The organism is Wolbachia endosymbiont (group B) of Germaria angustata (genome assembly GCF_964026725.1).
Lineage (GTDB): Bacteria > Pseudomonadota > Alphaproteobacteria > Rickettsiales > Anaplasmataceae > Wolbachia > Wolbachia pipientis_C.
The window spans coordinates 1,152,149-1,209,819 of sequence record NZ_OZ034691.1 but is presented as its reverse complement, the minus strand read 5'-3'; the positions used below and the strand labels follow the sequence as shown (position 1 = coordinate 1,209,819).

Annotated in this window: 39 protein-coding genes and 6 pseudogenes (2 of these 45 running past the window's edge); 30 read left to right on the top strand and 15 right to left on the bottom strand. The window is 33.9% G+C overall.

Annotation, left to right across the window (positions count from 1 at the left end):
- The 3 genes from AAGD63_RS05850 to AAGD63_RS05840 all read right to left on the bottom strand — a co-directional run.
- Positions 1-146, bottom strand: the beginning of a protein-coding gene (locus AAGD63_RS05850) for a ParB/RepB/Spo0J family partition protein (RefSeq protein ID WP_006014524.1). The gene continues 721 nt to the left of window position 1, outside the view; only the first 146 of its 867 coding nucleotides appear in the window; it begins with the start codon at positions 144-146; the stop codon falls past the left edge of the window.
- Complete coding sequence (locus tag AAGD63_RS05845; protein WP_341813336.1) at positions 143-985, bottom strand: ParA family protein; 843 nt, start codon at positions 983-985, stop codon at positions 143-145. The genes AAGD63_RS05850 and AAGD63_RS05845 overlap by 4 nt, the downstream gene beginning before the upstream one ends.
- A gap of 85 nt (positions 986-1,070) precedes the next feature.
- Entirely contained in the window at positions 1,071-3,551 is a 2,481-nt protein-coding gene (locus AAGD63_RS05840; RefSeq protein WP_341813335.1) for a response regulator, read from the bottom strand.
- Between the two features lie 156 nt (positions 3,552-3,707).
- Between AAGD63_RS05840 and hemF the strand changes: the two genes are divergently transcribed.
- The 21 genes and pseudogenes from hemF (at position 3,708) to AAGD63_RS05735 (ending at position 18,955) form a co-directional block, all read left to right on the top strand.
- Complete coding sequence (gene hemF, locus AAGD63_RS05835; protein WP_006014503.1) at positions 3,708-4,532, top strand: oxygen-dependent coproporphyrinogen oxidase; 825 nt, start codon at positions 3,708-3,710, stop codon at positions 4,530-4,532.
- Between the two features lie 82 nt (positions 4,533-4,614).
- On the top strand, positions 4,615-5,280 hold the full coding sequence (locus tag AAGD63_RS05830; protein ID WP_341813334.1) for a hypothetical protein: 666 nt from the start codon (positions 4,615-4,617) through the stop codon (positions 5,278-5,280).
- A 262-nt stretch (positions 5,281-5,542) separates the two neighbouring features.
- Positions 5,543-6,889 carry an IS110 family transposase gene (locus tag AAGD63_RS05825; protein WP_341813038.1) on the top strand — a complete coding sequence of 449 codons (1,347 nt, stop codon included), beginning with the start codon at positions 5,543-5,545 and terminating at the stop codon, positions 6,887-6,889.
- A complete protein-coding gene (locus tag AAGD63_RS05820) occupies positions 6,873-7,178 on the top strand; it encodes a hypothetical protein (protein ID WP_341813333.1) in 306 nt (101 codons plus the stop codon). Before AAGD63_RS05825 ends, AAGD63_RS05820 begins: the two co-directional genes overlap by 17 nt.
- 1 nt (position 7,179) lies before the next feature.
- Positions 7,180-7,680, top strand: a complete 501-nt coding sequence (locus tag AAGD63_RS05815; RefSeq protein WP_341813332.1) for a phage tail protein — start codon at positions 7,180-7,182, stop codon at positions 7,678-7,680.
- Complete coding sequence (locus tag AAGD63_RS05810; RefSeq protein WP_341813331.1) at positions 7,677-8,153, top strand: hypothetical protein; 477 nt, start codon at positions 7,677-7,679, stop codon at positions 8,151-8,153. The genes AAGD63_RS05815 and AAGD63_RS05810 overlap by 4 nt, the downstream gene beginning before the upstream one ends.
- Positions 8,140-8,604: pseudogene (locus tag AAGD63_RS05805) on the top strand (phage baseplate assembly protein V). Before AAGD63_RS05810 ends, AAGD63_RS05805 begins: the two are co-directional and overlap by 14 nt.
- Complete coding sequence (locus AAGD63_RS05800) at positions 8,601-8,858, top strand: PAAR domain-containing protein (RefSeq protein WP_208571775.1); 258 nt, start codon at positions 8,601-8,603, stop codon at positions 8,856-8,858. The pseudogene AAGD63_RS05805 and the gene AAGD63_RS05800 overlap by 4 nt, the downstream one beginning before the upstream one ends.
- A gap of 2 nt (positions 8,859-8,860) precedes the next feature.
- The gene (locus tag AAGD63_RS05795) at positions 8,861-9,196 is read left to right on the top strand and encodes a GPW/gp25 family protein (RefSeq protein WP_341813330.1); all 336 of its coding nucleotides are present in this window, start codon (positions 8,861-8,863) and stop codon (positions 9,194-9,196) included.
- Positions 9,197-9,198: 2 nt separating this feature from the next.
- Positions 9,199-9,975: pseudogene (locus AAGD63_RS05790) on the top strand (baseplate J/gp47 family protein).
- The gene (locus tag AAGD63_RS05785; RefSeq protein ID WP_341813329.1) at positions 9,975-11,141 is read left to right on the top strand and encodes a phage tail protein; all 1,167 of its coding nucleotides are present in this window, start codon (positions 9,975-9,977) and stop codon (positions 11,139-11,141) included. Before AAGD63_RS05790 ends, AAGD63_RS05785 begins: the two are co-directional and overlap by 1 nt.
- Before the next feature lie 168 nt (positions 11,142-11,309).
- Positions 11,310-11,453: pseudogene (locus AAGD63_RS05780) on the top strand (ankyrin repeat domain-containing protein); the annotation flags it as partial.
- A 348-nt stretch (positions 11,454-11,801) separates the two neighbouring features.
- Positions 11,802-11,951, top strand: a complete 150-nt coding sequence (locus AAGD63_RS05775; protein ID WP_265024380.1) for a hypothetical protein — start codon at positions 11,802-11,804, stop codon at positions 11,949-11,951.
- A gap of 43 nt (positions 11,952-11,994) precedes the next feature.
- A complete protein-coding gene (gene ltrA, locus AAGD63_RS05770) occupies positions 11,995-13,242 on the top strand; it encodes a group II intron reverse transcriptase/maturase (RefSeq protein WP_341813289.1) in 1,248 nt (415 codons plus the stop codon).
- Between the two features lie 49 nt (positions 13,243-13,291).
- The gene (locus tag AAGD63_RS05765) at positions 13,292-13,873 is read left to right on the top strand and encodes an ankyrin repeat domain-containing protein (protein ID WP_341813328.1); all 582 of its coding nucleotides are present in this window, start codon (positions 13,292-13,294) and stop codon (positions 13,871-13,873) included.
- A 38-nt stretch (positions 13,874-13,911) separates the two neighbouring features.
- Positions 13,912-14,385 carry an ankyrin repeat domain-containing protein gene (locus AAGD63_RS05760; protein ID WP_341813327.1) on the top strand — a complete coding sequence of 158 codons (474 nt, stop codon included), beginning with the start codon at positions 13,912-13,914 and terminating at the stop codon, positions 14,383-14,385.
- Positions 14,386-14,398: 13 nt separating this feature from the next.
- Positions 14,399-14,836, top strand: coding sequence for a DUF2924 domain-containing protein (locus AAGD63_RS05755; RefSeq protein ID WP_341813326.1), 438 nt, complete (start codon positions 14,399-14,401; stop codon positions 14,834-14,836).
- Positions 14,837-14,846: 10 nt separating this feature from the next.
- Complete coding sequence (locus AAGD63_RS05750; RefSeq protein WP_341813806.1) at positions 14,847-16,331, top strand: recombinase family protein; 1,485 nt, start codon at positions 14,847-14,849, stop codon at positions 16,329-16,331.
- Positions 16,332-16,398: 67 nt separating this feature from the next.
- On the top strand, positions 16,399-16,986 hold the full coding sequence (locus tag AAGD63_RS05745; protein ID WP_341813325.1) for a hypothetical protein: 588 nt from the start codon (positions 16,399-16,401) through the stop codon (positions 16,984-16,986).
- Positions 16,983-17,642 (top strand): hypothetical protein, encoded by a 660-nt coding sequence (locus AAGD63_RS05740; RefSeq protein ID WP_341813324.1) that lies wholly within the window; start codon positions 16,983-16,985, stop codon positions 17,640-17,642. Before AAGD63_RS05745 ends, AAGD63_RS05740 begins: the two co-directional genes overlap by 4 nt.
- A 104-nt stretch (positions 17,643-17,746) precedes the next feature.
- Positions 17,747-18,955, top strand: a pseudogene (locus AAGD63_RS05735) (IS256 family transposase).
- 47 nt (positions 18,956-19,002) lie between these two features.
- Here the strand turns inward: AAGD63_RS05735 and AAGD63_RS05730 are convergent.
- Genes AAGD63_RS05730 through AAGD63_RS05720 form a run of 3 tightly spaced genes read right to left on the bottom strand, consistent with a single transcriptional unit; the run spans position 19,003 to position 26,114 of the window.
- Complete coding sequence (locus AAGD63_RS05730) at positions 19,003-20,244, bottom strand: hypothetical protein (protein WP_341813323.1); 1,242 nt, start codon at positions 20,242-20,244, stop codon at positions 19,003-19,005.
- Positions 20,245-20,248: 4 nt separating this feature from the next.
- The gene (locus AAGD63_RS05725) at positions 20,249-23,848 is read right to left on the bottom strand and encodes a collagen-like protein (protein WP_341813322.1); all 3,600 of its coding nucleotides are present in this window, start codon (positions 23,846-23,848) and stop codon (positions 20,249-20,251) included.
- A 43-nt stretch (positions 23,849-23,891) separates the two neighbouring features.
- Positions 23,892-26,114: a hypothetical protein gene (locus tag AAGD63_RS05720; protein ID WP_341813321.1), complete on the bottom strand. Its 2,223-nt coding sequence runs from the start codon at positions 26,112-26,114 to the stop codon at positions 23,892-23,894.
- A gap of 754 nt (positions 26,115-26,868) precedes the next feature.
- Here AAGD63_RS05720 and AAGD63_RS05715 point away from each other — a divergent pair.
- From AAGD63_RS05715 to AAGD63_RS05700, 4 genes and pseudogenes are all read left to right on the top strand, one after another.
- Positions 26,869-28,125, top strand: a complete 1,257-nt coding sequence (locus AAGD63_RS05715; RefSeq protein ID WP_264376371.1) for a hypothetical protein — start codon at positions 26,869-26,871, stop codon at positions 28,123-28,125.
- Between the two features lie 188 nt (positions 28,126-28,313).
- Positions 28,314-29,864 carry an OTU domain-containing protein gene (locus AAGD63_RS05710; RefSeq protein ID WP_341813320.1) on the top strand — a complete coding sequence of 517 codons (1,551 nt, stop codon included), beginning with the start codon at positions 28,314-28,316 and terminating at the stop codon, positions 29,862-29,864.
- A 58-nt stretch (positions 29,865-29,922) separates the two neighbouring features.
- The gene (locus AAGD63_RS05705; RefSeq protein ID WP_264337368.1) at positions 29,923-30,990 is read left to right on the top strand and encodes an IS110 family transposase; all 1,068 of its coding nucleotides are present in this window, start codon (positions 29,923-29,925) and stop codon (positions 30,988-30,990) included.
- A 662-nt stretch (positions 30,991-31,652) separates the two neighbouring features.
- Positions 31,653-31,987, top strand: a pseudogene (locus AAGD63_RS05700) (IS5 family transposase); the annotation flags it as partial.
- Here the strand turns inward: AAGD63_RS05700 and AAGD63_RS05695 are convergent.
- Positions 31,977-32,354: a TraR/DksA family transcriptional regulator gene (locus AAGD63_RS05695; RefSeq protein ID WP_007302671.1), complete on the bottom strand. Its 378-nt coding sequence runs from the start codon at positions 32,352-32,354 to the stop codon at positions 31,977-31,979. The pseudogene AAGD63_RS05700 and the gene AAGD63_RS05695 overlap by 11 nt on opposite strands.
- A gap of 108 nt (positions 32,355-32,462) precedes the next feature.
- Between AAGD63_RS05695 and AAGD63_RS05690 the strand changes: the two genes are divergently transcribed.
- Positions 32,463-33,110, top strand: a complete 648-nt coding sequence (locus tag AAGD63_RS05690) for a heme exporter protein CcmB (protein WP_211908024.1) — start codon at positions 32,463-32,465, stop codon at positions 33,108-33,110.
- Positions 33,111-33,278: 168 nt separating this feature from the next.
- Here AAGD63_RS05690 and AAGD63_RS05685 read toward each other — a convergent pair whose 3' ends face one another.
- Positions 33,279-33,989, bottom strand: coding sequence for a class II aldolase/adducin family protein (locus tag AAGD63_RS05685; RefSeq protein ID WP_341813319.1), 711 nt, complete (start codon positions 33,987-33,989; stop codon positions 33,279-33,281).
- A gap of 225 nt (positions 33,990-34,214) precedes the next feature.
- Between AAGD63_RS05685 and AAGD63_RS05680 the strand changes: the two are divergent.
- The 3 genes and pseudogenes from AAGD63_RS05680 to AAGD63_RS05670 all read left to right on the top strand — a co-directional run.
- Positions 34,215-34,436 (top strand): annotated as a pseudogene (locus AAGD63_RS05680) (hypothetical protein); the annotation flags it as partial.
- Positions 34,437-34,523: 87 nt separating this feature from the next.
- A complete protein-coding gene (gene tnpA / locus AAGD63_RS05675; protein ID WP_006279552.1) occupies positions 34,524-34,961 on the top strand; it encodes an IS200/IS605 family transposase in 438 nt (145 codons plus the stop codon).
- A gap of 400 nt (positions 34,962-35,361) precedes the next feature.
- Positions 35,362-36,246 carry an Rpn family recombination-promoting nuclease/putative transposase gene (locus AAGD63_RS05670; protein WP_250120258.1) on the top strand — a complete coding sequence of 295 codons (885 nt, stop codon included), beginning with the start codon at positions 35,362-35,364 and terminating at the stop codon, positions 36,244-36,246.
- Between the two features lie 4 nt (positions 36,247-36,250).
- Here the strand turns inward: AAGD63_RS05670 and AAGD63_RS05665 are convergent, their stop codons facing one another.
- The 4 genes from AAGD63_RS05665 to AAGD63_RS05650 all read right to left on the bottom strand — a co-directional run bounded on the left by AAGD63_RS05665 (position 36,251) and on the right by AAGD63_RS05650 (position 51,361).
- Positions 36,251-45,721 (bottom strand): ankyrin repeat domain-containing protein, encoded by a 9,471-nt coding sequence (locus tag AAGD63_RS05665; RefSeq protein ID WP_341813318.1) that lies wholly within the window; start codon positions 45,719-45,721, stop codon positions 36,251-36,253.
- A complete protein-coding gene (locus AAGD63_RS05660; RefSeq protein ID WP_341813317.1) occupies positions 45,706-48,324 on the bottom strand; it encodes a Ulp1 family isopeptidase in 2,619 nt (872 codons plus the stop codon). The genes AAGD63_RS05665 and AAGD63_RS05660 overlap by 16 nt, the downstream gene beginning before the upstream one ends.
- A 44-nt stretch (positions 48,325-48,368) precedes the next feature.
- Positions 48,369-50,012 carry a hypothetical protein gene (locus tag AAGD63_RS05655; protein WP_341813298.1) on the bottom strand — a complete coding sequence of 548 codons (1,644 nt, stop codon included), beginning with the start codon at positions 50,010-50,012 and terminating at the stop codon, positions 48,369-48,371.
- 113 nt (positions 50,013-50,125) lie between these two features.
- Positions 50,126-51,361, bottom strand: coding sequence for a hypothetical protein (locus AAGD63_RS05650; protein WP_341813299.1), 1,236 nt, complete (start codon positions 51,359-51,361; stop codon positions 50,126-50,128).
- A 912-nt stretch (positions 51,362-52,273) separates the two neighbouring features.
- Here AAGD63_RS05650 and AAGD63_RS05645 point away from each other — a divergent pair.
- On the top strand, positions 52,274-55,192 hold the full coding sequence (locus tag AAGD63_RS05645) for an ankyrin repeat domain-containing protein (protein ID WP_341813316.1): 2,919 nt from the start codon (positions 52,274-52,276) through the stop codon (positions 55,190-55,192).
- Positions 55,193-55,660: 468 nt separating this feature from the next.
- Here AAGD63_RS05645 and AAGD63_RS05640 read toward each other — a convergent pair whose 3' ends face one another.
- The 3 genes in view from AAGD63_RS05640 to AAGD63_RS05630 are tightly spaced (at most 4 nt apart) and all read right to left on the bottom strand, a layout consistent with a single transcriptional unit that may run on beyond the window.
- Positions 55,661-57,148, bottom strand: a complete 1,488-nt coding sequence (locus AAGD63_RS05640; protein ID WP_341813315.1) for a recombinase family protein — start codon at positions 57,146-57,148, stop codon at positions 55,661-55,663.
- Positions 57,142-57,576, bottom strand: a complete 435-nt coding sequence (locus tag AAGD63_RS05635; RefSeq protein WP_341813314.1) for a DUF2924 domain-containing protein — start codon at positions 57,574-57,576, stop codon at positions 57,142-57,144. The genes AAGD63_RS05640 and AAGD63_RS05635 overlap by 7 nt, the downstream gene beginning before the upstream one ends.
- A 4-nt stretch (positions 57,577-57,580) precedes the next feature.
- Positions 57,581-57,671: the end of an ankyrin repeat domain-containing protein gene (locus AAGD63_RS05630; protein ID WP_341813313.1), read on the bottom strand. The gene runs 371 nt beyond the window's last position; the window shows 91 of its 462 coding nt (coding positions 372-462); its start codon lies beyond the right edge, outside the window — the gene reads right to left on this strand; the stop codon is at positions 57,581-57,583.

Below are 57,671 nucleotides of genomic sequence, written 5' to 3'. Positions count from 1 at the left end.
TCTTTTAATGACTCCTCATCAAAATATTTTCTCGGCTGAAATTTGCTCGGGTGTAGTAATGAAATAGGTAACCGATCTTCTTTATTACCATAATTATCGCCTATGAGGCCAGCAAGACCTCTACCTAAGCGCCTATTGTCCTTCATGCTGCACCCTCACTTATCAGCTTTTTCTCTTTACAGATGCTCATGTGTTTCTTTAAAATTTCTTTTGCCAAACTTATATATGCTTGTGCACCAGGACACTTAAGATCATATACAATAGCAGGTTTTCCATGAGAAGGCGCTTCTGATAACCGTACATTACGTGGAATAATGGTCTCATACAAGGGGATAATAGTTTTATATACTTTATCATTTAAATATTGGCAAATATCATTTTTAATCTGCTCACTAAGTTTGTTGCGTCTGTCATACATTGTGAGCAATATTCCTTCTATTAACAGGAAAGGGTTTAGGTTATTTCTTTTTATCAGCTCTACAGTCTTAACTAAATGGCTCAATCCTTCCAGAGCGAAAAATTCACACTGAAGAGGAACAATAATCGAGTCAGCAGCGGTCAGAGCATTGATAGTAAGCAGACCAAGTGATGGAGGACAATCGATAATTATGTACTCATAATTATTACGTACTTTCTCTAGCGTATCTTTTAGTACGAATTTTCCCTGCTCAAGTTGTGATAGCTCAATTTCTGCAGCTGATAAGTCAACCACTGATGAAATCAGCGATAGATTTGGAATTTTCTTTATATTGAAAATTGCCGATTCCACCAATTCACTTTCGCTGCTCAGCAGTATTTTATATATATTTTTTTCTTCCCTGCTACGATAAGAAATCCCAAGTCCTGTACTAGCATTTCCTTGAGGGTCAAGATCTACCAGTAAAGTACTTTTTCCCACAGCAGCAAAGGCTGTTGATAAATTTATACTAGTTGTAGTTTTACCAACTCCACCCTTTTGATTTACTATTGCAATGATCTTGCTCACGCCTTTTATCTTATGTATAAAATAACTCTATTGTATATATGCAAGAAATTTTTGCATTAGAAAAATTTTTTGTTGCCAATCATGCTCAAAGTAAACTGCCTTTTTTTGTCTTGTGTAACACACTTTGAACCTTATTTCCTAACTCATTCAGAGTAAATGGTTTGGGTAAAAAATGGAAGTCTTCTATATTGATTTCATCGCTCTTTAAAAAAGCATCCTCTGCATACCCAGAAATAAAAATAACTTTGATGTTTGGCCTATGTATCAATGTTTCTTTAACTATTTCTGGACCACTCACCTCTGGCATGATTACATCAGTGATTATTAGATCTATGTGTTGATTTTTTTTTCTAATGATCTCTAGTGCCTCGCTGCCTATACTCGCTTCTATTACATTAAATCCTTTTCTTGTAAGAGCCTTAGCAGTAAATTCCCTTACTGAATCTTCATCTTCAATTAATAAAATTATACCATTACCTTTAATCTCTACCGGTTTCTCTATTTCTTTACTATCTTCCTCTTTATCATTTTCATCCGATATGTAAACTATGGGCAAAAATATGCTAAATTTAGTTCCATGATTCACTTTGCTAGCAACATAGATGTATCCTTCGGTTTGTTTAATAATGCCATATACAGTAGAGAGGCCAAGACCTGTACCAGAAGTAATATCTTTGGTAGAAAAAAATGGATCAAATGCCTTTTCAATTATATCACTCGTCATTCCACATCCAGTATCAATCACTTCAATCACAACATAATTCCCATGTTCAATCGTTTCCTTATCTGGAGAAAACATATCCTGAGGTGTAGAATTTAATGAATCAACCTTTTGATTAAAGGTTCGTATAGTTAACTCTCCCCCCTTTTCCATAGCAGCACCAGCATTAACTGCTAAGTTAAGCATAACTTGCTCTAATTGTCCTTGGTCAGCCCTAACAGCGCCCAAATCGCTACCATAATAAATATTAAATTTTATATTTTCACCTATTAATCTTTTGATCATTTCATAAAGATTAGCTATCGTACCATTTACATTAATAATCTTTGGCTGCAAAGTCTGTCTTCTTGAAAAAGCAAGCAGTTGTCTTACTAAATTTGACCCACGTTTTGCATTTTGCTGTATCTGTATTATATCTCCAAAAGATGGATCGCTAGCTGAGTGCTGGAGTAAAAGCAAATCACAAAATCCTATTATTCCGGTTAATATATTATTGAAATCATGTGCAATACCACCTGCTAATTGCCCTATAGCTTGCACCTTTTGATAATGCTCAAGTTTTATCTCTAGTTTTTTACGTTCAGTATTATCAATAAAATAACAAAGTATGAACATCACTTTATTATGAAGAAACTTATTAAAATATATTTTCATGTTATTACCGCCATTGAGCTGCACGTCAAAGGACGCATTATTTATCCTATTACTTGAAAAATATTCACGCACTTTCATATGATAACCATCTGATATCAATGCAAAGATAGAACCATTATTTGACCCCGCAAGTTTTACTAATGCTATATTTTTCTTTATAAAGTTGCCATTTATGTCGCATTGTGCAATAGCAATTGACGAATTTGTAAAACAAGGGTGTAGTTGATAATCAACAATATTTGATTCAGTTGGTGTTATAAAGCCGTGTATATAGCTATGATTGTATTTATCACAAAATATAGCAGTACTCATATAAGCCTTAAATGGAGCACCGCTTATAGTAAAAAACATAATTTCATTTCTGGTTATTGTATCGTCATACTTAGATTGAGATATAAAATCATTGATTGAGCTACCTTTTTCCAATTTTTTTAGTTCAAACATGTCTAAAAATCTTTTATTTACAGATAAGATACCTCCTTTTGTATTTGCAACGTAAGTTGCTATATTGTGTTTCTCTATCAACTCTTCATATACCTGCTCTTTGTTTACCTGTGTTGCCTTCAGTACAAAATACCCATTCGGTCTTGCTATTGGGGCTAATGATAAATTTAAAGTCTTATTACTATTTATAGCAATTTGTGGATTATCCGGTATTGGTTCAGAGAGCAAAAGAAAGTTAGATATTCTACTCTTCTTGCTTAAGGAAATGCATACTTTTACAGAAGTGTTATTTCTTAACGCATGATAGAGTGATTTTCTGTCTTTTTCTGACACATCTCCTGCTTCAAGAATTTTATCTAGCGTAACATCATCGTTTATGTGATCTTTAAACCTTTCGTAGAACCTCGCATCAGCATAAATAATACCCTCATCTTTATGTAAAATGAGACAAAACTCTGTATTATGATTCAGCGCATTTGCAAATATTGTATTTTGAAACTCTATGATATTAAGTAGATACTTGTAACGTTTTATATTATATACCACAAAGAGAGTCATTAGAATGCTAATTAATAAATTAATCTCTATATTAACATGCTGACTATATACATTAGAAAAATAGAGTACTGATATTGCTATTGGAGGTAAGAACATAATGACTGCCATCACAATAATTGACATCCCATAATTTCTTAGTATGAAGTCAACTCTGTTCTCTTTTTTGTTATCTATGTATCTTTTACTCATTATTGCTTGGCATCCTTGCACATATAAAAATATTCTACTATATTGATTTAATTATTATAGATTTATTAACATCCTTGATGGGTAGTTACTATCCCAATCTAATTAAGTCCTGTAAATATAGAGTACAATAATATTAATAAGCCAATAGAAGGCATTATGGAAAAACAAAAGACACAAGCATTTGAATGGTTCTGCACACTGAGAAACAAGATCACCGAATCTTTCTTATCAATTGAGGTACAGTCATTCACAGAACCAAAAATCGAAAAAAGAAAGTGGAACCGACCAGGTGGAGGAAGTGGTGAATCTACAATTATCTTTGGTAATATTTTTGAAAAAGTTGGAGTAAACGTTTCAAGAGTATACGGAAAGCTCGAAGACTCAGCCATTAATGAAATTCCTGGTGCAAGTGAAAGCAATGGAGAGTTTTGGGCAAGCGGTATATCTTTAGTGTCTCACATGCAATCTCCCCTTATCCCTGCAGCACATATGAACACAAGGCTGATATATACCTCAAAACAATGGTTTGGTGGAGGAATGGACTTTACTCCAATTTATAAAGATGAGGGAGATTGCAAGTATATTCACGAATCAATTAAAGCAACTTGCGATGAGTTCAACATCGAATATTATCCGAAATTTAAAAAGCAATGTGATGATTACTTTTTTTTACAACATAGAAAAGAGCCACGTGGTATTGGTGGAATTTTTTATGACAATCTAACTTCTGGCAACTGGAAAAATGATTTTGAGTTCACAAAAGCAGTAGGTGAAGCCTTTTTAGAAATTTATTTACACATCATACACAAACATATGCAAAAATCTTGGACAAAAGAACAACGAGAAGAACAATTGATAAAACGTGGCAGATATGTGGAGTTCAATCTTCTTTATGATCGTGGTACAAGGTTTGGTTTAATGACTAATGGTAACCCCGATGCAATTATGATGTCGATGCCGCCTCTTGTTAAGTGGGTGTGAAAAGCGGTTATTAATATAAAATAAATCGTTATAGTTTAAAATTGTACCACAATGGTGAGCTTTTGTATAGAGGGGTACAATCATGGGTATAGTAGATAGTTTTTTAATTAAATCCGCTAGAAATAGCAATATAAGAGGCTTGAGGCTAGCTTTAAGTCTTCATAATATAGTAAACAGCTTTGAAAAACTCTTTTCTAGAATTAATCCTTTTAGGAACAAGGGGTCATTTGACTTGAATAATGATCAAACTTTAAATCGAGCTTTAGAGTATGCAGTAACAAATCTTGATCATAATGTAATGACGTTACTTATTAGTGCTGGAGCAAATATTAGTGAAATAAATAATAGTATAGGAAATGTAATCCTTCAATACAAAAGAGCATCAGAAGCTATGCAGTACGGAGATAAGGACAGTCTCAAAGATCGTAAAGAAAAATGTTGTTTAGTGCTTGGTGAGCTAATAAAAAAAGAAAGAAAAGAAATATTGGAGATTTTGAAACAAACGGAAAGTTGTGACAAGCTTAAAGAGGAAGTAGAGCTAAAATTTAAGGCCAACTCACCTAAAAAACCTCCTAGAATTTTTGAGCATGATGATATTTTACTTTTAAAAGAGCCCATCTATGATGAGGTATATGACGCTAAGGTTAGTAACTCATTAGAAGAGTTGAGCGTATCGGAAGAATCCATTTATGCTGAAGTATATGATTTGCATAAAAGATCTACTGAAAATTTATCACTGAAAGCCTGAACAGACGAAATCTATAAAACCAAAAAGAAACTCTTTCTCTTTACTTTATGTTTTTTGGATATAGTTTTACGAAGAAGCGCTTCTGCAGCTATAACCGAAACAATCAATGGTGCTATAAATGCCCGTTTGAAAGCATGGTTTTGGGGGAAACGGTAAAGCCATTGATGGAGTTCTTTCTGGACTACCTCGTTTAGAAGATTGTATAACCTAACCGTCCCAAGCTGAAGTGCTTCTTATCATAATAGTATAGGAGGAATTTTATATGGCAGAAGCAAAAAGTAAATTAAAAATAATAAACCCTGACGCATCAGGGATTGATATTGGCTCGACTGTACATTATGTATGTGCACCTGAAGGAAGAGATGAACAACGTATCCAAAAATTTGGGTGCTTTACAGTAGATCTACACAACTTAGCAAAGTGGTTAAAAAAGTGTCAGGTTAGAACTGTGGCCATGGAGTCAACTGGAGTATATTGGATTCCCTTATTTCAAATATTAGAATCATATAAATTTGAGGTAAAACTAGTAAATGCGCGACATGTCAAAAATGTGCCTGGTAGAAAGTCTGATGTTCAGGATTGTCAATGGCTGCAACAATTGCACAGCTATGGACTGCTTCAAGGATCATTTAGACCGGATAATCAAATGTGTGTATTGCGTAGTTACGTTAGACAACGTGCTAATCTAATTGAAAATGCAGCTAAACATACTCAACGTATGCAAAAAGCGCTAATTCAAATGAATATTCAATTGCATAAGGTTATTAGTGATATCAACGGTTTAACAGGCATGAAAATTATTAAAGCAATAATTGAAGGAGAGAAAGACCCCCAAAAACTAGCTGAATTTAGAAATTCAAACATGAAGAATGACAAGCCTACTATAGCAAAAGCATTAACAGGAGACTATAGAGAAGAACACTTGTTTGCACTAAAACAAGAATATGCAGCATATACTTTTTTTCAAGAGCAAATAACGGAATGTGATAAAAGTATAGAGAGTTACTATAAAACATTTGAGGCAAAGTCAAATGAGAACAGGATGTTGAATAAAATACGAAAGTGGAAGCAGAAGAATGGTCCAGATTTTGCTGCGGATGAGGATTTAAATCGAATAACCGGGATAGATTTTACTAAAGTCCCGGGATTTGATGTATTAAGTGTACAAACTATCATTTCGGAAACAGGTATAAATCATAATAAATGGCCAACAGAAAAACATTTTTCTTCCTGGCTTGGATTAAGCCCTGCTAATAAAATTACAGGAGGAAAAATTGTTGGAACAGGAACTCGTAAAGTTATTAACCGCGCTGCGAATGCATTTCGAATGGCTGCCCATTGTGTGTTGAGAAGCAAAAGTGCAATAGGTGCATATAGTAGAAGGCTGAAAAAAAGGCTAGGAGCACCAAAAGCAATAACTGCGACAGCAAGGAAATTAGCATGTATCTTTTATCAAATGTTGAAATATGGACAAGAATATGTAGAGAAAGGAATGAACTATTATGAAACACTTTACAAAGAGAGAGTAGTCAAAAATTTGCTTAAAAAAGCAAAGGAATTTGGTTATATACTAATGAAAGAGGAGCCGATAGATGAAAAAGGTTCTTAGGAGTTTGTTAGAAGACTGTCTTATCCATTTAGGGGAGTTAGCTTTATATAAATCAAAGGATAAGTCATATATGGTACAGGTATTAAAGCAACAGCCAGATAAATTATACGAGATTGGTGAAGGACAATTTGTAGGAGAGATGCTTTTTCTTGAGGTAAGCATTTTTGATGTACTGAGGCCAATGGTAGGAGATATCTTTGTTATAGGTGGTTGCAGATACAAAATAAACACGCCACCACTTAGAGATAAATCTGGAATGGTCTGGCGAATCGAAGCGTCTGGGGTGTGAAATGTCTATTCATATAGAAGTTGAGGTAATAGAAAATGTAAATGCTAAAAGAAGAAAAATAGAATTAGCAATAGTGAGAGCGTTAAACAGAACAGCACTATGGCTAAAATTGAAGATAGCAAAAGAAATTAGTGAGGAAAAGAAGATAAAATTAAGTTTGATAAGAAAGAGATTAAGAATTTTTAAGGTGAAAACTAGCAGATTAGAAGTGTTAATTAGAGCAAATCTCTATGACATTAGAGCATCGACAATTGGCAAAATACAAAAAACAAGAAGAGGATCGAAAGTAGGAAAGCATGAGTTTATAGGAGGATTTGCAGCAGTGATGCCAAAAGGAAATAGCGGTATGTTTAAACGTGAAGGAAGGGCAGCATTGCCGATAAAGGAAGTTAAATTGGCATTGGAACCAGAAGCATCAAAAGTAATAAGAGATCTTGTCAATTATGAAGTTGAGAAAGTCTTTACAAAGTTTTTTGAACGTGAATTGAGCTATAGAGTATGAGTTGGAAGAATTTGCATAACGCAATCTGCACTACACTAAAGAGAGAAATATCCATTATACAAACCTGTGAAATTTATCCATCAATAAGAAAAGAATTATTAGCGCCAGCGGTGTTTGTAGAACTTAGCAGTCTTGAAAAAGGAGATGATCCTGGAACAGAAGAATTAGCGCTGAAAGCAAGATTTGAAGCACGAATAGTAATTGATAGCACGGTAGAGAATGCCTCAATAATTGTGAGATCATTAGCCACAGAAGTTGCGAGAGTAGTAAATAAAAATACTTGGAACGTGAAAAATGTTTCACCGGGAGAATTTATATCAGGAGGAGGAGATGACTTTAGACCAGAGCTCGATGCATATTTAGTGTGGATGGTTGAATGGGTGCATACAATACACGTAGGGCGATCTATTTGGAAAGAAGGAAAATTTATGCCACATAAAATAGAAATCGGTGAAATAAATGTTAGAAAATAATTTTGCAATTTCGGAACTACAGAGGAAACTGGCCAATATTGTTCGTATAGGAGTTGTAAAAGAAATAGATTATGAAAAAGCTAAGGTAAGAGTGAAAATAGGAGATATTGTGACAGATTATCTGCCATGGATAACAAGCAAAGCAGGAAAAGATAGAGATTGGTGTCCGCCAGATATCGATGAACAAGTTGTGGTATTTTCTCCTCTTGGTGAACTATCATTAGGAGTAGTATTACCAGGAATATATTAGGAAAAGTACCCTACATCAGAGAATAAAAAAGAAATAAATAGTATAAAGTTTCAAGATGGGACGAAGTTTACATATGATAAGGAAAAACATCATTTAGGAATTGAAGTAGTGGATAAAATAACACTTAAGGCTGGAGGATCGAGTATAGAAATGACGAAAAGTGGAATAAAACTGAAAGCAGAAAGGATCGACTTAAATTGAACAAAGGAATAGTGAGGTTAGGAGACTACTGTGGAGAAGCTATACCACATTTCTGCATTAGCGGAAGTAATAATGTTTTTGTAAACGGTAAGTCAATATGTAGACAAGGAGACAGTTTTAGTGAAGGAAAAGTAATGATTCAAGGATCAAAAACAGTGTTTGCAAATGGTTATGGTGTAGGAAGAGTAGGAGATATAGTTTCATGTGGGTTTAAAGTAATAAAAGGCAGTGAAAGCGTCTTTTTTGCAAAATAGAAATGAAGGGTATGGATGCTAAAACAGGAAAAGCGTTAGAAGAAATAGACCATCTTAAACAATCAATTATTGATATATTAACCACTCCAGTAAACAGTAGAATAATGAGGAGAAGTTATGGTTCAAGGCTATTTGAATTAGTAGATAAGCCAGTTAATCGTGATTTAACACTAGAAATTTATGCAGCAACAGCAGAAGCACTGGGGAAATTTGAGAGGAGATTTAAGTTAGAAAAAGTAAAAATGACAGAGGTAAAAGAAGGAAAAGTAACGCTTGACCTAGAAGGATTATACGTACCAAGTGGGAAAAACATTTGCTTTGATGGAATGGTTATATAAGTATGCAGTTGCCAAATATTGTAGAAAAGCTAAGTTTCGAGGAAATATTTTCGAGAATGAAGGAAGAGTTAGTGCGTAGAGATGAAAGTTTTACAGCACTAGTAGAAAGTGACCCAGCGATGAAGGTATTAGAAGTAGCAGCATGGAGGGAATTGTTACTAAGATAAAGAATAAATGAAGCAGTAAAGAGCAATTTACTAAAATTTGCAACGGGAGAAGATCTTGATAATTTAGCTGAGTTTTATGGAGTAGAAAGACAAAAAGAGGAAAATGATGAACGGTTTAGAAAAAGAATCAAAGCAAAAATAAAGGGGTGGTCAACAGGAGGAAATTATCGTTATCATGCACTGTCAGCAGATAGTAGAGTAAAAGATGCGTTAGTTGAGTCACCAGTACCTGGAAGCGTGCAGATCTCAATTTTATCCACAGAGTTATCCACGGTGTCAGAAGAACTACTTGAAATTGTAAAAAAGCAGGTTACTAGAGATGATATAAGGGTTTTAACAGATACAATAACAGTAATTGATTGCAATATTACGGAAATAGATATTCACAGCAGAATGAGCATAAGTCCTGTAATATCGAAGGAGGAAATCAAGAAGCAGTTTATTCAGAAGTTTGAATTAGCAAAAAGATTAGGGTGGAGTGTGACAAGATCTTGGATAATAGCAAATTTATTTGTAGATGGTGTAGAAAATGTGGAATTAATCGAGCCAAAAGAGGATGTTGTGGTTCTAGGTAATGAATGTGCAAATTTGCGAAATTTAAAGGTTGAGTAATGCTATTACCCCCAAATGCAACAAAACAAGAGCAAGCACTGGTTGATGCAATAGATTATAAGGTAGATCCAAGCTGTATCAGAGGATTTAAATTTAGATTAGAAGAAGAAATACTACCATGGTTGATTGAGGAATACGGGCTAGAAGAAATTCTACGTTGGATAAAGGATAAAAGAAAAGCTGTAATAGAAGGAGTAAAATTTCAAAGACTACGTGGAACACCTGCATCACTTAAAATAGCACTAAAATGGGCGAATATAGAAGACATTACGATTATCGAGGAGCCACCTGGTAAGCACTTCTTTGAGCTGCAGATAGGGATAAGGGATGTTCCAAATAACTTTTTTGTAGATGCAGTAGTAGAGCTGGCAAAACTATCACTGCCTGTAAGATCCAGATTGATGAGGATTTTTAACGATTATTATAATGCGCAGAGATTTATATTGGATGAGAGTTTATTTGGAGATCTTCTTTCTGACTATTCAGGGGTAAAAATAGAAAAAGATGGACCAGTGTTATCATTTGGTCGGAAGAACGCATTTGAGCTAAAAGTCTTAAATCCAAGTTTTAAGTTTAGCACTTTTCGTGTTTATTATGAGCAAGCATTTAGTAATGACATATATCGGTTAGATGTAGCAGTGCTTGGGGAAACAGAGCCTCACACAAAGGATTACAAAGGCATTTATGAAAGAAGTCATCAGTGGTATAACTTAAAAGCACTATATCCACTACCACAAAGCTTATTACCAGAAATAAAGTTTGCAAAAGCGCAAGTTATATTATCGGACAGTTGGGATTTAGGAGACATAAATACGTGCTTTCCCGTTAGTAGCGTAGAAGAAAGAGGAAATAAATTTGTATTGGGAAGCGATAAACTTTCAGGGCAATATTGGAATTTAAAACACAAGCCAATTTTAGTTTTAGAAAGATTTAGCGTTACTCACAACTATAAAGTAGAAAATTATACAGATCAGAAGGTCAGAAAATATGTTTTAGCAGAGCACAATATTCATTTTGAAAGTGAATTAGATTCAGAGCAAAAAGACTCAATGCACGAATTAGAAAAGCACATTTTAGTATTTTACCCAGGAGTACTGAAATGGCACGAACATCGACGTTTGCACAGAAGTTGGAAAGATAGTCAAATAATATCTATAATAAGTTAAGTACTTATATTTAGATCCTCATATATTATATTAATAATAGGTTAAAATATATGAAATAAAAAGAAAAGGACTTGCTTTCTCATGTTAAAAAGGACATAACTTGAATAGCAGCAGGTAAACATAAGAAATTTATCTGACGCTAGAAAAGCTAATTTTGTGAGGTATGAAATGAGTTTTAGCAAGAGTAAGTTTTTTAAAGAAGTATCAAGTAACGATATTAATAAAAGAAATGAAGAAGGAGAGACGATCTTGCACCAAGCAGTGGAAATCTCTGATTACAAAACAGTGAGATTATTAATAAAAAAAGGAGCGAATGGTGTGCCGTAGAGATACAAAGAATGTTCAAGTAAGAGCAAACTAAGTGCAAAAGCTGCACAGTAGATGAGGGTAGGTCCCTCGGAGCCGGTTTACAAGAGCAGGCTTCAAACAACCATAAGCTGCTTTGGTAAGGTAGTGAGCGTTATGGAAAAGGCATAATTATATGTCATGTAAGGAATAGAGAGATGAACGAAAGTGAACCACTGATGAAGTGTCGAAACCTTTTAAATGACGTCAAAACCAGGGGGTCGTTTGTAACCTGGGATAAATCTATCGGGAGCTTGTTTACTGGATAGATGGCGTCCGGCATAAAGGTGGCATGAATCCATTTCAGGCTATTGTGTGGAACTACGGGAACCTGTCGTTTCGATGATAAGGGAGAAATCCAAGGAGCTAAACTCTAAGGATGAGAGTACCGATGCGAAAAACAGGGGCGGATCAGCTCGTAGTAGTGAAGAAGTTTCTGTAATGGAAATCGAGAGAAGGGGCTGAGTTATTTAGTTTTAATGATTTATCAACCGAAAGGGAGGAGTTAATGAGTAAAACAAAGTCTTTTGATATATCAAAGCAACTTATTTGGAGAGCTTATAAACAAGTATCGAAAAATAAAGGTGCTGCTGGTGTGGATGAGGTTTCGATAACAAAGGTTGAAGAAAATCTAAAAGATAATCTGTACAAACTATGGAATAGGATGTCATCCGGAAGTTATTTTCCAGAGCCGGTAAAAGCTGTTGCGATACCAAAAGATACAGGAGGGCAAAGAATTTTATGTGTTCCTTCAGTATTCGACAGGATAGGGCAAACGGCTGCTGCTATGTATCTAGAGCCGCTGGTAGAACCAAAATTTCATGAGGATTCATATGGTTATAGACCAAATAAGTCTGCACTGGATGCGGTAGATACAGCTCGTAAAAGATGCTGGAGGTACGATTGGACGATAGATCTTGATATATCTGGATTTTTCGACAATTTGGACCACGGCTTGGCATTGCAAGCTATCAAAAAGCACACAGACTGCAAATGGGTCATACTGTATGTTGAGAGGTGGATGAAAGCCCCCATTCAGCAAGCAGATGGCAGTAAGGTAGTTAGGGATAAAGGAGTTCCGCAAGGAGGTTCAATTAGCCCAATCATCTCTAATATATTCATGCATCATGTGTTTGATATATGGATGAAAAAGAACTACCCGACGGTACCATTTGAGAGGTATGTGGATGATGCGATAGTACACTGCAGAACAGAGAAACAGGCAGAGTTTGTGAAAGTAATGATCGAAGAAAGATTGGCTGAGTATAAGTTGAAATTACATCCTGAAAAGACACAGATAGTGTACTGTAAGGATGACAATAGGAGTGGTGGATTTCCTAAACAAAGTTTTGATTTTCTGGGTTACACATTCAGACCCAGGTTAGCAAGAAATAAAATAGGGAAATATTTTGTCTCATTTCTCCCAGCAATTAGCAACAAGGCCAAGAAAAAGATTACTACAACCATAAGGTCATGGAAAATGCTACGAAATACGCATATAACATTAGAGGAGATGTCAGGAAAAGTAAATCCAATAGTCAGAGGCTGGTATCAGTACTATGGCAAATTTTACAGAACTGAAGTATACAAATCTCTAAAGAATATAGAGCGGCATCTAGAAAAGTGGGTGAAAAGGAAATATAAGAGACTCAGGAGTCACGGAAGACTAGCAAGACAATTTCTAGGAAAGGTGAGAAAGAGGTCTCCGGATATTTTCTATCACTGGACACTAGGGTTAGGCCAAAAGGCTGAATAATGGAAGCTGTATAAATCAAGAGGTTTACGTACAGTTTTGCGAGAGACTGGTGGGGAAGTTCCACTGGTCTACTCTCCTTAATGCAAGAGATAAAAATGGTTATACACCACTACACTGTGCAGTATTCGCAAAAAGTTTAGAAAATGTAAAAGTGCTGCTAAGGGAAGGAGCTGAAGTAAATGCCACTCAATATGTTACTGGATGTACGCCACTGCACTCTGCGTGCAAAATAGGAGGAGCAGGAGTTGAAATAATAAAAGAGCTAGTAAAAGCAGGGGCTGAGGTTAATCAACTGAATAAATATGGTGCAACACCAATGTATTACATCTGGGAAAGTGAAAAGTATCGTCTATGTGATAGCAAAGAGAGTGAAAAGGCGAGCAAATTTCTGAGAGAAAAAGGTGGAGTAACAAAAAGTAGAGAACTGACATGCTATGGAATAGAGAGGCTAGTGGGAGAAATAGCAGACATGTTGAATGGGAGCTACATGCCGGAGCTAAAAATAATAGAGATAGGAGAAATAAGGAAGAGAGACAAATCGCTAATAAAGGAAGAATGTAAAAATTTAGCAAGCAAGATAATGAGCCAAGTGAACGAAATGATAGATGAGGTAGCGAAAAGGAAGCTTTAAAAGAGGGATTTAAATTTAAAGAAAAGGTGAGGTGGATTATGTTAAAGCTTGGCAAATTTAATAAGTCAGCAAAAGAATTATTAGAGAACTCATATAAAAATATTTATGCAAGAGACGAGAATGGAAGAACAGCTCTGCATTATGCAATAAACGCAAAAACAGTGAGGGTATTAGTTGAAAAAGGAGTGAATGTAAATGCAGCAGATGTAGGAGGTTATACAGCACTACACTTAGCGGTAACGGAGAAACGTCTAGAAATCGTGAGAGAATTGATAAAATCAGGAGCAGAAGTAAATGCTGAGGAATATGGAAATAAATGCATACCTCTACACCTTGCGTGCATGGTAGGTGAAAAAGAAATAGTGGAGGAGCTAGTGAAAGCTGGAGGAGAAATAGAGCAAGCGGATAAATTTGGAATGACAGCAATAGATTATGCGAAAAATAGCAAAGAAATAGCCGAGGTATTAAAGAAAGAAACAGACAGAATTGAAAAGTTATTTGAGAAATTGTGAGAGGCTAAAAGATATGGAAAAAAGTGTAGAAATAGAAAAGAAGGTAATGAATTTAGAGAGAAAACCTTTGGATGAGCTGAAAAAAATATGGAAGAAGGTATATGGAGAGGAAGCGCCTAGATACTCAAAGAAATATCTGATACCAAGATTAGCTTATAGAATGCAGGAAAAAGTATATGGAGAAATGTCAAGAAAAGGAGCAAAAAGACTAGAGTATCTGGCAGATCGGCTAGAGAAGGGAAAAAGAATAAGTAGCGATAAATTACCAGTAGAAGGGACAGAATTAATACTAGAGAGAGGGGAAGAGACGCATGCGGTAATGGTAACAGATAAGGGTTTAATCTACAGAGAAGAATTTTATACGTCATTATCAGCAGTAGCCGGAAAAATAATGGGAATGAGTTATAACGGACCTTTATTATTTGGGATGCGTGATAAAAATGAAAGTTGAAGAGAATAAAATGCTAAAAGAGGTAAGGTGTGCGATATATACAAGAAAATCAAATGAAGATGGTCTAGAACAAAAGTTTAACAGTTTAGATACGCAGCGAGTAGCATGTGAGAAATATATAAAGAGCAAAGAAGGCTGGGTAGCATTGGCCAAAAGGTACGATGATGGAGGGTATTCAGGAAAGAACTTAGAAAGACCAGCGATAAAGGAATTATTTGAAGATGTTAAAGGAGGAGAGATAGATTGTGTAGTGGTATATACGCTCGATAGGCTCTCAAGAGAAACAAAAGACAGCATAGAAGTAACATCATTTTTTAGAAGGCACCGAGTAAATTTTGTAGCAGTAACGCAGATATTTGATAATAATACGCCAATGGGAAAGTTTGTACAAACAGTATTGTCAGGAGCAGCACAACTAGAAAGAGAAATGATAGTAGAGAGAGTAAAAAATAAAATAGCAACATCAAAGGAGCAGGGATTCTGGATGGGAGGAACTTTGCCGCTTGGATATAATGTAAAGGATAAAGAATTAATAATAAATGAGAAAGAAGCAAAGTTGGTAAAACATATATTTGAGAGGTATATAGAGCTGAAGTCAATGGCAGAATTGGCAAGGAAGCTAAATAGTCAAGGTTACAGAACAAAATCAGATATCTTTAAAAAAGCGACGGTGAGAAGAATAATAACAAACCCAATATATATGGGAAAAATCAGGCATTATGACAAACAGTATGAGGGAAAGCATGAAGCGATAGTAGAAGAAGAAAAATGGCAAAAAGCGCAGGAATTGATAAAGAATCAATCATATAGAAAAGCAAAATATGAGGAAGCGCTACTTAGGGGAATAATTAAGTGCAAGAGCTGTGATGTAAATATGACGCTGACATACTCAAAAAAAGAAAATAAAAGGTACCGATATTATGTGTGCAATAACCATTTAAGGGGAAAGGGTTGTGAATCAGGAAGCCGAAATGTAATAGCCGGAGAAGTGGAAAAAGAAGTGATGAAGAAAGCTGAACAGCTATATGAAAAGTGGGGAGAAAAAGCGGAAGAATGGAAAAATTTAAGCTTTGGAAAGCAAAAAGAAGTAGTGAGAAAGTTAATAAAGGAAGTAATGGTAAAAGAAGATGGAATAGAGTTACGTTCTGAATCAGAGGAAAAATTTATACCAATAAAAAAGAAAGGAAATAAATGCACAGTAGTAGAGCCAGAAGGGAAAACAAATAATGCGTTACTCAAAGCAGTGGTAAAAGCCCATCTGTGGAAACGCCAGCTAGAAGAAGGGAAATATAGAAGTGTGAAAGAACTGAGTATCAAAATTAATATAGGTGCAAGACGAATACAGCAAATTTTGAGGTTAAATTATTTAGCTCCGAAAATTAAAGAAGACATAGTAAATGGGAGACAACCAAGAGGCTTGAAGTTAGCTGATTTGAGGGAAATACCGGTGTTATGGAGTAACCAATTGGAGAAATTTTATGGATTAGCAACCTAATTGAACAATTAATAAGTTGTTAATATAACTAATTTATAAAATTAAATATTGTAGAGCAAGGAAAGTAATGCCAAAGTTTAAAAAGATTAAGAACGCAAAAAATATAATCTATGAGCTGGCAGATGATCAGGATAATTTTACCAATGAAGATAAAAAAAAGCTTTTCAAGCTGTTAAAGAAGATAGAAAACGGTGAAAATATTAGTGGAAAATTTAATAAATCTAATTACAACACGCAGAAACTTCTTACAAAAAAAATAATTTACAAGGATGAGAAAAAGGAAGGGACTCTGACGCTACTGTGCCACTCTGTGTTCTATAAAAATAATCAAGCTTTTGAGGAGCTTTTACAAGAAGCAATAAATCAAGGAATCTTAAAGGATGTTCTTAGCGAGGAATTGATCCAAAAATTGCCAAATGGTCTAACAATAACTTACACGGCACTGGTATACTGCATATTAGAGGAAGATAGTAAAGCTATTAGAGCAGTTCTAGAAGCTTCTAAAAAGAATGGTATTTTAAAAGAAATTCTCAATCAGAAAGTGAAAGTAGAGAGAGCAGAAAGCCAAGAAACAAGCTATACACTACTTGGCTATGCTAATAAACATAATTGCAGAGAAAGTGCAAAGATTCTCAAGGGATTTGAAGAAATATGAATATAGAAGTTGAAGCTGCAAGTAGTAATGTTGAAACTAGATGTGAGGGTATCAATAAAGACTGTGGAGATCTTGAAATACACAAACCTATGTTTTCAAATAGTGAAGAAACCCAAAATATTTCAACAGGAAGCAAAGATCCTAAGCTCATATGTGAAACCAGTGTAAAAGAGGAAAACAAAGACGAAGAAAATTCTTTAAATTTTATTACTGATGAACAAAAAGAAATCGTTAATATATTTGAGAAAGATACAGAAAACAACACTGAGTGGCACAGAGAAAATCGTCATACAAATCAACCCATCTGTAAAATCAATAAGAAAGACCAAAATACTTTTATGCAAACTAATATGCAAGAGCCAAATAGGTCATCTCAAACTGAACCATATTTTCATATTAGATCTAGTATTACCAAGGATAAAAAATCATCAAATCAACCCATTTTAGCTGGAGTTATTGGTGCAGTGGTATTGGTCAGTGGTATTATGTTTTATATTATGGAAATGCCTATGCTAGGGATAGTTATTGGAATTGCCGGGTTAGCTTGTGTAAGTTTTGCATTGTGCAGTAATTTAGAACCTAATACTAGGCTTGAAAAAGTAGAGCGTCCTACTATCCATTCTTTAAACCGAAATTATGGATTAGATTTGAGGTAAATTATTGAAAATCTTGATTTTTTTAACTAAGTCGGGAGTGTTAAATAAACTGTGTCAAACCGAGAAGTAAAAATAAAATAGAAACAAAAAGTGGAGGTTTGACAATGAGTCAAGCAAACAGAACTACCGGATTGGTAGACTATAAAGAATTAGAAACAAATGTCTTATCGTCTATACGAGAAGGAAGACCATTGACGGGAAGAGACGGTGCATTAACACCATTTATAAAAAAACTGCTAGAGGTAAGCCTGGAAGGTGAGATAGTTGTCGGCTGAAAGCGAAGAAAATAACCGAAGAAATGGAAGAAATTCAAAGACTTTACGGACAAGTGCAGGTTCATTTGAGCTATTGACACCAAGAGATAGGGAAGGAAGTTTCGAGCCACAAGTAGTCAGAAAAAGGCAAACAAGCCTAAATCCCGAACTTGAAGCAAAGGTTTTAAGTACATATGCCAGTGGCATGGGATATAGAGATATAGCGTCGCATGTAGAAGAGATGTATGACCATAAAATATCTGCAGCAGAAATATCAAGTATTACTGACAAATTGTTACCGGTAATTAACGAATGGCGTAGTCGTCCGCTGCAATCTGTATATCCAATAGTATTCATGGATGGCATGTTTTTTAAGGTCAAGGAGGACGGACATTGCATAAGTAAATGTATGTATAATATATTGGGCATAAATCAAAATGGCAGAAAAGAAGTATTAGGTTTTTATTTGGCTGAAAGTGAAGTTCTGGTTGGGAGTGCTAAATGACCTCAAAGAGAGAGGAGTAGAAGATATCCTGATTGCATGTGTAGATGGGCTAAAAAGCTTTCCTACAGCAATAAACAGTGTGTTTCCTAAAGCAGAAGTACAACTATGTATTGTACATCAGATAAGAAATTCACTGAAATATGTATCGAGCAAAGATGTGAAAATTTTCATGAATGATTTGAAAAAAATATACCGTGCTGCAAGTAGAGAAATTGCCGAAAACTATTTGCTTGAGCTAGAGGAAAAATGGGGAGAAAAATATACTTTAGTTTTGGCAGAATAATTGGGAAAATCTGTCTAGTTATTTTAAATATTCTGGCCCTGTGAGAAAATTAATTTATACCACAAATCCTATTGAGGGACTACATAGACAGATCAGAAAATTTACTAAAACCAAGGGCTCATTTACTAGCACAAATGCCTTGTATAAACAGGTATATTGTGCTATAAAGAAGGCAGGGGAAAAATGGAATATGCCTATACATGATTGGGCTTTGACTATGTCTCAACTTGATATTTTTTTCCCTAGTCGATTAAAAATTGAGTTGAATTAAAAATTCGGTTTGACACAGTTTATTTAACACTCCCCAGAATTAGGATTTTATGAGAGCAATACTTCTACGTTTGTATAACAATCACAATCCTCGTTTAAAGAGTAAGATTGGTCAATTAATGTAGCCATTTTCCTACCTTTTTCACTACTTGTTAATTCATATATATCAGCTGAGTAGTGACATGGACAATTTGGATTAGCAGTCCCTTCTGTGATAAAAAACGATGGCTTATGATTAAGCAACTTGCAGAAATTTGGTTTATATTCCTTTCTCATACAGTTTAAACTTATATACTTATATTCATCTGAAACGTTTGAGTATTGTGGATCATACTTTTTATGTTCAAAAAACTCATTACCTAAGAAATTACAAAATGTTAATTGATAATCATCATTACTACTGGACTGAACAACTTTAAGGTAATGAAAATCTCTAGGAATTTCTACCTCTTTTTCTTTTGTAGTATGGTTATGTATGAGAAACTCATTGTTGAACATATGATAGACAATTTTCGGTAAAGTAGATATACACTTACCATTTTCTGCTTCATACATATCATCCTCCGATAACTTCTCTTCTTGCTGCAAAGTCAAACTCTGTCCGGCCTTGATTGAACTTTCTGTTGTTTCTGATATACTACACTCCTTAGTCTTAGTTAAGCTTTCTATTATTTTTGATATCTCACTGATTTCTATATCATGTTTATTTTTTGTGTATTGATATTTATAGCAACTACCATCTTTACACACCGGAAGACAGTTTCCATTTTTGTCTGATACAAAGATATTATCTTCTTCTATTGTAAAATAAAGCCTACCTTCTTCTTTGATCTTCTGTAGTGCTGGATCATCTTCATTATAAAAATCAATGAAGGACAACATTCCAGTTAATGTACTCAAATCATCATTAAAATAAGATAATCCGAGAGCAAAGTCTGAGATACCACTCCCTTCCTTCAATACAATATTTATTTCTTGTGTTTTAATCGTTTCCAAAATATCACTTTTTTTTTCACTAATAATATCTCCTTGCTCTATAACTAGGTCCTTTACTTCGCTATTTGTGTTGTGCACCTTCAGAGGCGAGGATCCTTTATATAAAAATATTTTATCACCCTGCTTCTTTAACTTTAAACCACTAGTATCATCACCCAGCTCAGCCGTACCAATGTGTGAATGGATAGTATATTTGCTATTATTATGCTTTAATCTGTAATATGTAGTAGGCAACTCAATTAGCTTTTTATAAAGTGAATTCTTATCGTCTATTTCAAATGTATACTTTTTCATGCTATTACCTTAAATAACCAACAACTTGCTGATTAATGGCACTGAGGCTACTAGGAGGAGCAACATAAGTCATAAAACTCCTTGGCTGCTCATTATCTGCCACTATTTTTTCAGTATTAACGAGAGCTCTTTGCTGCTCATTGTCTTTTAATCTTTTTTCCATATGATCTCTAAAAGTAGACAAACATTTACTAATTTGTTTGTAATTAGGGAGTGATTTTTTCGCAGTTACACACAAGAACTTCAACAACTCGTTATGATTTTCATCATTAAGTAATGACTTACTGACAATGGTTGACTGCAGTTCTACTGGATCAAAATTTAGACTTTTCTTTGAAATGCCACATTTCACAGCTGTTTCTCCTAATACTTCTTCAAATTTTGTTACAATATCTGCTGCATCTATTATTTTTGCCACTTCCTGTATTTCATTTTTTATTTTATATTCATCCTGTCCTGCCGCAGGGTAAAAGAAATTTATTACTTGAGATATAAATGAAGTTGGTCTGCTTGCTCCGCTTGTCAATGGTGAGTTTATTATTTCCCTCTTATCTCTTTTCTCTATAACACAACTTTTATCATCAGGCTGTATTACACAGAACATCTTTTGTGTTTGACTATAAAAAGTTTTAGTATTAGATTCTGAGACAGATGCATCACTTGCAGATTTTTTGCTAGCATTGCAGAAAACTTCAGCTTTCTTTGTGAGGTTTTCTGTTTTATTGTGTAGTTCTATAATGTTATCATTAGCATTTTTAGCTTCTTTAGCAAAACTTTCTGAAGCATTTTTGGCTACCTCTGCTGAATCTTTAGCATTCAGAGTTTCATTCTTTACTTTTTTTATCTCATACAAAAACTTATCAGCTAATGCAGCACCTATTTCATCTTCTCCCTTGGAATCTGGTATTCCCGTTAGACCAATATCTCCTTTACTACCCTTAAGACCAGATCTACCAACCTTACCTTTAGGTCCTTGCAAACCTATCTCTCCCTTAGGTCCTGGCAACCCATCTGATCCTTTTGGACCTTGCAATCCATTCGCACCTGGACCTCCTTTCTCACCTTTAGAACCTATCTCTCCTTTTTCCCCTTTTGGACCTTGGACTTCTCCTGGATTTTTCCTTAGTTCTTCTGAAATGCTTTGTGTTAGCTCGGTATTATTTGCAAGTTTTTCTACTAATGTATGATTAGCACCACGTAGTAACACATCTGCTAGCTCTTCCATTCTGTTATCAGCTAATGCAATAGCTATTCCTGTTTGAATATCTTGATTACTAATGATTCTTCCTGTAACTTGCTTCTCTAATACTAAATCTCCGCCTTGGTCACGGTATTCAAGCACCTCATTAGCAATAGTTCCATTATTAATTAATTTTTGTGCAACTTCTTCAGGAATTGCATCTCTACCTTTGTCACCTTTTGATCCAGTTGGGCCTTGTAGACCAGGAATACCTTTTGTTCCATTTATACCTGGCTTACCTTTTATGCCTTGAGGTCCTATAGGACCTATATCTCCTTTTAATCCACTTGCACCTGGCAATCCATCTCTACCTGGAGTTCCAGTATCTCCTTTGTCACCTTGAGAACCTGATCTACCAACGTAGCCTTTGGAACCCTGTAGTCCTTGAGGACCTATTGGACCAACATTACCTTTCTCACCTTTAGAACCTATCTCTCCTTTTTCCCCTTTTGGACCTTGGACTTCTCCTGGATTTTTCCTTAGTTCTTCTGAAATGCTTTGTGTTAGCTCGGTATTATTTGCAAGTTTTTCTACTAATGTATGATTAGCACCACGTAGTAACACATCTGCTAGCTCTTCCATTCTGTTATCAGCTAATGCAATAGCTATTCCTGTTTGAATATCTTGATTACTAATGATTCTTCCTGTAACTTGCTTCTCTAATACTAAATCTCCGCCTTGGTCACGGTATTCAAGCACCTCATTAGCAATAGTTCCATTATTAATTAATTTTTGTGCAACTTCTTCAGGAATTGCATCTCTACCTTTGTCACCTTTTGATCCAGTTGGGCCTTGTAGACCAGGAATACCTTTTGTTCCATTTATACCTGGCTTACCTTTTATGCCTTGAGGTCCTATAGGACCTATATCTCCTTTTAATCCACTTGCACCTGGCAATCCATCTCTACCTGGAGTTCCAGTATCTCCTTTGTCACCTTGAGAACCTGATCTACCAACGTAGCCTTTGGAACCCTGTAGTCCTTGAGGACCTATTGGACCAACATTACCTTTCTCACCTTTAGGACCATGTACACCTGGCATTCCATCTACTCCCTGAGGACCAGTTTCTCCTTTCATACCACTATCACCTTTATCGCCCTTTGCACCTGACTGACCTTTTAAACCACTTGGACCTACATCCCCTTTGAAACCTCTTAATCCCATCTCTCCAGGATCTCCTTTTTCGCCAATTATATTTAGTCCTGGTATTCCCCTATCTCCTTTTGAACCTGAATAGCCATGCTCACCTTTCTCTCCAGGATTTCCTTTTAGACCTGGATGGCCTTGATTCCCTTTAGGACCTGGCAAACCTCTTAGCCCAGGAGGTCCAGGCATTGCTACTGCTGACTTTATATTTAACTGTAGATTTCCAATTCTATTTTCTAAATCTTTAACTTTTTTCTCTAATTCTTCAATTTTTCTATGATTCATACTAACCTTTAAATTATGTAAATAGTAGTAATAAGGGTGTAAATGATGACTCTGCTGCTCAAACTCCTCATAATCATAATCATAATCTATATAAGTATGTTTTTCTTGCTCAAAGCTCTCAGGTGTCAGAGCATAAAATCTCTCACATTTACCATACTTACTTAACAGGCATCCTACATAATTGTCATTATTCAATTTTTTTATTCTAAAATGAGGATTAGTCTTTTTAAGACTAATCTTAGCACCAAATTGATCTATTATATCGATAGAAACAGTTCCAGAGAATAGCTTTAATTTTTTATTACTAAAGCTAGTAGCAATATTATTCAATATCCCAATCTTATTACCACGTATACCATATACTTCAGCACTTTTATAAGTACTTGATAGAACTTTTTCTGGTCCCCTTAAAAAATTCTTTCCAACTCCTATTCTAAGTCTCTTATCAGGCAGCTTTTCAAGCTCTTTTAAGACAAAATCTACGTCTTTATTACTCATTATATCTTTTGGATCTACTAGAACCCTACTATTTATTAGCGGCACAAGATTGACTGAACATTCTCCAGCATAAGACTGAATGTATTCTTGACCTCGATATTCTATGAAATTGCTAGGTATAGAATTGAAAGTAGCTATCTTGGAAATATTGGAATTATAGTAGTAAACATAATAATATTGATCTGAGCCATCAACCAAAGCCAGCTTGTAATCACCACCTACTTTTTCTAGCTTTAAATTTAGCCTTTGAGATGAATTAGTTAGTATTATGTTCATCGGTCTCAGCATAAAATTAGATATAATAAAACTTTCCTCATGATCAAAGACATACGATATATAAGGTAAGTTAATTCTTTCTTCGTCATTTATTTTGACATTTACAAGCTTACTTTCACCATCACAAAAAGTATCTCCTGGCTCTAAATTAAAACGCATCTTCGCTCCTCTTAGTTTTTATATCTGCAATATATGGCAACTATCACAATCCTCTACAATATGCTCTTGCATTTACTTTGAGTAATTGATTTCTATTAACTTCTTCTACAAAGCTAGATGGATTTCCCATTGTACAATCTGACTGTTTAATAGTCTTACCTAACTCTTTAAAAACACTACTATTTCTTTCGAAATACCCATTTTCTATGGCTGCTAAAACACTTTTCCCACCTAACAGACAACTCTGCCCTAAACTTGATTTATTCTCTAACTTGTTAAATCTGACTTCATCGACAAGCCTCACCTCTATTTTATTACTATCTTTCTCACTAGGACATATATGAATACAGACTTCTCCTATTTCGGTAGTAAAAGGCATTTCAATGATATCTCCCGAGAACTCTGTATAATTTCTCTTTCCTCCTATATTTTCAACTCTAATTATACTTTTTCCAACTTGAAGTACACCAATGTTTAGATTCAAACCTTTAGCTTCTTCATTCTCAAATACCCTTGCAACTTCAATAGTACTATTTTGTGGATAACCTATACAAAAATATCCATTATCTATTTCTAGTTCAAAGTCATATTCATCAATTTGCTCACTTTTATTCATAATACTTTCAAGTGCTAACTCCTTCAGCTTTGAAAGGTTTGCTTTTCGCTGATCTAAGGTATCTTTATCTGAACAAATTACGTTTACTATATCTTCATGCTTTTCATTGCTAAATCTATTTAAAAATGCACCTTCTGATATTATCTGCAATACCTTTTTTTTGTCTAAAAATTCATAAATTCGAGTAGTATCGTAAGAAAGATATAGCTTTTGCAATGTGTCAGCTATACGATCTACCAAGGATATATCAGATTTATATGGAAAAGAGAACATTATTCCTTGTTCCAGTGCTTCACTTATAACTTTATCAAATTCTTTTTCGCACTTCTCATAATCTTCGTCGTTACCACGGTTATTCAAAACATTCAGGTCATCATGGATCTTATCTATTTTTTGCCAAATACTTTCATACTTTTTTATCTCTATTGCATTTAATTTTATTTTTGCTAAAGAAAAAGAATCTTCTTTGCGCATTATGTCTGCATAGTAGAATAGTTGACTGTAACGCCTACCAAAACTTTCATCATAATCAGGGCAAGGGCTAACATTGTCTTCATCTTCACTTTCACTATCCGTTCCATTCCATACTTCAATCGGGAAATCGGTATTTTCAAGATTTTTATCTTCACTTGTTAGACAATTTTCTGTTTTTCCATATAGCCGAGTTGATTTATGATCATCGCTACTTTCATTATCAGCTTCATTCCATACTCCAATCTCGAAATCGATATTTTCAAGGTTTTTATCTTCATTTGTTTTATCATGTTGATTATTTTCTCCTTCTCTACGTAGCCAGGTTGGTTCTTGATCATCATTATCTTTAGTACACCTGGTTTCTACTTCATGTATAGACTGAGGTCTTGCTGTTTCTTTTCTTACGTTTTCTTTGTTTATTTCATCTGCAAGAGACACTTCATTACTGATATAGAAATTTTTCTGTTTTAAATTCTCGTTTTCCTTCTGCAGGCTACTGAATTCTGCAAACAGCTCTTTATACTCCGATAAATAAATACACAATTGATCTCCTATATCGTTAAGTTCCTTCTTTTTTTCTAGTATCTGATTTTCATAATTACCTTTCAAATCCTCTATACTGTTTATCAGCACTGTACTTTCTTTTCTTACTCTGTTTAGCTCATCTTCAGTCAAATCCAATTTTTGCTGTAACTCTTCATTTATTTTGTCTGTTAACTGAATTTCATTCTTTGCCTCTTTTAATTGGTTATTTAAGTTCTTAATTACATCACTTTTGTTCTGAGTTTCTAATAATAATATTTCTACTTTCTGTTTTAGCTGTTCGATGTCTTGATCATTTTCAGTTAAACTTCTCGTCCTTTTTTGTAATTTAACTTCAAGCTTTTTAATTTTTCCTTCTAGGGTTTGCATTTCTCTGGTAAGTTCACTTACTTCTTCGTAATACTCTTCTACTCCTTTCTTATAGTGTTTTTGTAACTCTACATTTTTTTTAAGATCAAAATTTTCCTGTTGTAGATTTTCTATTTTGCTTCCTAAACTATCTATTATTTGATTTTCTTCACTGCTAATCTCAAATACCTCTTCAGGAAAATGTGCAAATTCACAAGATGAAATGCCTTCAAGGCCGTTACTACCAAATAAATTATATTGTACTGCCTGCTTTGAACTAAACATACCTATATCCCCTACTAAAATAAACAGATAATATATTGTATGTGCTATATGTCATAAGTTCAATTGATTTAAACATAATTTATTTACTAATTCCTATTGTGAATTTTTATAGAATAAGTTTAGGTGTAAAATATTATGATACTATTAAAGTAGATGGATAAAGCACAGTCTTTTTGAGAGGATAAATTTAATGAAAAGACCATACTAATTAGTATTATAAGGAGTTTGATCATTTACTCTTTCCAAAAATCACAAGAAAGTACCTACCTTTGTGAGAACAATTTAAACAAAAGCGGCGTTGTGTAAATAAGAATGTGAAATTGTTGTAACAAAGTTATACAAAACAGTTCGTATGTAAACATGGCTAAAGTAGGCTAATATAGTTGATTTTAGCGTACAATGAAATTACCATATAAAAAAGTTCGCACGGATCTAGCGGTAGACCAACTGATTCCAAGAAAAATTGTTCTCACCGTCCCTAGTTTTGAGCACTGAAAATGGCTATATTATTTAAGCTATTAGTAAAATACGTTGTTAGATTAATACTAATTTTCTTAAGGAGGAATTTAAGGCAAACTCATAATGAAAACAGAATTTGAAGGTAAAGAAAAATCCCGTACCGACCTTCTTAAGAGACTTTTGCCTAAAACTACTTTGGGTTAGAAAATTTTCTACAATAATGATTGACAAGTTTTAAAGATAGAATACTATACTTAAAATGTAATTGATAATCTAATTAATTAAGGTAGTGGCTATGTTGCGTTCAGATATTCCAAAAGTTTTGTTTTCGTCTATTAAAGAGGATGATCCCCATAGAGCATCTAAGCTTTTTCAAATTGAACGCTGGTGCTATGCAAATTGGCGTCTGCACCAAAAAAGTGGCAAGAAAGGACGTAATTTTCTTGCACAGGTATTGTCTAGCGAGGATTGTTGGAAAAAAGTAGACAATTTACACGGAGTTAAGCTTGATAGGCAAATGGTAGGTAAAAAATTGATTGTGCAAAATTCAAATAGTCCTTTTAGTACTGATAAAAGATATGAGATTGCCTGTCGTTATTGCCTGGAAGAAGATATTATTGCTCTATTTGAAGAGAGAAAAAATAAACTATCAGCTCAAGGTAAGAGCAGTCTGTTGGAGTATGGTCACTTAGTTAAGACTCTAGGAGGCAACCTTTTAATAGTTTTTTGGTCACATTTTGTTAGTGGTTACATCTCTAAACTAAATTTAGATGGCTGTCATCCATATGAGTACGGGCTTAAATGTGCTGTGAGTCTTAAGCAAGAGCAGGCAGTGGAATTCTTCTGGAATAAAATAAAATCATTACCTGAAAGTGAGATGAGCGAACAGAAAAAGGATGAAATCTTGATGAAGACAGCAGTATATGTAGCAGGGAACCGTTGTAATAGTTATCCTGAAATATTCGAGTTTTATTTTAGTCAAATAAGTCCTGATAAATATCCAGAACTTCTAAAAAGAGACTTAGCTGAAAATGGTTATTATGGTAGTCTAAACACGCTACAGGGTGCACTTCGCTTTGATCAATTTCAAGCATTGTTTGACTATTTGAAACCAAGTAATGTTTCAGAAGATAAATATCTTGTCTGGCTACACTATATAAAAACAGAAAACAGCTCATATTATGCTGGTGAAGGTGCAAAGCTTTTCATGCATATGTGGAGAAAGGAGGGATTTGATAGCCATCGTACTTATGTGCTGAAGGAAGAAGTTTGTAATAGATCTTGCTTTCTTGTTACAAGTTTATTAGTACCTTGGGTAAATCAAAATTACATGGAACCGGTATGGGCAATATTAGATAAGGCTAATTCTGATCAAATTAAAGAATTTATGGATTCTAGGCAAGCGGAGTATATACGATCTGTGTTAGAGCAAAGAGATATTGATTCATTAAATAAATTTTTATCATACGGTAAGTCTACAGCTGAAGGGTTTACTAGCTTGACTGAGGTTAAATTAAGCAAAGCATGTGAGCAATTAGGGTTGGGCAATTAAGGTATTATAAGGCAATTCTATAAAACAGGTGATGGTTTCTTGTTACTACTTTAGCTTCTGTCAAAAAGGCGTTGCATTATAATATAAATGTTATATATCCAAGTTAGTATGCAGGTAAAAATAGCTTATATTGTTGATATCTCTGATAATAAATAGTGGATTTGGTATAATGTAATGAAGGGGGCTTTATGTTTAAGACACAATATCTAACAGATCACCTAAAAAAAGAAGGCGTTAATTCAAAGATTACCGAATTATCGGATCAAATACAATATATAGAGCAAGCTAAAGAATTTTATCAACTTAAGCGTTATCGTAGATCTGATGTTGATTCCGAAAGTGGAAGTCAGGTTAAGAGAATCGATGTTCCAGGAGACGGTAGTTGCTTATTTTGGTCTGTTACTATGGCTTACTTAATACCCGTCAGAAACGACGATGCTTTATTTCGACAAAGGTATGAAGTACTATTTGGAAATGATGGAACTGTAACCCAAAATTTAGATCATATTAGAGGTTTGGTTCGGAATTTAGGTGCTGCGAATTATGATGATACATTTGCAAATTTAGTAAGAAACGTATTTCGTAATCGAGTAGTTGATCACATAAGTTCTTATAGAAATGAGTTCAGAGATTTTGTTGAAGGTGATTTTGAGCGTTACTTGGAAAACATGAGGAACCCTGATACTTGGGGAGGTGAACCTGAAATAAGAGCAATGAGTGGAATGCTTAGCGCAACGATTAGTGTTTCTGGTGAGGTTGAAACTCAATATGGTAATGGAAATACTCAAATACAGTTATTTCATGTTGGTGCACCAGGTAAACGAAACCATTATAATTTTGGTCTTGAGAGGAATATTATTGATAATGATAAAGAGCTTGCAAAAGGCTTAAAAAGAGTCATGGGTAAAGTAAGACCACAAGACTTTGAGTTAATACAGTTATTGATAGAGGAAGCAAGTAAAGAAGTTGGTATAAGCCAGCAAGATGAGGATTTTAAATCTTTTGAACCGAGATTTCAGTCATTTGTGGATCAGATTCCATCTTATTTACACTCTGTAGAAAAAGCAGGATTTTTTACACACTTCTTCCTAGGGAGCTTTTCTACTTTGCCAGATATAAAAATTGCAGAAAAGTTAAATATTAAAAAGATTTATTTTAGTTTTGATACTTCAAAAACTTTAAAAGTAGCTATTGTTAAAAATGGTCAAATTGGAAATGCTGAAGATGCTATTAATAATATAGATTTATTTTCCATTTCAGAAGGTAAGCGTGGCCATCAGTTTACTGTTAATGAGTTGGAGAACATATTAAGAAAGAATATAGATAGGAGTAAGATTAGAGATCGGGATGTTGAGAATGAGATCCTAAATATTAAGAATGAAATTCAAGATAGAATAAAATCTAGATTAGTACAGATCTATAAAGGAAAGGGTGATATTTTTGTTAATATGGAAGCTAAAGAGATACTTGATTCTGCTACTAGCAAGGAATTTTATGAAATAGAAAAAGGAATATGGAATAATCCGGAAGGTGATATAGCGAAGCTATCTGATTCTGATGCGCAAACAGTTAGCAGGTCTTTAAAAAAAGTTCTTGAAAAAATTAATAACGTTCATTCTGAGTATGTAGGATCAGTAGTCTATGATAATAGTGCACGTGAAGCAGCACATCATGGATTTATGGTAGGCGTTTTCATGAATTTCCACTATAGGTATAATCTTAGAGTTTACATACTGTAATTGCTATTAAATGGTGGAGAGACATACTCCATTATTTTAGCACGAAGTAACAAATTCAATGAATTGGTTCTTCAAAGATAATTTAAACTTTTACAGTAGGAGCAGTCTCATGAAGTATTATAGCGGATTAGATGTCTCACTCAAAGAAACTTTTATTAGTATCGTTGATGAGAAAGGAAAAATTGTTAAAGAAGAAGTTGTTGCAAGCAAAAGTGACGCAATAGCTAAGTACCTGCTTGACCAAAGCAAAGGATACGAATCCATAGGAATAGAAAGTGGACAACTATCAATATCAATGTGCAAAGAGCTGAGAAATTTTGGATTACCAGTAACTTGTGTGGATGCAAGGCATATGGCAGCAGCATTATCTGCAAGAATCAATAAGAATGATAAAAATGATGCAAGAGGTATAGCACAGATGATGAGAGCTGGGCTATTTAAAGAGGTATTAGTAAAATCAGACGAAGCTTGCCAGATTAAAGTGGTGCTTGGGAGCAGAAGACAATTAATATGTAGCAGAAAGAAAATTGAGGGAACAATAAGAGGGTTATTGAAAATACACGGGATAAAAGTTGATCAGCGTTCCAGATCTGCAAGTTTCGCTTTAAAAGTGCAGGAAATAATTAATGAGCTAGATGAAATTAGCAAGAATTCAATTGAAGCATTAGTACATAGCTTAGAAACAATAGAAGAATCAATAGGAAAGCTTGATAAAATACTTTCAGAGCAAGGCAAAAAAGACGAGGATTGTAAATTATTAACTACTGTACCAGGAGTTGGTATTATAGTAGCAATGACATATAAAGCTGCAATAGATGATCCGTATAGGTTTGAAACATCTTATACAGTTGGAGCCTATATGGGGTTGAGCCCAAGACAATACGCTTCTGGAGAGATTGATAGGCATGGAAGTATATCAAAAATGGGACCAGTAGAATGTAGGAATATGCTGTACGAAGCTGCACAAGTCTTACTAGTAAAATGTAAAAGGACATTTAAATTGAGGAGTTGGGGATTAAGGATTGCAAAAAAGAAGGGTATGAAAAAAGCAATTGTTGCTGTAGCACGTAAGTTGTCTGTAATCATGCATAAAATGTTGGTTAACAAAACAGAATTTTGTTACTAATAAATGCAAAAAAGTAGATAATTTTATGTAAAGTAAAGATAGCAATGCCGATGGAAGGGATAAGCAAGAGCTCCGGTTGAAGCATAGACTTCGTAGTTTACATGTTGCCGTCCACTTCCGCCTAACAAGTATAGTGCGGCTTGGCTAAAATATAAACTAGCCATATCAGACCGCGGAGAGAACCATGGAAGCGTGCTATTTTAACTTATATAAAATCATTAAGGCTATGGGGGAAAAAATGATACCTTAGTTTTTATAAGCTTAATGAATATGTGGATAAATACTTTAAATGTGTGTAGGCGTATTTATCCACATATTCATTGGCTACACTAATTTAAAAGGGGTTAATTAGAAATTTAGTACTAGTTTTTAGTTGCCGATAAGGCACTCTTTGATTGAACAAAACAACATGATAGTAAATAAAAGGTTGTATTAGAGCTGAATTTTACATCAGAAAATATTTTTCATGATACAAAAAAAATTATTATTGACTTGTATGCAATTAGAGAACCGAAGCTAGAGCTTGTCCAGGGATTAGTAAAAGGCTATAATACCTAAAGTTTTAGTACTGGGTAAAGATGAGAAAAAAGCATCCAGCAGACCTAAGTCAAAGGGAATGGACAAGAATAGAAAGCTATTCCAGAGTATCATACAGGAAAGTAAGAAAAAAATATACTATAGTTAAAAAAATGTGATGGGATACCAAGGAGAAAATTTAAAAATCATATAAAGGAAGAATATGGTATGGATATTGAGATTGTCAAAAGGCCTTCATGTAGGTTATAAGTCAACAAAGACACACCGCCTTAGCTACTACCAATGAGGGATTTAAAGTACAGCCAAGAAGGTGGGTTGTAGAAAGGACTTTTGCTTTAGGAATAGAAGACTATCGAAAGAATAAGATTTACTCACTGAAAATTTCATATATCTGGCTATGAGTAGAGTTATGTTAAGGAGAGAAATATGCTTGAATTCCCGGACAAGCTCTAATCATTAATGTTATAAACGTTCTTTTCTTTTTCTATTCTCTCTTGTTCTTCAATACAATACATAGCAAGCGGATTAGCTTTAAGTCTTTCGACTCCTATTTCTTCTCCCGTTCCATCGCAGTAACCATAAATGCCTAATTTTATTTTTTCCAACGCCTCCTTAATTTTTTCTTTTCTATCTTTTCGTCGCTTAATTAATTCTCCATTTTCACTATCAGAATAAATACTACTATCTTCTAGATCTTGTTTCTCCAGTTCAGAGAGTATTGATTGTAACTTTAAGCTAAAGTATTCCAGTTGTTTTACGTTCATATATTCTTCATTTTCTGAAGGAACGTAATCTTCCGGTAACTTTATTTTTATTAATTTTTCCATAGCATTATCAATAAAATATATTAAAACTTATATAACTTGTAAACACAAAAAATTATACTACCCTCAAAGTAAATACTATAATTTATAATAAACATTTAAAATCCTGGTATGATTAGTTTGGTAAAAAAATTAGTAATAAATGATAATAATCTTACTTATATAGTATGTATTTTTATTATAATGTTAAGTTTATCTTCATATACACTTGAAAACAACAGTAAACAAGAAATCATATTAACATTAACATGGATATGTGCTACATTTGTTTTGCAGATCTCTACAAATAATTTATTTACATCTGATTATCATGATGGAATATTAGAGCAAATCTTTTTACAGCCACTCTCTTCTAGGCTGATAGTTGCTTATAAAATCTTCGCTCACTGGTTGTTATTTGGGTTACCGATTTCAGTGATTTCTTTCATGTTCAGCTTTGCAATTCTAGGCAATAATATTGAACATTCAATAGCAGTTGGAGTGTCTTTATTATTTAATACGCTGATAATCATTAATATTTCAGCTACTGGAAATGCATTGATGATTGGTCGAAATAACTTAGCATCAGGAGTGTCGCAAATTCTTGTTTTGCCAATGATAATGCCAACTTTTGTATATTTCAAATTGCTAACTCAATTTGAAAATTTATCCTTGAATATTTATACACTACTAATCACCATCTTAATTTTTGTCATTTTAATTGTTAACAGTACTATAACTACTCACATAGCATTAAAATTTGCTGTGGAGCAGGATTGAAAAAACTTACTAGTTATTTACTTGTATCTGCTTAGTTAAGGGTGTTAACTTAAGTAGAGATGGAGACATTAGACTTCTTACATGAATTACAGCGTATGAAACCATTATTGGATTTCAGACTGGCTGGTTATGCAAGAAATCTAATATCTATCGAAGAGTCAGAAACTTTTATAACTTACCTTTAATCAACCTAACCCATGCGTGCCAGTCTCTCTCACCAAGATTGCTTTCGAAAGACAGAAGATCCTTTACGGCTTTTGAGCAAATTTCTTCACTTGGAATTGACAACTCCCTATTCATTGCTAGCGTCAGGCATTGAGTTTTACAAGCTTGCTCTAAGTGATACGTATAAAACATTGCTTCTTGTATAGTCTGACCACATGTTATAGATCCATGATTGCGCATTAACATTACAAAATTTTCTTTCAAATCAGCTATTAATCTTTTTCCTTCTGTATCATCAAGTGCCAGGGAATTATAATCATGGTAAGATACCTTGTTATAAAAGTGCAGCGCCCACTGACTTATTGGGATTAATCCATCCTTGAGAGAAGAAACTGCTACAATAGAAGGTATATGTAGATGAAAAATTGCTTGAATATCTTTCCTTGCTTGATAAATGAAGCCATGGATTACATAGCCAGTTTTATTATATTGATATTCTTTGCCTTCAATTATATTCCCATCAAACGATACTTTCATCAATGAACTTTCATCTACTTCATAAAAACGTATACCAAACGGATAAACATAAAATGACTTTTTATCTTCAGAACGTACAGAGAGATGAGTATACGTATGATCATCTAATTTAAGATAAGATAAAATTTGATAGGCGTTAACTAGGTCTCTTTTCAACTCACTATTTGTTAATAACATAGCTCTTGACTAAAATTTTCTAAAGATTTATACGTGAAAAAAAAAGTTTATTACAAACTAAAAGGTGAACCTACGTTAAAATAACTTGCCTTAGGTGATTAGAGTTTACATTTCTAGATTACATAGTATTTTAACTATAAAAACGACTTTTTATGTAATATTTCATATGTTTTAAAGCCTTGTTTTTATGTTATTATAATTGTAGGTTTTAATATTAAAAATAATATGATAAACGTTGACATAAAAAAACAGCTAACAAAATTTTTCATATATATCACTGGTCTTCCAGGAAGTGGTAAACTTTCTACAGCAATAGTATTATCTAGTATGATAAATGCAGTAATTGTAAGTGGACTTGAATATAATCAAACTTCCAAAGAAGCTCGAGATAGAATATATAACACTACACATGTTATGTTTCAGGCAATAGAAGCCTATCCTATTGACTTTCCATAAGATGGTACAAGCCTCCACCTTCTAGGTGGAGAAACTTTAGTTTGTCAATGTCATAACTGTACTTTATAAAGTATAGTTATGACGGAATATGACAAAGGAAAACACACTGTATTTTATCATAGGTACCATATAGTCTGGATTACAAAATATCGGTACAGAGTATTAACTAAGGCTATGAAGGAGAGAATACGAACAATCATAGCAGAAGTATCTGAAGAAATGGGGATTAAGATAGAAAACGGAGTAATATCATCAGATCATTTACATTTATTCGTAGTAATACCTCCTCATATAGCTGTGAGTGATTTTGTTCAAAGAGCCAAAGGCAGGTCTTCACGCAAAGTTCAACAAGAATTTCCAGAGCTAAATAAAATGTACTGGGGAAAGCGTTTTTGGGGAAGAGGATACTTTAGTGCTACCAGCGGACATATCACAGATGAAGTCATTAATGAGTACATCAATAAACATACAGATGCACATCAGCCTCATTCTATATCTAGTATAAGATTGGAGTAGCTTTAGCTTCTCACCGCGCTTCCAGCGCTATATCCAACCTTTCGGCTCTCAGCCGATAGTGGTTGAGATGAAGTTTCAAGATCTTTATCATATACAAGGTGTAGGGAGCCCGTTCTCTCGATGTTAGGTAATCATATTTGAGTCTTTGTACTCGCATTTTTTTGGAGCCTACACCAAAGTGTTTTTGAAACTTTTTATAGCTTATCAGTTCATTTGCTAGGGTTTTAAGGCAGTTATAAAACGATGACTAACACTACATCTAAAGCCTAAAATGTAATTCTCAGGTGATCTTTGACAGATGTTTTTTTTCATCAACACATTCAAAGCTTAGAAAAACAAAAGGGTTGAATATTTCTTCACAATTGTGTATAATTATTAATGCTTTTTATCTTACTTTCTTATGGCTCTTTCGAAGTTTCTTGATGCACGCAATGATTATGCCTTTAAAAGAATATTTGGCACTGAAAAGAATAAAGATATCCTTATTCATTTCTTGAACGATATTTTAGGCTTCACTGGCTTAGCTGCTATTCACGATGTTGAATTCTTGGCTACCATTTTGGACCCTGAAATTGCCGCTAAAAAGCAGAGTATTGTCGATGTTCTTTGTAAAGACTCTCAAGGTTCCAGATATATTATAGAAATGCAGTTCACTAAGACCAAAGGCTTCGAAAAGCGTGCTCAATATTATGCTGCTAAAGCCTACTCAAGTCAAGCTGATCAAGGTGATAATTATCATAATCTCAAGGAAATTATCTTCATAGCTGTTGCTGATTGTATTATTTTTCCAGATAAGGCTGAGTACAAATCTAATCATGTCATTTTAGATCAAAATAGCTTTGAACATGACTTAAAGGATTTTTACTTCGTATTCATAGAACTACCAAAATTTACAAAGACAAAAGAAGACCAACTAGAAAATATAGTAGAAAAATGGTGTTACTTTTTTCGATATGCAGCAGAAACAAACGAAGAGGACCTAGATAAAATAGTTGGTAGTGACGTAATAATAAAACGAGCTTATGAAGAGATGAATAAGTTTAATTGGTCAGAAGAAGAGTTACTAGCATATGAACAAATGAAAAAACGCATAATGGATGAGGTAGCTGCTTTAGCTCAAAAATTTGATGAGGGTCTTAAAGTAGGTCACGAAAAAGGTAGACAAGAAGAAAAAATCGAAGTTGCAAAAAACCTACTTAATGCTGGCATTTCTATTGATGTTATTTCCCAGACAACTGGCCTTCCTCAGGCTGACATTACACAACTTAAGGAAGAAACTTTTTAGTCTACTACCTTCTTCCAGCGACTAATTCTCTGGCATTGCCCGCAATTAATACATCATCTAACCTAGTTCTAGGTCCAGATAAACCTAAGCTTTGCGGTTCTTTTATATTATCCATTTTTAGTACGTTATTTTCATTATGTAGCATTTGGTGTATTGATTGATTTAGTGATACATCTAGCTTGTTATTAAATGTAGCCATAAACTTTTCAAATTTCTTCGGACTTAATTTACCAGCTTCTTCATCAGGACATGCTTTCTCTACATACGATTTTAAAATCCCTGAAATTTCATTGAATTTACCACTCATGACTTTTCTAGTAATTTCTTTCTGCATTTCCATATAATCAATATTTAATCGATGCATTGATACACCACTTTTTAATCCAGCTTGCTCTACTACTTTCTCAAATTCCTTTGTAATATTGAGTGCATAGCCCTGTGCTTCTAGTGGGGATATAGACTGATCTACTGTAGAAATATACTTCTGACCTGTAACTTTTCTAATTAATAAATCAAGTAACATTATTGTACCATTAAAATCAACATGTGATAGATAGTGATCTCCCATTTCTAGTATTATATTTCCGCTACTAGGTTTAAATTTAACAGGTGTTTGCCTTTCACGCATTTGTTTTATATTTGCATTTACATAATCAATGTTGTCTCGAAAGAAACCTCCATTTTCTTGTTTTTTATCTGTACCATCAGATGGTAGTGTGGTACTTGTTGAACTACTATTACTTACCGAAGCTTTGGCAAATTGCTCATCAACTTGTGGTATTGAACTTGCAGTATTTGATGCTTCCTCAGATAAAGCAGCTCTAAACCCACCTACAGAACTTTTCACCCAACTAAACAAATCATTTATCCATGAAGATGGTCTTGTACCACTACTTGCTGTTATCTCAGGTTGATCACTTGAATCTATAGCAAGAGGTTTTCTTGACATATGATGATGATTGTGATCTCCATGGTGATGACGGCGTTTACGTTGTACAGGCTTTTCTCTTTCTTGATTAAGTTTTTCTAAGCACTGCACAACATCACTACATTCTTCATTTTTACTATGTTCTCTAAGTTTTTCTTTAGCAATATCTAGTGGTGTTTTACCATCCCTTTCAGTATCGATATTAGCCCCTCGACTGATAAGCTCTCTAACTTTAGGGAGATTTTCTTCTCTTACAGCAGTAAATAACTTCCTGTTTAATTGTTCATGTTCTAAAATTCTCACTATACGACCTTGTTGGCCAAGCAATAATGCATTATTGAGAGATCCTTGATTCTCTTCAAGAGTGTTCTTTGTATTAATAGCAATATCTAGCGGCGTCTTACCATTCTTGTTTTTAGTATCAATATTAGCTCCTCGACTGATAAGCTTTTCAACTCTAGAAAAATCATATTCTCTTACAGCAGTAAACAACTCTTTGCCTAATTGTTCTTGTTCTAAAATCTTGACTATATCTGTGTAACCTTTTTGAGTAGCTAAGTCTAAAGGTGTTTGGCCGTAAGTATCTTTAACCTCAATGTCAGCACCTCTACCAAGAAGAAGTTTAACTGTACTTGGCTTATTTCCTTGTACAGCTACATGTAAAGGTGTCCAACCATTATTAGTTCTATCGTTAATGTTATTAGCATCACTATCTAAAAAAGACTCAACTATTTCAGATTTATCATTATTTTGGGCAGCCAAATGTAAAGGTGTATCACCATATCTATCTTTAGCTCTAATGTTAATATTGCTATCAAGAAAAAATTTAACTACATCAAACTTACCGTAAGCAGAAGCAAAGTGTAAAGGGGTCCAACCATACATGTCTTTAGCCTTAATGTTAGCACCTCTATTAAGAAAAAACTGGACCATGTCCAGATTACCTTCTTGAGCAGCAAAATGCAAAGGTGTTTTACCATCCTTATCTTTAGCACTGATATCAGCTCCTTTACCTATAAGATACTCTACTACATCCAGACGACCATTCCAAGAAGCCCAGTACAGCGGTGTCCTGCCATCTTTGTCAGTATCATTAACACTCACTCCCTTACTAATAAGAAACTCTATAATGTTTTTACTATTATTCTCAGCGGCAACATGTATAGGTTTTTCACCAATAGTAGAAGTATCTGCAGCATTGATATTAGCTCCTTTTTCTATCAAGAATTTTGCAACCTCTAATTGATCAAACTTAGCAGCATAGTGTAAAGGTGCCCAACCATTTTTATCAGCCTCATCAACGTTTACCCCCTTGCTGATAAGAAACTCTATAATACTTTTACTATTATTTTCAGCAGCAACATGTATAGGTTTTTTACCAGCAGTAGAGGCGTCTGCAGTATTGATACTAGCTCCCTTATCAACGAGAAGCTCAGCAATCTCTAAACGTCCTCTCCATGCAGCATAGTGCAGTGGTGTATAACCTTGCTTGTCAGTATCATTAATACTCACTCCTTTGCTGAGAAGAAACCCTATGATATCTTTACTATTGTTCTCAATAGCAACATGCACAGGCTTTTTACCATAAGGGCCTTTATCTGCAGCATTAATATCAGCGCCTTTTTTTATCAAAAACCTTGCAATTTCTAAACGATCCTCAAATGCAGCCCAATGTAGTGGTGTCCAACTGTATATATCTGTAGTATTAACATTAGCATTCCGACTAACAAGATCTTCAGCTTCATTGAGATTACCATCTTGTACTGCAGTCAACAATCCTTCATCTAAATCTGATTGTACTTGCTCTATCATCTCCACTATATTTGTATAACCTTCTTGCATAGCCAAATCCAAAGGTGTTTTACCATCCTTGTCTTTAGCGTTAATATTAGCACCTTTATTGAGAAGAAGTTTGACTGTACTTGGTTTATTTCCTTGTATAGCTAAATGTAAAGGTGTTCTACCGTTATTAGTTATATCATTAATACCACTAAGATCTCTGTTCAAAATAAATTCAATTACTTCAAGTGTACTATCATGTTGAGCAGCTACATGCAAAGGTGTTTCACCATCTTTATTTTTAACCTTTAAGCTAGCTCCCTCTTCGACAAGATATTCTACTACTTTCACATGACCATTATTACAAGCGTTATGTAAAGGAGTATTATCACTATTATCTTTCGCTTCTAAACTAGCACCTTGGCTAACAAGAGCCTTGACTCTATTAAGATCATCACCGTTTACTACAGCCAACAATTCTTTATTTAAACCTGACTGTGCTTTTTTCAAAAATTCTTTTATATTTTCTTTAACAGCCAAGTCTAAAGGTGTGTTACCATCTTTATTTTTAGCCTTTAAGCTAGCTCCCTTTTCGATAAGATATTCTACTACTTTTAAATGACCATTTTGAGAAGCATAATGTAAAAGAGTGTTACCATTGCTATCTTTCACCTCCAAGCTAGCACCATGGCTAACAAGATCATCAACTTTATTAGGATCACCATTTTTCACCGCAGACAACAATTCTTCATCTAATCCTGATTGTATCTGCTTTATCATTTCTACTATATTTATGTAACCCTTGTGATCAGCCAACTCTAAAGGTGTTTTATTGTCTTTATTTTTAGCCTTTAAACTAGCTCCCTTTTCGATAAGATATTTTGCTACGTTAAAGTGACCATTATTACAAGCATTATGTAGAGGAGTATTATCATTATTATCTTTAGCTTCTAAATTAGCACCTTGAGCAATAAGATCTTCCACTTTATCAAAAGTGCCCTCTCGTGCATTGATTGACAATCCTTGATCCATCTGCGCTCTCTTCAAAAGCTCTATCATATCTCCTTTAGTAGCTAAGTCTAAAGGTGTTCTATCATTCTTATCTTTAGCATTGACACTAGCACCTCTATCAAGAAGAAGTTTTGCTACGTTCAACCTTCCTGCTTCAACAGCAAGATCTAAAGGCTTTTTATCATCTTTGTCTTGAGATTCGATGACAGCACCTTCATCAAGAAGAAATTGAGCTATATCCAAATTACCCCCTTGAGCAGCAAAATGTAAAGGCGTTCCCTGATACGTTATCTCATTATTAAATTTTGCACCGTTACTAATAAGAAGTTTGACCACACCCCATTTACCTGACTGAGCAGCATAAAGTATCGGTGTCCAATCACGCCCGTCTTGAACTTCGATACTTGCACCTCTGTCAAGAAGGAATTGAACCATATCCAAATTATTTCCTGATGCAGCAAAGTGTAAAAGTGTTTTACCTTCCTTGTCTTGAGCATCAATATTAGCTCCTCTATCAAGAAGAAGTTCTACCACGCTCCATTTACCTGATTGAGTAGCAAGAAATATTGGTGTGTACCCAAATTTATCTTGAACTTCAATATTAGCACCTCTATCAAGAAGAAGTTTAACCTTATCAAATTCACCCGCCTCGGAAGCAAGATGCAACAGTGTTCTGTCAAGTTTACCTTGAGCATTTATGTCTCCACTGTTTGGAACCTCTAAATGTATAGAACTCTCTTGTGAATTAACAATAGAACTCACATTATTTAATTTATCAATACTATCTGAATTATGTATTTTATCTACTTCATTACTTAATAATATCTCTTTGTCAGTAAATTTTATAGATAATGTTTTCATTTCAGGTTCTTTATAGAAATCTCTAAAATATATAATACACAACTCATTTGCTTCTATGCCAGCATTAAAGGCATTGGTAACTATCAAGTCATATTTATCATGAAGGTAGGTATACCGCCCTGCTTTTTTAGATATAATTAGTTTACTATTTTCTTCTATGTCTTGAGGTCTTACTACAATAATTTTCTCATCAGAAATAAAGAATGAAGACTTTAAATCTAGATTACCATCTATTTCCACCGGTGCATTATCAAAAATAATTTGTAGTTTTTTATACCACTTATTTATAAGTGCATCCTTCAGCCTAACTGTTATTACATCTTGCTGCAAGCCGGTAGCTGATATAGATAACTTAATTAATAAATCATTTTTGTCTTTAATAATCGTTGGTGTCGGTTTTATACTCAAATCCCTATCTACTTGCTGTACCAGCTGATGTAAATCTAATATACTTCTTAAACTTTTCTTTCCATTGACATCCTCATTAATGATTACCTCTTGAATAGGGAAGTTTTCAATATCAAGTGTTTCATGACCTGAAGTAATTGTACATACATCGTTTCCGCTTAGAACAATATTTTTTCTCCCACTTGCATTGAGTTCACTACAAACATCTCTCCTCATAGAATCCGCAGCGTTGCTTCTCCCTCTATTATTTAAACAACTATCTAAATCTAACTTATTTTTTGACTGATTTAAAAAGGTGTGCCTTTCAACATCTTCAACCATAGCAGATGTTCTACTTGCTATTTGCTGACTATTTTCTTCAGTCAATATTGACTGATAGTCTACTACACTTTGATTATAACCATTTGACCCTTGTATACTACGTCTCTTGCGAGTAGATCCACAATCTTCAATCTTCCAAACACCATTGATAACACTTTCCCCTGATTTCCAAGTGAACACATACCGCCTATCCTTGTCACAATTGTTTAAGTGGTACATACAATCATTATTAGGTGAGTACAAGTACCTTCCATACTCAACATTCTTTAGATACACATTATCGCCATTGAGCTCAACCTTCCACTTAAATTGATCACTATTTCCATTTGAAGGCCAAGTGAACACATACCGCCTATCCCTATCACAATTGTTTAAGTGGTACATACAATCATTATTAGGTGAGTACAAGTACCTTCCATACTCAACATTTTTAATACATACCTCTGATGAAAATACCGCATTTCTCACTGACTCTGGTAATTTACTTTTTAGCCTTTCAAGATCAGATCTTTTTTCTGAACTGACCCCGGAATATTTATTAGAGTTCACTGTACTTTTAATACGGTGAGCTAACTCAAATACTGCACCATCGTTCTTCGGCATTTTATCAAACACAGCCATATAACCTGAGATACTCTGACCAGGGTTATTATGACTGTATATAAACCTTAATATTTCTTTTTTATCTACTTGCCAGTATACGTCACTTACAGCTTCCTTAATTGCTCTATCAAACAACTTTTCATCAAAATTATAAATCTCATCCAAAAGTTCAATAGTCGAAGCACTACGATTATGCAGCATACCATCCTTTAGCACCTTTTTTGCTGTACTTTTTATCGAACCTTTTAAACTACTTATACAAAACTCTACCAATCTTTTTGCGTTAGATGGAATATTTGCTTGGTTAACAACTTCCTTCTTTAAAAATTCAACCTGTTTTATCATTTTAAATGCGTCATTACTTTTAGTCTTGATCCTGTTACAAAGAAGTTCAATTACACCTGAGTCATTATTGTAAGCGGCTAAATATAGAGGTGTTCTACCATCGTTGTTTTTAGCCTCGATATCAGCACCTCTATCAAGAAGAAGATTAATTACGTTTTGCTTTGCTTCTTCAACAGCCAAATGCAGGGGTGTCTTACCCTCCTTACTTCTAATTTCAATGCTAGCACCTTTATCTATAAGAAAGCTAACCATATCAGGATTACCATAATGAACAGCATAGTGCAAAAGCGCCCAATTATCACTGTTGCAACTAGTACTCTCTAAAGCATTAATATTACCTTTCTTCTCTAAAAATGCTTTGAATACACTCTTGCTTAATTCTACATTACCGTTGTAAGTAGCATAATGCAAAGGCGTCCAGTTCTGTGAACACTGATTTTTATATTCAATATCAACATTACTTTTTTTAGCAGTTTTATCAAGAAGGGTTTTAACTTCATCCCATTTACCTTCATAAACTGCTGTACTTACCAAAGGTTTCAATACTCCCAACCCTGAAGAGATCATCCAATTATTGCACTGATCTATTATGTTTGAATCATAGCCATTCAGCAAAAGGTTGTTTTCTAACTTTTCAAGCAATGTTAAAATCTGATTACTACTTGGCGTTTTATTTTTTAATTCCTCAATTTGTTCTAAACTACAGGAATTTTCTGTAAAGCTTACATGGTCCTGAAGTGAAGAAAAACTTAAACATTGGTATATTGGGTTCTTGTTTTCCATTATAAAATTATCAATCGATACTAAACATTTAAAGTCATTTTCTACTTTAGGAGCATATTTACTTTTATTTTTATAATTCTCTGAAGCTTTTTCAATTAGGTCTTGTACTTTCCCTACTTCATATAAGCTAAACCTATCTAATCTACCGAGCGTTATTGGTTCTAAACCTAGATCAAACTCCAACGTAGAAATTCTATGAGACTCAGAATTATTCCAATTCTTTATATTGATTGTGTGATTGGATACTTCATCAGAAAACACCAAATCTGTGTTACTACTAGAAACTCTAATCCGATCTGGAGTAATATTCTTTAGTATCATTACTCCTATACGCTTTTCATCTTCCTCTATCGAATTTAAAGTACCATTTTGATTATGTGTAATATCGACAGACTCAGTGAAGTCTATAGTGTATTCTTTTACAGTTTTCTCATAATCACTCTTAAGTTTATCTTGATAGTCCATTATTCCATTAACTTCTTGCTGTAAACCAAGATATGAGGAAAAATTACCATCATTCCACAGAAAAAAATTAACGTTTCTCCATTTACTTTGATTATCATAAAAATTTTCTACTTTTATTATAAAAGGAACCTCGTTATTCCTTATCAGTAAAAGATGATCTTTGTTTCTATATCGCTCAATATCTTCAAGACGGGAATCTATCACTACATGATCATCTTGAAAATCTTTAGGTAACACAAACATGTTTTGAGCTTGTGTAGCGTGGAAAAAAGGAACTAATTTACCATTTCTCGAAGAAGAGGGAGAACATGATATTGACTGTATATTAGGGATAAAAGTTTCTCCTTTTTTATTCATAATTATAAGATGCCTATAATTAGAATCTTGAAGGTAATTTTTTACTCGAATGTTACTATTATTGTGCTTTAAATAGAGGTCACATTGCTGGATTGAAAAATCTTTTTCAACCATTGGCATAAATAGTATATCCAGTTTTTTATCATTTGAATTATTATCAATTTTAACTTCTCTACTATTTATATCATTGCTAATAAAATACACATCACTTCCATCTCCACCTCTAGCAACTATGGCTCCTTGATCAAAATTTATTATATCATCTTCTGAAGAACCAAAAAACATATGTGGAACTGTACTATTATCCTGATTTTGTACTTTATCTCTAATAACACCAAAGACTTTATAACTCTTATGATTATTTAGAATTTTTTTGTAATGATTTTCAACATTGTCAAAATTATCTAGGGAATGTTCTGAATGTAATTCAAATGAAGTAATTTTTATAGTTGATGAGTCTGATCTTTCAATCTTAGGAACAATATTACTACCATTTTTATCTATTAGTGCAAAGCGAGGTTTATTACTGCTTTGCTCAACATAATTTTTTACATCAAGAGTAAATTGATTGTTTTGACCAAAATTTATTTTTAAAGATAAAGTATTACTGTCTGTGGAATAAGTGATTTGATCACAATCACCTAATAAATCGATTTCCGGAAAAATTATAGTTCCTGTTCCATCTACATCAATTTCTGAATATAAACCCTTACCTTTGTAGTCTGCAGCTTTTACGTAAAAAGTATAATTGCTCTTTCCACCCTTGACTGTAGTATACGGCGAAATAATTACTTTTTTACAATTTTCAACTACATCTTTCCTATTTTTATCAAGACCACCGCCACTATCTATTATAACCTCACGATCATCGGTTCCTATAAAGTGCTCAGAGTAACCCATGCACAAAATCTCATCCACCTTGTTCTTTCTTCCAACATAGTAATAATTAAAGATGCCATTATTATCAATTTGATCATTGATTAACCAACGACCATTTACTCTTGCCTTTAATGACCCAGAGGCATTAGGCTTAAAACGATAGTTAACGTTCATTCCTATAACTGGATCTTTCAATTGACTTAAATCAATTATATTAACAGAGTTACCTCCACCAATAATTTTACCTGAAAAGCCAATGTTATTTACAATAAACCTATTTACTACATTATTACCACCAGTTATTCTTGTTGCACCTGGATAAATTAGAAAATTATTGTTCCATTCGTTGCTTCCAATAATGACACCATTATCTACATTCTGTAGATCATAGACAATTGTTTTGCCATTTTGCTTTACACCCACTCTACCATCGTGACTAATAACCATTGCATTATCACAGTAGTATAAAGGCGGTTGAACTGAATTTGTAATACCTTTTTCATAATCTTGACTAGTACTGTGTGGCAAACAAATCATGCTAGCACCTTCAATATAATCAGGTATAACACGCGAAAGATCTTGTGTATTGGCATTTTTCCTATTCATCATAATCGTTGCATAATCTGGACGAAGAGTATTACCGTTTATTTTTCCAAGACCAATACCATAAGCAACAACATTACTAGGGTCATTATTTAAAGCTTTCCAAGCTCCTTTAGCTAGACTATTAACCATTTCCTTTCTTGCTGCAAGATGTTGTACATCTTGTGGTACAGGTTGAAAAACAAATGTATGCCAAAAAATACGCCATTTTCATCATGGGTTGTATCATACTTTTTCTCGTACTCCACGATATTGCTAACACCACTATAAATTCCATAACCTACCATGAGCCCAAACCCAACTGCAATACCAACTACCGGCATACTTGCTGCTGTAAGAGCAACACCAGAAACAAATGACACACCAGAAAAAGATATAGATGCTATATTATCTCTTATTTCCTTTTCTCCACATGGATTATCACTATCCTCTCTTTTTTTACAATCAACAAGATTACTTGCTGACATACCTATATCAACAATATCAAAAACACCAGCTATAGCTCCTGCCGTACCTTTTGCTATTGTACTTCCAAACTTTACACCTGCAATCCGAATAGCAAATTTTGTCTGTTTACCCAGAGTGCCTGATACAATTTTTCCTGCAACCTTTTCAGCTGATGCTACAACTTTTGGAGTAATTTTAACCATTACATTCTCAATTGGTTGAGATGCAAAAGACCATCCTATCCCACCTAAATTTAATCCACAATCTATTGCTGTTCCATCTTTACAAGATACAATAGCTCCATGAATTCCTCTTATTAATTGTATTCCACCTGCAGCGTTCATTAACCTGCTTTTCAACTTTGAGCTTTTTGTTGTACTACCAGTTTGCTGTGAAATGTCACCGTGCAAATTCTTAATACGTTCATTTTCAATATAACGTCCGTACCCTTGATCTTCAACTACCTTATCAAATAAGTACTTATGATTACCTTCGATATTTTTATCTCCAACGAACTCTATTAGCTGAGCATTTTTCCCTTCATTTTGACTACTTTTAACATAAGTTAGGAACTTTTCACTATCAACTATAATCTTATCTATATTATTTTCATCTACCCTTCCCTTAATAAACTTTTTTACATCATCCAATGAAAATAAACAAGGATTAATACTTCTTCTTTTTCTACTACCTTGTTTTACACAATTATTTAGGTCAAATTTCTTTCTAGGTGCTTGTGTTTCAGCAAGTACAGCCTCTAGATTAGCTATACGTTGTGGATCTATACTTAATTTGTCTGAAACATTTTCTCTCGTGCGTATAAAATAAGCTTCATCTCTTCCTTGAACTTGCAAACGGTTACGTATTTCATCAGGAATATTACTTCTACTTCCTTGCAACACAGCATTAATACCTCTAGCGTTTTCTAACGCCCATAAGCCACAATTATAACCATCTCTTTGTTGAGTAACAGGAACATCATGAACGTTAATTTGAGCCTGTTGTAAAACTTGACGAATATTATCTGGAACACTATTACCCAACGAGTCTACATAGTATCCATTATACTGCCCATTTTGATAGGCAACGACCAACGTAACCCAGTGATTATTATCTAAATTAACAATTAAAGTTAATGGCCTTCTTTCACCTCTTGTTGTTACGCTATCTTGAAACTGTTGCAATTGATTAACTATGTGTTCTGATGATCCCACTACTTCAAATAATGTATCAGCTCCATAACCGTATTCTATTCTTGCAATATCAGCTATATCATGTTGTTGCAGCCAATAATGATAATCTTTTTCTGCTGTTGCAGATTCTAATGTACGTAAATTCTCTTCTTGTATACCAATATTTTTAAGTCTCTGAGTTATCTCTTGTATTCCTTCTAAATGTTTTTTCTTAGCTATATCAATAGAACTATGAACTACTATAGCAGGAATAAACTCATCACTTGTTAATATTAAAGAATTTTTATCTTTAGCCCCTATATTAACAACTACACCCATGAAAAACATTTTATCACTATCTGTGATTGCTTTCAGTGCTGCCCCTTTAGCATATCTAATATTTTGTTCTTTTGTTAATTTATCAACTTCCTGTTTCAGCTGATCTTGATTTAAATTTTTATCTATAAGCTTAAATTCCAGCGCTATAGGAGTGTATTCTTTAGTACCCTGAGGTGAAGGACCAATACCTTGTATTACCATATCTACATGACCACCTGTTCCTACTTGAAATTCAGGTATAATTATAATTTTTGCAGAATCTTCTTGGTTTGTAGAAGTCTCTTTTAGCTTCAAATCACTATAACTACTAAGGAAGCCATTAAGCACAGCTTGTAATCTTGCTTCATTTGTAATCAAACCTTTAACAGGGTAAATCGCATCTGCTATCTCAGTAAGTAGACTTTTATAACCTAGCAATAAGTCTGTACCTTCAGAAGAAGTAGCATATTGAGAAGTAATTGCTTGATTAAATTTTGCCTTTAATTCATCAGAATTAGGTATCTTAAGAAAACTACCTGTAAATTGTTGATCGGCACCACTTGGTTTATATTTACTTATCTGTTCTATTTTAAAAAGGTCTTCAAAAGATAATCCTGTTTCATATTTTTTTAGACTCATTTTAATTTCTACGGCATTTCCTACTTTTCCTATTTCAGGTATGTTCAGTACTGGAATTTTTTTATCAGCATAGAATTCCTTTGTATTGGACTCTCGTATATGAAAAATGAATGCTGTTTTTTCTTGTCCTTCATTACCTTGAACAAGTATTAATGTCATAACTGGGCTTTTAGATAAAGTGTATTCTGTTCCCTGAGGCCAGTTCAGCGGGTACTCATCATATGAGTATATATATTTTTTTTTACGTTATCCTGATCTTGACCAATCTCGTTAATTAAAATTGATTGACCTAATATATCTCTACTGAAATAGTAATGATCTTTTGTTTCTTTATTCGCTGGAAAAGTATGGTATTCGCTTGATAACAAATCTTTTACCTTTCGCTTAAAAACTTCCTCAGAAATTGATTGATTATCCCACTCGCCAACTAGTTCGATAAATTCCTCCATCAAAGGAGCTGGTGGTTGTTTAATAGGTTTTACTTCAGTTTTAAATGGTTCTTTGAGATCTAAATTTAACCCAACAGCAATAGCATTCTCCGCATTGGTTAAGATCCTCATCTTATTTGGTCTAAAACCTTCAATGTAACCTTTAGCTTGCTCCAGCGCATCACTTGGATCAACTTGTCCTTCAGTTCCAGCCTTGAGTTCAATAAGAATTGGAACTGAATCAATAGCACGATCAGGTCCACGAACAAGCAAAACAATATCAGCATAACCTCCTCCAGCAAATTGTTCCAGATAGAGTTTGGTATTATCACGATATCGAAAGTTATCAAACATTCCTGCTACAAAACCATGTTGACCAGCTTCACGAGCTTTAATGCCATAAACATTAGCTTGCAAGTCTAAATTGGTGTGAATTTTTTTAATATAATTTAGAATGTCTTCGAGATTTTCCTTAGCTTGACGTGTATCTGAACTGACAAGCTTTTCTATATAATCCTCTAGGTAAATAGATTTACCCAGCTTTTTTGTCACTTCTTGAAACTTTACTGTAGGCTCAATAGGTTGATCTATAATCTTCTTTTTACTTTCTACCTTAATGTTTATTTTTTCATCTTCTCCATCACTCTTTAAGGTATATCCCTTTACTGACGTAAGTCTTGATAACTCTTTTCTAACATCATCACTAAGATCCTTACCTGATTTACCTAGAAACTGCTTGATTTCATCAAAAAATTTATTTTTAAACGCATCATTACCCTTTAACTCACCAGAATCAATTTGCATTGTTTGAATATTTCCATATATATCCTTAGCTTTATACTCCAATACGTTATTCTTCAGATATAAATGTAACTTCTTCGACTTAACATCCTTGTCTGACTTTGGTCTGCTTTTTACTAACTCATACTTATCTTTCAAAATTTTTATCACATCAATTTGAAGCTTACGTTCGTCTAATGGAGTGTAATCTCTACCCATCACATTCTTCCACTCACCTGTGGTGAATTCAAAATTCCTAGTGCGTGTTTGTGGGGAGTTAGAATGTTGAGCTTCTATATCTTCAGTGAAAATAAAAACATGTGTTTTGGATTCTGTTTCTGCTACAACTTTTAAAGTTCTTGCTCCTTCAAAATGAAAATGTAACTTTTTTATACCTAGCTTATCGTTAAGCTTAGTATCTAACACACTGGAAAACCAACCTAGAAATCGATGAGGAAAAAAACCAGCCTTTTCACTAGAGTGCAAATAAGATTGTATTTGATCAACCAATGATTGAAATCTTGCTTCAAAGGACTTATCCAGTAGATCTGCAGAGGTTGAAGGGTCTACTTTCCCAAAAAGTAACTCTATTAGTTCAAAATCTTGTGATTTCTCTTGTTGTTGATTGTTATCAACCATAACTACCTCCTGATTTTAACCTTATTTTAACCTTTTACAATCTTTACTCTCACTAAAATTCTTTGTATGCTTTCGTTTAAGTCTAAGTAACTGAATTTTCAAAAAGAGAAACTCTACACTTTGCTTCTAATATCAGTAACTTCCTGTTTTACAGATTCTACATCTAATGATGCACTTGGTAACTGACTATCACCTGCTCCGCTATCTAATTGCCTGTTTCTAATTCTAGTGAATATCTCATGTATTGATTTATCTTCTTCCATAATAGATTGCATTTGCTCTTGATTAAGAGATTTTATAATTTCCGGCAATACCTTAATATCCGCATTCTTTTTGATCAGACAAGCAATTCTATTCCTAGATGCATATCCTATACCCAACTTATCTAAAAAGTGTTGCTTATGAGTTTCAAAGCCAGAACGATTCCACATGGAGGTGAGCATGTCACTACCAGATTTAATAAAACTATCATCTGGTACAGAAACAAGTGAGTCCAATGCTCCAAACATTGATGTACTATAACCTTCAAGAGATAAATCTTCTGACTTTAAATGTTCAAATAGCTTTTTGGCACTTTCAAAGAAATAACCTGCTGTTAGCGTGCTTAACGTATAATGATACTTATTTTGCTTAAAATCCCTTTTCAATAACTCATGATACTTATCTTCATGAAGGTTACGTAGACAAAAATCAACCATTCCAACATCGTCAGCAGAAAAACGTCCTTTATTATATGCCACTTCCATCAACAAATCTTCTTTCCTTTTCGAAGACACAGAATCAATTGATTGTAACTTATCCCAGAAGAATTCCAAAGCTTCAACATACTTTTCTAGCATCGCAGATTTAAAAGCATAAACGTATGGATGCTCATTATTTAACTTCAACTGATGTTCCTGGTTATTTATAGCATGTGACCAGTAGATCATTAAAGCCCCGTTATTACATCCCTTAACTAAACTCTCTACTGTCTTATTACCTAACGTTAATTTAAATTCTTCAAAAATAGCTCTTATCTCGTCTTCAAAACAACACCAGCATGCAATCCTGTAGCGATCAAAGGGTCTAATAAGACTTCTTTGCCCATCTAAAGTTTTCAAGGCTAACAATTTTTCCCCGAAAGTATACCTATTGAGTCTAATTTGTCCTGAAGCATCTTCTATCTTCCAACAAGTTTCATCTTCTAAAACTTTCTTAAAAAGGGATGGTATTATTGTGCTATCCCATTTATTCAGCAATGTCTGATATGCAATACACCATCTTTTAATCTCTAACTCTTTAAGCCCTTTATGAGGATCATCCTCTTTAATGGAAGTTAGTAATACCTTTTGTACATTTTCGTAACCCATACTTACCCCCCCTAACAAGATTTAATATATTTTAGACATGTTGCTCTACCTTTAAAACTTTGTCAATTACCATTATGTATAGAAAAATTTTCTAACCCAAAGTAGTTTTAGGCAAAAGACCCTTAATAGACTCAATACATGACATTTTATTTATTTTGAATTTTGTTTCATCATGAGCTTGTCTTCATTATTCTTCCGCAAGTAAATCAATATTAATTTAGCAAAACATATTATTAAGATCTCAGGTAAGATAACCGTTTTCAGCACTCAAAACCAAGGGCGGTGAGAGCTTTTTGTTTTGGGATGTGTTGGTCTACCATGTGTACCGTACGAACTTTATTTATATGGTAATTTCACTGTAAGCTAAAACCAGCTATATTGGATCACTTTCGCTAAATCTACGTACGAACTGGTTTGCCTAATTTTATTGCAAAGATTTCAAACTTCTATTTTTATAACCTTATTTTTAAGCTGCTTGTTCTCACAAAGATACGCCCTTTTTTGAAGGAGTAAACAATTGAATTTTTTATAACACTAACTAGCATGGTACTTTCACTAAAATATGTTTTGAAAAAGTTAGTTGACCTGTAAATAGTTCTCTACTAATATTGGCATGTGTTTATTCATTTTGCTGAAGTTGCTCCTTACAAGTTTGTTGTAAAAAAACTTCAGCAGTTTCCGTACTCCTTTAAAGCATCATATTCCTATATATTAAATATAGCTGGTGTTCTCAGTTTTGTTGATCTATAGTAAAATTGGCTAAAACTTCCAGTAATAAACAACTTTTAACCTAGCAGTACTCACCATAAAAACTTAACAAAAATATGAGTAGTAAAAAGATTATGTTGAATTAGCTTGACACATACTACACATTCTATATAATATATCCTATATCTAGAGCTAGCAGGTAATATGGGTACAGGGCCAGTAAAATATATTGCAGAACCTATCAGTGAACAAAGCAAACACACTGATGAGCAAAAACTGAAGTGTGACCTAAGTGCTGGACAAGAGTGTTCAGAAATAGGTAGCCCAAAAACAGAAGCAACTGAATTACCAGTAGATAGTTATTATGAATTCATTAAGCGAGATTTATTTTGGGCTGATAGAAGTTTGATAGATGATAAAAAATACTTAGAGGATTTAATAGATGAGTGGCTTATTCATGCACCTAACTTAAAACTGGAAGAGAGTCAAAAAAAGTTAAATCAAAAATTACTCAATAGTATTATAAAAGATTTTAATATGGGGAATTATGACTCATTTTCAAATCTTAAGCAGTTTTTAGAAAGTAACGAGAAAAATAAAGACCTGAAGTACGTTCTTAATCTAAAAAGAGGACATCTAGGAACAACAGTATTGAATGTGTTTGTCGCACACGATGAAGCCATTCATCCTCTTCTCAAAGCTGGTGCTGATTTAAATATGCAGGATAATAAAGGTAAAACACTTTTTCATGATACTGCTATTTATTCCAGTGAGTATGAAGGTCTAAAGTATCTCTTAGATGCAAAAGCTGATCCAAATATACAAGATGAAAAAGGTAACACACCTTTACACTATTATGCTGCTAAGTGTAGTGATCAAAGCAGAAAAACTATGGATTTGCTCATAAGCAAAGGAGCTGATTTAAGCATAAAAAATAACGATGGAAAAACTCCACTGCAAGTTGCAATTGATAATGACAACATTATAGGATGTTTATTAACTAATAGTCAAAAAAAATTAAGAGAGCAACTAGGTAAAATGCTTCTCGCTACAAGTTCTGATGAAGATTGGGATAATGCTTATGATCCAGAGGTTGAAAATCTAAGAAAGTTTTTAAATCAATATGAAAATGACAACGACTTAAAGATAGTTTTAAATGTTAAGGATGATAGTTCAGTACTTCTTGATTCGCCATCTCGTCAATTTCCTAATGTAAAAGCCTTGCTCTTAAAAGCAGGAGCAGCTGATTTTATAGGTAAAAAACAAGATAATTATGAAAAATGCGATAGTTTTTTATCAGAGATTTATCAAATAAATTACCTTGCTAAACGCGATGAGTTTTTAAGTAAGGTAGTAAAAGCTAAAAGCATGATTGAATTACAAGAAGTTGTAAATGAGATTATAGCTTCTGGAATGAGATTAAATTTTGCTAAAGACAAAGATTATTACTTTGCAGATCACGTACTAGAAAAAATTGCTCAGCTAGAAGGAAGCTATGGAATTGCGAGTGATATAGTATGTACATTAATATCAAGAGGAGCAAAGTTAAAAAGGTCAGAAAGTTTAAAAGTCATTGATACAATAGAATTAAAGTTCAAAGCTCATAAGGCTAATATGATCAGTGCTCATTTAGAGTATGTTAATAATGCTGAGGAATTTTTTAGAATTGCAAAGGCTGCTACCAGCGGTCAACTATATGATGGAAAAATCGATAATAATGTATCTTACTTAGAATACTCAGAGGATAGTATAATAGATGTTGCAAGAATCACAGATAGAACAAGAAATCTGGAACTAATTCAGGAATCATATAGAAGGGATATAATAAAAATTGGCAAAAGTGAGGTAGAAATTATAACCCAAGATGGCATAAGGAATTACACAGATCTTACAGAAGGCAGCGATATAGTATTAACTTTCTATACCAGTTTGGGAAATATAGACGTTAGACTGTATCCTGACGTACAGGATAAAAGCAAGATTATAGTAGAAGTGAGTAATAGAGAAGAAATATTAGAAAAATTCAAAGGTCGCGAAGAAGAGTTAGGCAATGATTGCGCACTCGGTGACTACTGGGTCTACAATGCTATTGAACAGGGATATTTTGAAAGGTCTGGAAAATTAATGCATCCTGAAGTAATAAGCGAGTCTAACAACAAATGGACAGAACGTGAAGAGTTAAGAAGGGATTCTATGGAGGAAATTGCTAGAAGGCATAAGTTATTACAAGATTTACGCAATATTGAGTCTAATATTGTAAAAAAGGAGAAGAATTTTGACGTAAAAACTTACCTGATAGATATCTTTAAAATTTTATCTAGGTTCTATGAAGAAAAAGGGGATATTTCTAAAACAGACTTAGCTAAAGCAGCAGAAAAGGAAAGTAAAAAATTGGGGTTAGAAGGTAAATACAACTGGAGTAAGATTTTTAGTTTAGAGGAAGAAATTATTGAAAAGGCAGAAAAACAAGGTGATAAAGAGCAAAAATCAAACATACCTGATGACTTCTATTTAGGGCACGCAATCAATAATGGAAGCTGTTTTTTTGATTCATTCAGGCAAAGTCTGGAACAACAGAAGGGAATCAAAGTTACTGTAGAGCAGTTAAGGAATGAGTGTAAGAGATTTGCGCAAGACAATCCTCCAGAGTGGTTTATAAGTAAAATTGGCAATGACTTTGATGAGGTTGAAGGTGAGTTCGTAAATCGTGGAATTACGTGTAACCAATATATCAATAGCATTGGAAAGAATGAATTTTGGGGACGTTCCGATATCGAGGGCAGAATACTTTGTGATAAGTATGGTGTGAAATTGCATGTTGCAGAAAGTAACCCATTGCACACTATTGATAAGCAACAAGATCCGTTCTTGCATCAGTTAATAGATAGCTCAGGATCAAAAGCAGGTAAGATAGATTATAGTCACAATAGTGTCTTACATATGGTAAATGGAGGCCATGATCATTTTCAACCCCTACTTTATAGAAATAAGGCCTTGGCAAAACAAACGCAAGAACAAAAAGATTCCTTATGCTATTCAAGCTTGCCAAGCTGTAGTATGGATGAGTTAAAGATAGAAAAAGCATCTCATCAACAGAAGGCACTGCTTGTAAGTAGACCATAGCTTTGTATATGATTTGTTACACAGCAATGATGGGAGAAGTTTATTTAGTAAGTTGAAAAAGAAACTATTTTATTTAAAAAGTTTACTTAATGTTTATGGATTTTCAAGTACACTCTCAGATTCAAAAGGGGCTATAGATTGCTCGACATGTACTATTTCCTGGAGTTGTGTGCTGAAGTTTAGAGTATTGCCTTTTTTGATGTTTAAAGAATTTTCCTCTAAATCTACTATTAAAATATGCAGCTAAAATTGGATACATCTTCTACCATTGTTGCACCTAATATGCTAAAATCTTCATCACTTATATTGATTTTCTACATAATTGATTTTGTAACATTTATTTGCTCTTCTATATCGATTTCAACATCTTTTTGTGTGGCCCTTTGTAGTAGCTCCTTTTGCAATAACCTTTTTTAATTTTCTGGCACATACTTTTTTCGATGTTTTTTCATGTTGTTTTTATAAACGTTACGACGCTGAGCCGTAAAACTTCTCTAATTGTTCACTCCACAGCATCGGTATTTCTCTCAAATCAACTAACTTCAAACCCCTTGGCTGTCTCCCATTTACTATGTCTTCCTTAATCTTCGGAGCTAAATAATTTAACCTTAAAATTTGCTGTATACGTCTTGTACCTATATTAATTTTGATACTCAGTTCTTTCACACTTCTATATTTCCCTTCTTCTAGCTGGCGTTTCCACAGATGGGCTTTTACCACTGCTTTGAGTAACGCATTATTTGTTTTCCCTTCTGGCTCTACTACTGTGCATTTCTTTCCTTTCTTTTTTATTGGTATAAATTCCACCTTATCCTCTAAACTCACCTCTATTCCATCTTCTTTTATCATTACTCCTTTTATTAACTTTTTCACTACTTCTTTCTGCTTTCCAAAATTTAAATTTTCCCATTTTTCTTCGGTCTTTTCTCTCCAATTTTCATATATCTGCTCCGCTTTTCTCATCACTTCTTTTTCTACTTCTCCTGCTACTATTGTTCGATTTACTGATTCACAATTCTTTCCCCTTAAGTGATTGTTGCATACATAATATCGGTACCTTTTATTTTCTTTTTTTGAGTATGTCAGTGTCATATTTACACTACAGCTCTTACACTTAATTATTCCCCTAAGCAGCGCTTCCTCATATTTTGCTTTTCTATATGGCTGATTACTTATCAATTCCTGCGCTTTTTGCCATTTTTCTTCCTCTATTATTGCTTCATGCTTTCCTTCATACTCTTTCTCATAATGCCTGATTTTTCCCATATATATTGGATTTGTTATTATTCTTCTCACCGTTGCTTTTTTAAAGATATCCGATTTTGTTCTGTAACCTTGACTATTTAATTCCCTTGCTAGTTCTGCCATTGACTTCAGCTCCAAATATCTTTCAAATATGTGCCCTACTATTTTCGCTTCTTTCTCATTTATTATTAATTCTTTATCTTTTACATCATACCCTAGCGGCAAAGTTCCACCCATCCATAATCCCTGCTCCTTTGATGTTGCTATTTTATTTTTTACTCTTTCTACAATCATTTCTCTTTCTAGTTGTGCTGCTCCTGACAATACCGTTTGTACAAATTTTCCCATTGGCGTATTATTATCAAATATTTGTGTTACTGCTACAAAATTTACTCGATGTCTTCTAAAAAATGACGTTACTTCGATGCTGTCTTTTGTTTCCCTTGATAGCCTATCTAGCGTATATACTACTACACAATCTACTTCTCCTTTTTTTACATCTTCAAACAATTCCTTTATCGCTGGTCTTTCTAAGTTTTTTCCTGAGAAACCTCCATCATCGTACCTTTTGGCCAATATTACCCAACCCTCTCTGCTCTTTATGTACTTTTCACATGCTACTCGTTGCGCATCTAAACTGTTAAACTTCTGCTCTAGTCCATCCTCATTTGATTTTCTCGTATATATCGCACATCTTACCTCTTTCAGCATTCTTTCTCCTTATCTCTCATTCCAAATAGAAGCGGCCCATTGTAGCTCATTCCCATTATTTTTCCGGCTACTGCTGACAATGATGTGAAAAATTCTTCTCGGTAGATTAAACCCTTATCTGTTACCATTACCGCATACGTCTCTTCACCTCTCTCTAATATTAATTCTGTCCCCTCTACTGGTAATTTATCGCTACTTATTCTTTTTCCCTTCTCTAGCCGATCTGCCAGATACTCTAGTCTTTTTGTCCCCTTTCTTGACATTTCTCCATACGCTTTTTCCTGCATTCTATAAGCTAATCTCGGTATCAGATATTTCTTTGAGTATCTAGGCGCTTCTTCTCCATATACCTTCTTCCATATTTTTCTCAGCTCACCCAAAGGTTTTCTCTCTAAATTCATTACTTTCTTTTCTATTTCTTTCTCCATATTTTCAGCTCTTCATAAATAGCTTTTCAATTCTGTCTATTTTTTTCTTCAATACTTCAGTTACTTCTTTACTGGTTTTCGCATAATCCATCGCT

What these genes read in the sequence shown, in the direction of transcription:
- ltrA (WP_341813289.1), top strand. Translation starts at nt 11,995, where the DNA reads ATGAGTAAAACAAAGTCTTTTGATATATCAAAGCAACTTATTTGGAGA.
- AAGD63_RS05670 (WP_250120258.1), top strand. Translation starts at nt 35,362, where the DNA reads ATGGCTCTTTCGAAGTTTCTTGATGCACGCAATGATTATGCCTTTAAA.
- AAGD63_RS05655 (WP_341813298.1), bottom strand. Translation starts at nt 50,012, where the DNA reads ATGGTTGATAACAATCAACAACAAGAGAAATCACAAGATTTTGAACTA.
- AAGD63_RS05810 (WP_341813331.1), top strand. Translation starts at nt 7,677, where the DNA reads ATGAGTTGGAAGAATTTGCATAACGCAATCTGCACTACACTAAAGAGA.
- tnpA (WP_006279552.1), top strand. Translation starts at nt 34,524, where the DNA reads ATGACGGAATATGACAAAGGAAAACACACTGTATTTTATCATAGGTAC.
- AAGD63_RS05685 (WP_341813319.1), bottom strand. Translation starts at nt 33,989, where the DNA reads ATGTTATTAACAAATAGTGAGTTGAAAAGAGACCTAGTTAACGCCTAT.
- AAGD63_RS05695 (WP_007302671.1), bottom strand. Translation starts at nt 32,354, where the DNA reads ATGGAAAAATTAATAAAAATAAAGTTACCGGAAGATTACGTTCCTTCA.
- AAGD63_RS05745 (WP_341813325.1), top strand. Translation starts at nt 16,399, where the DNA reads ATGCCAAAGTTTAAAAAGATTAAGAACGCAAAAAATATAATCTATGAG.
- AAGD63_RS05690 (WP_211908024.1), top strand. Translation starts at nt 32,463, where the DNA reads ATGATTAGTTTGGTAAAAAAATTAGTAATAAATGATAATAATCTTACT.
- AAGD63_RS05820 (WP_341813333.1), top strand. Translation starts at nt 6,873, where the DNA reads ATGAAAAAGGTTCTTAGGAGTTTGTTAGAAGACTGTCTTATCCATTTA.
- AAGD63_RS05755 (WP_341813326.1), top strand. Translation starts at nt 14,399, where the DNA reads ATGGAAAAAAGTGTAGAAATAGAAAAGAAGGTAATGAATTTAGAGAGA.
- AAGD63_RS05715 (WP_264376371.1), top strand. Translation starts at nt 26,869, where the DNA reads ATGTTGCGTTCAGATATTCCAAAAGTTTTGTTTTCGTCTATTAAAGAG.
- AAGD63_RS05640 (WP_341813315.1), bottom strand. Translation starts at nt 57,148, where the DNA reads ATGCTGAAAGAGGTAAGATGTGCGATATATACGAGAAAATCAAATGAG.
- AAGD63_RS05830 (WP_341813334.1), top strand. Translation starts at nt 4,615, where the DNA reads ATGGGTATAGTAGATAGTTTTTTAATTAAATCCGCTAGAAATAGCAAT.
- AAGD63_RS05635 (WP_341813314.1), bottom strand. Translation starts at nt 57,576, where the DNA reads ATGGAGAAAGAAATAGAAAAGAAAGTAATGAATTTAGAGAGAAAACCT.
- AAGD63_RS05760 (WP_341813327.1), top strand. Translation starts at nt 13,912, where the DNA reads ATGTTAAAGCTTGGCAAATTTAATAAGTCAGCAAAAGAATTATTAGAG.
- AAGD63_RS05720 (WP_341813321.1), bottom strand. Translation starts at nt 26,114, where the DNA reads ATGTTTAGTTCAAAGCAGGCAGTACAATATAATTTATTTGGTAGTAAC.
- AAGD63_RS05795 (WP_341813330.1), top strand. Translation starts at nt 8,861, where the DNA reads ATGAAGGGTATGGATGCTAAAACAGGAAAAGCGTTAGAAGAAATAGAC.
- AAGD63_RS05840 (WP_341813335.1), bottom strand. Translation starts at nt 3,551, where the DNA reads ATGAGTAAAAGATACATAGATAACAAAAAAGAGAACAGAGTTGACTTC.
- AAGD63_RS05740 (WP_341813324.1), top strand. Translation starts at nt 16,983, where the DNA reads ATGAATATAGAAGTTGAAGCTGCAAGTAGTAATGTTGAAACTAGATGT.
- AAGD63_RS05785 (WP_341813329.1), top strand. Translation starts at nt 9,975, where the DNA reads ATGCTATTACCCCCAAATGCAACAAAACAAGAGCAAGCACTGGTTGAT.
- AAGD63_RS05825 (WP_341813038.1), top strand. Translation starts at nt 5,543, where the DNA reads ATGGCAGAAGCAAAAAGTAAATTAAAAATAATAAACCCTGACGCATCA.
- AAGD63_RS05645 (WP_341813316.1), top strand. Translation starts at nt 52,274, where the DNA reads ATGGGTACAGGGCCAGTAAAATATATTGCAGAACCTATCAGTGAACAA.
- AAGD63_RS05710 (WP_341813320.1), top strand. Translation starts at nt 28,314, where the DNA reads ATGTTTAAGACACAATATCTAACAGATCACCTAAAAAAAGAAGGCGTT.
- AAGD63_RS05725 (WP_341813322.1), bottom strand. Translation starts at nt 23,848, where the DNA reads ATGCGTTTTAATTTAGAGCCAGGAGATACTTTTTGTGATGGTGAAAGT.
- AAGD63_RS05815 (WP_341813332.1), top strand. Translation starts at nt 7,180, where the DNA reads ATGTCTATTCATATAGAAGTTGAGGTAATAGAAAATGTAAATGCTAAA.
- AAGD63_RS05650 (WP_341813299.1), bottom strand. Translation starts at nt 51,361, where the DNA reads ATGGGTTACGAAAATGTACAAAAGGTATTACTAACTTCCATTAAAGAG.
- AAGD63_RS05705 (WP_264337368.1), top strand. Translation starts at nt 29,923, where the DNA reads ATGAATTGGTTCTTCAAAGATAATTTAAACTTTTACAGTAGGAGCAGT.
- AAGD63_RS05665 (WP_341813318.1), bottom strand. Translation starts at nt 45,721, where the DNA reads ATGGTTAATAGTCTAGCTAAAGGAGCTTGGAAAGCTTTAAATAATGAC.
- hemF (WP_006014503.1), top strand. Translation starts at nt 3,708, where the DNA reads ATGGAAAAACAAAAGACACAAGCATTTGAATGGTTCTGCACACTGAGA.
- AAGD63_RS05730 (WP_341813323.1), bottom strand. Translation starts at nt 20,244, where the DNA reads ATGAAAAAGTATACATTTGAAATAGACGATAAGAATTCACTTTATAAA.
- AAGD63_RS05660 (WP_341813317.1), bottom strand. Translation starts at nt 48,324, where the DNA reads ATGACATTAATACTTGTTCAAGGTAATGAAGGACAAGAAAAAACAGCA.
- AAGD63_RS05750 (WP_341813806.1), top strand. Translation starts at nt 14,847, where the DNA reads ATGCTAAAAGAGGTAAGGTGTGCGATATATACAAGAAAATCAAATGAA.